This window comes from Morganella morganii (genome assembly GCF_019242955.1).
GTDB lineage: Bacteria > Pseudomonadota > Gammaproteobacteria > Enterobacterales > Enterobacteriaceae > Morganella > Morganella sibonii.
In genome coordinates this window covers 634,386-692,056 of the sequence record NZ_CP066129.1, presented here as the reverse complement: position 1 = coordinate 692,056, position 57,671 = coordinate 634,386, and the positions used below count along the sequence as shown (strand labels likewise).

Below are 57,671 nucleotides of genomic sequence, written 5' to 3'. Positions count from 1 at the left end.
TACCGCCGATGTGGGCGATTGCCTGGTGGCTGATATTCCTGCCGTTCCTCGGTGCGGGGAGTGTCCGCCTTAAAGCGATTGTTCAGGAAGATGCCAACCAGAAAGTCCTGCTGGCGCTGTGCGGTGCCTTTATCTTTGTCCTTTCCGCGCTGAAAATCCCGTCAGTGACCGGCAGCTGCTCTCACCCTACCGGGGTGGCACTGGCGGTGATCCTGTTCGGGCCATCCGTGGTGGCCGTGCTCGGCTCCATCGTGCTGCTGTTCCAGGCATTATTGCTGGCACACGGCGGACTGACCACCCTCGGTGCCAACGGCATGTCGATGGCGGTGATCGGACCGATCGTCGGTTATCTGGTCTGGCGTTTCACCACTAAACTGGGCTGGCGTAAGGATATCTGCGTCTTCCTTGTCGCGGTGATAGCGGATTTAACCACCTATTTTGTCACCTCGGTGCAGCTCGGGGTTGCTTTCCCGGATCCGCAGATGGGGATGGGTGCGGCAATTCTGAAGTTCATGGGTATCTTCTGTCTGACCCAGGTGCCGATTGCCATTGCGGAAGGATTGCTGACGGTACTGGTTTATGATCAGCTGGTGAAACGTAACCTGGTGGGTAACGAGGTGCGGGCATGAAAAAGACACTGATTTTACTGTTTCTGACTGTTGCGATTTTTATCATCCCGTTCTTTATTGACCACGGCGGTGAATACGGCGGTTCAGATGATCAGGCAGAACAGCAGATCCTGGCTATCGCGCCGGATTATGAACCCTGGTTTGAATCTCTGTATGAACCGGCCAGCGGTGAAATCGAGAGCCTGCTGTTTACGCTCCAGGGCTGTCTCGGCACGGCTGTGATTTTCTATGTGCTCGGTTATTACCGCAGCGGCCGGAAAAATGCAAAGTCTTGATGCCCTGAGTTATCAAAGCCGCTGGCGCCAGCGCGATCCGGTAGCGAAATTCGCTTTCTGGGTTGTGATGATGGTTCTGGCCATGAGCCTGCCGCCGGCAGGCCAGGCGGCTTTGCTGTTGTGTATTGCGGCGTTTACCTGCTGGTTACTGCGGGTATCGCCGCTCCGCTATCTGAAATGGCTGCTGATCCCGTTCAGTTTTCTGGCTGTGGGTCTGGTGGCCATTATTATCTCCTTTTCCCGCACACCGGACACGATGTTGTGGGGCGTACAGATTGGTCAGTACTGGGCCGGTCTTGATCCCGCCGGTCTGGCAACCGCCAATCAGACTTTCTGGCGCAGCATGGCAGCCCTCGCCGCCACGTTCTGGTTTATGCTCAATATGCCGTTTGAGCAACTGATCAAACTGATGAAACGCGGCCGTCTGCCGCTGGTGCTGATCGAACAGATCCTGCTGACCTGGCGCTTTATCTTTATTTTTCTGGAAGAGGCCGCCGTTATTTATCACGCACAATCCCTGCGCTTCGGCTACCGCAATCTGCGCACCGGTTACCGCTCACTGGCGATGCTGGTCACCATGCTGTTTTCCCGCGTGATGATGCGCTATCAGCAAATGTCCGTCGCACTGAATGTGAAGCTCTATCAGGGAGATTTCCACCTGTGAATAATCATCCGCAATTAGCCGTCAGCGGTCTCACCTTCCGCTATCAGGACGATAATATCCTGAAAAACCTGACCATGGATTTCGGCACGTCTCAGGTCACCGGTATTATCGGTGCCAACGGCTGCGGAAAATCCACACTGTTTATGAACCTGTCCGGTATTCTGAAGCCACAGGGCGGTCAGGTACTCTGGCGCGGTAATCCGCTGAAATACGATAAAAAATCACTGCTGGAACTGCGTCAGCATGTGGTGACTGTCTTTCAGGACCCGGATATGCAGATTTTCTACACCGATGTCGACAGTGATATCGCGTTTGCCCTGCGCAATCTCGGGGTGGAAGAAGAGGAGATCAAACGCCGCACCGATGAGGCACTGCGGCTGGTCGATGCCCTCGCCTTCCGCGATAAACCGGTACAGCACCTGAGCTTCGGGCAGAAAAAGCGCGTGGCTATCGCCGGGGCACTGGTAATGCAGTCAGACTATCTGCTGCTCGATGAACCCACTGCCGGACTGGATCCGGCCGGCCGGCAGCAGATGATCGATCTGCTGGCCCGCATTGCCGCTGCCGGTAAACACATTGTGATTTCCAGCCATGACATTGACCTGATTTATCAGGTCTGTGATGGTATTTACGTGATGTCGCACGGCGAAGTATGCGGCCACGGTGCACCGGAATCCGTTTTCCTGCAAAAAGAGATGATCACCGCCGCCGGGCTGGAACAGCCGTGGCTGGTCAAACTTCACTGCGAAACCGGATTGCCGCTGTGCAAAACTGAACAGGCGCTGTTTGCACAATTGCAGCAGCAGACAACCCCCGCCGCCGGAACACACGAGGTAATGGCATGACATTTTCACTGATGATCCAGGGTACTGCTTCCGATGTCGGAAAAAGTGTATTAGTCGCCGGGTTCTGCCGGATTTTCTCTCAGGACGGGCATCGCTGTGCGCCGTTCAAATCACAGAATATGGCGCTGAACTCGGGGATCACCCGTGACGGCAAAGAGATGGGCCGCGCGCAGATCTTTCAGGCGGAGGCCGCCGGTATTGAACCGGATGTGCGCATGAACCCGGTTCTGCTCAAACCGACCTCTGACCGCAAATCTCAGGTCATCCTGATGGGAAAAGTCGCGCAGAATATGGATGCGGCGGAATATCACCTTTATAAACCGCAGCTGAAAACCATGATCCGCGATGTTTACAATGACCTGGCTTCTGAGCACGACATCATTGTGCTGGAAGGAGCAGGCAGCCCGGCGGAGATCAATCTGCGCGACGGCGACATTGTGAATATGGGTATGGCGGAGATGATCGATGCACCGGTGATCCTGGTGGCGGATATCGATCGCGGTGGAGTGTTCGCCTCCATTTACGGCACACTCGCTCTGCTGACCGATGACGAACGCGCGCGGGTGATCGGCGTGATCATCAATAAATTCCGCGGTGACGTTGCCCTGCTGATGCCGGGTATTAAACAAATCGAAGATCTGACTCACGTTCCGGTACTCGGCGTGCTGCCGTGGCTGGATGTGGATCTGGAAGATGAGGACGGCGTCGCGTTACAGGTCGGTAAATATGACGGCAAAACCGAAGAAGTGCTGGATATTGTGGTGGTTCAGCTGCCGCACATTGCCAATTTCACCGATTTCAATGCCCTTGCCGCCCAGCCGGATGTCCGTCTGCGTTATGAATCCGATCCGCTGCTGGTCGGTGAGCCGGATCTGCTGATTATCCCCGGCAGCAAAAATACCCTCGGTGACCTGCTGTGGCTGCGCCAGAAAGGAATGGATAAAGCTATCCTCACCCGCCATGCAGAGGGCACACCGGTTGCAGGGATCTGCGGCGGCTATCAGATCCTCGGCAAACATATTTATGATGATGTCGAATCCGGGCTATCTGATCTGCCGGGCCTGGGACTGCTCGATATCACCACCCGTTTCTCCCCGGAAAAAAACACCACCCAAACCGCCGGCACCGTGTGCGGCGCACTGCCGGGGATCTGGTCTGCCTGTCAGGGTGAACCGATCAGCGGCTATGAGATCCACATGGGTGTGTCCGAAACCGGCCCGGATGCCATTCCGTTCGCACAAATGCACGAAAAAAACCGCGAACCGTGCAACCATGCTGACGGCGCGGTCAGCCCGGACGGCAGTGTGATGGGCTCTTATCTGCACGGTATTTTCGACCGGAATAATTTTACCCGTCCGCTGCTCAATCAGCTGCGGAACAAGAAAGGGCTGGAACCGCTGCCTGAAAGCACATTTGACTACGCATTGCACAAAGAGCAGCAGTTTAATATTCTGGCGCAACAGATGAGAGAACACCTCAATATTGATGAAATCTGCCGTCTGATGTATGCGCACAAGGAGAAAACAGCATGATTTTGATTACCGGCGGCGCCCGCAGCGGTAAAAGCAGTTTTGCCGAGGAACTGGTGGATAACCGCTGTCACAGTGCACTCTATATCGCCACCTCCGTAATAACGGATGATGAAATGGCCGCCCGCGTGGCACGCCATAAAGCCGATCGCCCGCAGCACTGGCGTACGTGGGAGGGTTTTAAAAACATTGCTCATGCGATCCGCTATGAACGCAAACCCGGCGAAGGGGTGATGCTGGAATGCATCACCACGCTGATTGCTAATCTGCTGTATGACGCATCAGGCGGTGCGGACCCGGACACGCTGGATTATGCCAAACTGGAGATCGGCATCAACAGCGAAATCGACCATATTATTGACGCCTGCAAAGAGAGCGAATGTCCGGTGTATATCGTCACCAACGAACTGGGAATGAGCATCACACCGGAAAACCGGCTGGCACGCCATTTTGTCGATATCGCCGGACGTATTAACCAAAAACTCGCCCGTCAGGCTGAACAGGTCTGGCTGGTGGTTTCCGGGATCGGAGTTCAGATCAAATGAATCTGAAATATCTGTGGGCCACGCTTCAGTTTATCACCCGTATTCCGGTGCCGCAGCGCTGGAGTGAAGGCACTGAATTTCAGCAGTACGGGCGCGGCGTGCCGTTTTTCCCGGTCGTCGGGCTGATTGCCGGGGTGATTGCAGCACTGCTGACCGTGTGGATAGCAGGAGCGGCACACAGTCCGCTGATTGCCTCACTGGGCTATGTGCTGGCGCTGATCCTGATCACCGGCGGTTTTCACCTCGACGGCCTGGCGGATACCTGTGACGGTATTTTTTCCGCCCGCAAACGTGAAAGAATGCTGGAGATCATGCGCGACAGCCGCATCGGTACGCATGGCTGCCTGGCACTGATTTTTGCCCTGATGGCAAAATCTGCGGCTGCGTATGAACTCCTCGCCTCCTCTTCCCTTTCGCTGACTGCCGCTGCCGGATTACTGATTTGCGCCCCGGTCGCAGGCCGCACCTGTATGTCGCTGGTGATGTACAACCAGCGCTATGCCCGTGAGGGGGAAGGCATGGGTAATATTTATATCGGCCGTATCAGTCTGCGTCAGTTTGTCATCACTCTCGCCACCGGCGCGGTGATTGTCACTGTTGCGGGCGGGATGAAAGCCCTCGGTGCCCTGATTGTCACCGCCTTTATCATTTACGGGCTGGGGCGTTATTTCCGCCACCACCTCGGCGGGCAGACCGGGGATACCCTCGGTGCTGCTGAAGAGTGCGGGGAAATCATCTTTCTGCTCGCACTGTTCTGGATGTAGACGGGATGAGCATCAGCCGCTTTATCCTGGTCCGCCACGGGGAAACCGCAGGAAACAAAGACGGTCTGTTCTACGGCAGCACCGATTTACCGCTGACGGAACACGGTCACCATCAGGCGGCAACCGTGGCCTCTTATCTGCGGAATATTCAGATAGATACTATACTGATCAGTGAATTACAGCGGACAAGACAGACAGCAGAATACATCCGCCCGCCGGAAAATCATCACTATCACTGCGATCCGCGCCTCAATGAGATGCACTTCGGAGAGTGGGAAATGCAGCATTACCGTGAGATTGCCGCCCGTTTCCCGGCTGACTGGGACACCTGGATGAAGGACTGGCAGCATGCCGCACCCACCGGCGGAGAGCCGTTTCCGCAGTTTGCGGCCAGGGTTCAGGCGGCAGCGGACGAACTGCGCCGGGAAGCATCAGAAACCCCGGCAACCCGCCTGATTGTCGCCCACAAAGGCGTGCTCGGGCTGATTATTACCCGCTGGTTCGGCCTGCCCGCAGAGGCCATGTGGCAGTTTCCCTGTGAACAGGACAGTTACAGTGTGGCGGAATGCCGCGACGGATTTATGACATTAGCTGTATTTAACGGGCGATCCTGTTTTACGCCTGTTGTTTAATTATAAAAACAGAATGTGAGCATAAGAAAAATGACAACACTGAAAGACCTGATCCGGGCGATCCCATCCCCGGATCACGCAGCCATGCAGGCGGCAGAGCAGCATATCAACGGACTGGCAAAACCGCCGCGCAGTCTCGGACGGCTTGAGGAGCTCGCGATTCGTCTTGCCGGTATGCCGGGGATTGAACATCCGGATAATCTGCAGAAAGAAATTATTGTGATGTGCGCGGATCACGGCGTATTTGCAGAAGGCGTTGCCGTCACCCCGCAGGAAGTCACCGCGATCCAGGCGCGTAACATTCAGAAACAGCTGACCGGCGTCTGTGCCGTTGCCCGCAGTAACGGAACCAGCGTACTGCCGGTGGATATCGGCATTGACTGTGACCCTATCGATAACATGATTTCCCTGAAACTGGCACGCGGCTGCGGCAATATCGCCAAAGGCCCGGCAATGTCTTACGCCGATGCGGAACATCTGCTGGTCGCCAGCGCGGAGCTGGTAAAACAACGGGTTGCCGCCGGGATCCGCGTTGTCGGCACCGGTGAGCTGGGCATTGCCAATACCACACCGGCCTCTGCCATGATCAGTGTCCTGTGCGGGCTTGATCCGCACGATACGGTCGGGATTGGCGCCAATCTGCCGCTGGATCGTGTTTCACACAAAGAAGCGGTGGTCCGGCAGGCCATCGCGGTAAACAATCCTGACCCGGCAGATGCCATTGATGTGCTCGCCAAAGTCGGCGGATATGATCTGACGGGGATGACCGGTGTCATTCTGGGTGCCGCTGCCTGCGGTATTCCTGTTGTGCTCGACGGCTTTTTATCTTACGCCTGCGCAATCGCAGCCTGCCGTCTGGCGCCTGCGGTCCGGGACTATCTGATCCCGTCCCACTTTTCTGCCGAGAAAGGCGCGGGTATCGCGCTTGAGCAGCTCGGTATCAAACCTTTCTTATATTTGGATCTCCGGCTGGGTGAAGGCAGCGGCGCGGCATTAGCCATGTCCGTCATTGATGCCGCATGCAGCATGTATTGTCATATGGGGCATCAGGCCGGCAGCGGTTTCACCCTGCCGCCATCCCCCATCCGGTAAAATGGATTATATTTTTAGGGAGTAAAACGCTATGCGAAAGAAGATCCCGAAAACGGATTTACTGATCACCTTTGAAGCTGTTGCACAGTATGAAAGCTACACCAGAGCAGCGGAAGAATTATCACTGACTCAGAGTGCGGTTTTCCGCCAGATTGCCGCGCTGGAAGAATTTCTGAATGTGTCGCTGTTTCATCACGTCCGCAAACGTATTTTCCTCAGTGATGCCGGCAAACATTATCTCGGACTGGTGCATGACACCCTGGATAAACTGGAAAAAGACACCCAGGATATTATGTCCTGGCAGTCATCACAGCAACTGTTTGAACTGGCGGTGACACCAACCTTCAGCACACACTGGCTGATCCCGAACTTACAGAGTTTTCGTGAAAAACATCCGGAAATTGCATTAAGTATCAGTGCATTAACCACACCGGCCGATTTTACCAGCCTGAAATACGATGCCGCGATCATGCGTGAGGATTTCTGCAATCCGTGGCCGGATTTTGAATATCTGTTTGAAGAAGAGCTGGTACCGGTGTGCAGCCGCATGCTGTGGCGGGATGACACAATCAAACTCACCACCGGTCAGCTGCTGGAAGAATTCACCCTGCTGCATCAGACCACCCGTCTCGACGCCTGGAGTGACTGGTTCCAGCTCTCGGGCATTCACAACCCGAAAACCCGGGTCGGCCCGCGCTTTGATCTGCTTTCAATGCTGATCTCTGCTATCCGTTCGAATCTCGGTGTGGCGCTGCTGCCGCGCTTTGCTATCCAGAAAGATCTGGAAAACGGCGATTTGGTGATCCCGTGCGACCTGCCGATGAGCACCGGCAACCGCTTTGTTCTCACCTATAAAGAGGACAAAAAAGGATCACTCAACCTGCGGAAGTTCAGTGACTGGATCCATGAAAAATCACGGGAAAAAGAACTGATTTTGTCTTAATAAATATGCCCTCTGCTGATACAGAGGGCATACTTTCTGTTACCGGCCAGTACTGCACCGTACTAATTACTTTTTATCTTCTGCAATCCGCTTACGGATATTTTCTGCGCGCTCTGTGGTCGGCGGGTGAGAATCAAACATACTGTTCTGCCCTTTGTCCATTTTCGAGAGCTTTTCAAACCCGGTTGCCAGACCTTCAGTGGAAATACCGCGTTTTTTCAGCAGATCATAAGAATAATTATCCGCTTCTGTTTCCTGAAGCTGAGAGAACTGGGCATTAACCAGTTTTACACCCATATCAGCAAACTGAGAATTGCTCAGCTGGGACGCGATCCCCCCCTGCTGAACCTGCTGCGGTTTTTGCCGCCACAGCCGCATAAGCAACCTGCATGGCTTTCTTCGTATGACCGAGACCGACATGCCCTAATTCATGTCCCAGAACACCTTCGATTTCATTATCATTCATGATATCCATCAGGCCGCTGTAGACACGGACACAGCCGTTCGCCATCGCCCAGGCATTCGGTTCATTGGTCATATAGACTTTGTAGTTCACTTTGGTTCCGTTTACATCAGAACCTAATGATTTGGCGATTTTTTCCATGCGGACCGCATATTTTCCGGATGCCGGTGCAACCTGATTTTGCGCATCCATCTCTTTGCAGGCGCCATCAGACAGCTTTATCATATCCGCATCAGACAGGGTTGCTGCCTGAAATAACTGGCCGCCGGACTGTGCCAGACTGTCATAATTCATATTCTGGCAACCGGCCAGAACAACAGCAGATACCGCAAGAGCAGAGATTGTCTTCAATTTCATTATATTAGTTTCCGTTTTTTTACAGGGTATTTCTCCGATTTGTAAAAATAGCAATTCCGGTTTATCCGGCACCAGCGGTCTATTCTGAAAAACGGGTATAACACCGCCGTACCGGCAAAAAAAATCGCCCCGTATAAACGGAGCGATTATTTATAACAGTATGTATTAATAAAACTGTATTGATGAAACTGATTACCAGTCGATACCTTTTTGTGCCTGAATACCGCTGTCAAACGCGTGCTTGACCGGACGCAGTTCACTGACGGTGTCTGCCAGATCGGTGATATCGCGGTGACATCCCCGGCCGGTAATAATCACGCTCTGATTTTCAGGGCGGTTTTTCAGATAACTGATAATCTCATCCAGGTCGATATAACCATAGCGCACCATGTAAGTCAGCTCATCCAGTACCACGAGATCATAGGACGGGTCCTGTAACATCGCTTTGCCGTACTGCCACACTTCCTGTGCCGCTTTGGTATCACCCTCTTTATCCTGTGTGTTCCAGGTAAAACCGGTGGCCATAATATGGAACTCAACCCCCAGTTTTTCCAGCACATTGCGTTCACCGCATTCCCACTGGCCCTTGATAAACTGCACCACGCCCACTTTCATACCGTGCCCGGCGGCGCGGGTCGCAGTACCAAAGGCCGCTGTGGATTTCCCTTTCCCGTTACCGGTGAAGACCATCAGGACTCCGCCGGTCTTCTGAGCCGCGGCAACGCGCCCGTCGACATGCTCTTTCAGTTTCTGTTGCCGTTGTTGATAACGTTCGTCGCTCATGCAAACTCCTCAGGGAAAGTGTTGGATCAGGCAGGCTGGCCTGCCACGCATTTCTCACATTTTTTCGTCTGAACCTGTTCGAAGAAGTTATTCCCTTTGTCATCCACCAGGATAAAGGCCGGGAGCCCTTCAACTTCCATTTTCCAGACCGCTTCCATACCCAGTTCAGGGTATTCCAGAATCGCCAGACTCTTCACATATTCCTGTGCCAGAATCGCCGCTGAACCGCCGATGCTGCCCAGATAGAAGCCGCCGTGTGCTTTACAGGAATCGGTCACCGCCTGACTGCGGTTGCCTTTCGCCAGCATCAGCATACTGCCGCCCTGCGACTGGAACAAGTCCACATACGGGTCCATCCGGTTACCGGTGGTCGGGCCGAGAGAGCCGGAGACCAGTTCTTCCGGTTTTTTCGCCGGACCTGCATAGTACACCATATGATCTTTAAAATACTGCGGTAATCCCTGTCCGCTGTCCAGACGCTCTTTCAGTTTCATGTGCGCGATATCACGGGCAATGATAAGCGGACCACTGAGAGAGACGCGGGTGGAGACCGGATATTTGCTCAGCTCTTTCAGAATTTCAGCCATCGGCCGGTTCAGGTCGATGCTGACCATGTCGCTTTCATTCTCTTTGCGCATGGATTCCGGAATGTAACTTGCCGGATTGTATTCCAGTTTTTCCAGCCAGATCCCGTCTTTGGTGATCTTCCCTTTAATATTACGGTCAGACGAACAGGACAGAGCCAGACCAATCGGGCAGGAACCACCGTGACGCGGCAGACGGATCACACGGATATCATGGGCGAAATATTTACCGCCGAACTGTGCACCAAAGCCGAATTCCCGGGTCGCTTCCAGCAGTTCCTGCTCAAGCTCACGGTCACGGAAAGCGCGGCCCAGCTCATTACCGGTATCCGGCAGATTGTCATAATATTTGGTGGAGGCCAGTTTCACCGTTTTCAGGTTCATTTCCGGTGAAGTACCGCCGATACAGAACGCAATATGGTACGGCGGGCAGGCCGTGGTGCCGAGATACTTCATTTTGTCGATCAGGAATGCTTTCAGACGATCATGTTCCAGAATCGCTTTTGTTTCCTGATACAGCGCGGTTTTGTTGGCAGAACCGCCGCCTTTGTTGATAAACAGGAAGTGATATTCTGCGCCTTCAGTCGCCAGAATATCAATCTGTGCCGGTAAGTTGGTGCCGGTATTCACTTCCGTGTACATATCCAGTGCCGCGTTCTGTGAATAACGCAGGTTTTCGCGCTGAAATGTGTTGTAAATACCACGGGATAAGCATTCCGCATCATTGGCGCCGGTCCACACCTGCTGACCTTTTTTCGCCACGATAGTCGCGGTGCCGGTATCCTGACAGTTCGGCAGAACACCTTTGGCTGAGATTTCCGCATTGCGCAGCAGTTGCAGCGCGACATATTTGTCGTTTTCGCTGGCCTCAGGATCGCTTAAAATCTGTGCGACCTGCTTCTGATGTGCCGGACGGAGGAAATAGGAGGCATCATGCACGGCCTGCTGGGCAATCAGTGTCAGCGCTTCAGGTTCAACCTTAAGCATCTCACGGCCCTCAAATGTCGCCGTGGAAACGTGCTCCCTGCTCAGCAGATAATAGTCCGTTTTATCTTCCGATAACGGGAATGGCTCCTGATACTCAAAAGTTTTATTTGTCATTATATTCACTCGTATTAAATCAGAAAAATGAAGAACGTATTGACGCACAATTTAAAAATAAATTTACCTGCCACGATTATGGTGGCTTATTACACACGAAAACAAATGATTAAAATGAAGAAGTTGGTGAATTTCATGAAGGAACAGACACGTATCACACCATTTTAATATCATTATTAAATTCATTTAAAAACAATGATGTAAACTGTAAATTAACGATTTCAAAATGAGAAAATAACATATTACTGTTACATTTGATGATTGAATTAAATTTATAAAATAAAAAACCAAAATTTATTTTAATAAAAATGAGATCTTAATACGGAAATACAGAACAATGAAAATGTAAAAGTGTTAAGCGGGTCATGAGATGCAGACTGTGAATATAAAAAAACACAGGTAAAAATCCATACCTGTGTTTTTTTCATACCTGAAACAGATTCTTCAGCCTGCTTTTTTCAGCAGCTCCGGCTCTGTCATATCAACAACCGTTACCGGCGGTTTTCCGTGACAGCCTTCCCCGTAATGCTCGCCTTCCCAGCGGCCGACAATCGCTGCCCCCATCGCGTTACTCATCACGTTGGTCGCAGAGCGGCCCATATCGAGGAACGGATCGACACCCATCAGCAGAATTAATCCGGCTTCCGGAATATTAAACTGTGTCAGTGTGGCGGAAATCACCACCAGTGAGGCGCGCGGCACACCGGCCATACCTTTTGATGTCAGCATCAGGATGAGCAGCATGGTGATCTGGTCGCCCATGGAAATCTCAATATTACAGGCCTGCGCGATAAAGATAACCGCAAAAGAGCAGTACGCCATTGAACCGACAAGGTTAAAGGAGTAGCCAATCGGCAGCACAAAGCTGGCAATTTTATTGGAAACACCAAACTGTTCAAGCTGCTTCAGTGTGCCGGGGAACGCCGCCTCAGAACTGGACGTGGTAAATGCCAGCAGCGCCGGTTCGGTGATCCCTTTGGTCAGGCGTAAAATGCAGCGTCCGGTAATCAGAACCGCCAGGCCGATTAACACCAGCCATAATGTGGCCAGCGTCAGATAGAACTCGCCCATAAAAATACCGGCTTCCAGCAGTACCACCAGCCCGCGCTCGGCAATCATCCCTGAAATGGCGGCAAAAACGGTCAGCGGCGCAAACAGCATGACATAACCGGTCAGTTTCAGCATCAGGCTGACCACCGATTCCAGCACCGTCAGAATCGGTTTACCTTTTTCACCGATAGCGGAAAGAGCAACACCCATAAAAATAGAAAAAACAACGATCTGCAAAATTTCATTGCGGGCCATCGCATCAACGATACTGGTCGGGATCAAATGGGCGATAAAGTTTTTCACCGAAAACGCGGCGGTCGCCATATTGTCCACTACAGTATCCGCCGGTGCCACAAAGTTAATACCGGCACCCGGTTTAAGCAGATTAACAATCAGCAACCCGAGCGTAATGGAAATAAAAGAAGCACATACAAATAAAAACAGAGTTTTGGAGAAAACCCGCCCGAGTGTCTGCGCATCCCCCATTTTTGCAATACCCACCACCAGCGTGGAGAGGATCAGCGGCGCGATAATCATTTTAATGAGTCGCAGGAAAATATCCGTCACCACTGAGATATCGGCAGAATATTGCTGATTGAACCCGGGTGTGGCCAGATTGTTCAGCGCAACGCCGACAATCACCCCGATAAATAATGCCGCCACTATCCAGGTCGTTAAACTTTTTGACTTCATACTATCTCCATAATGCTGATGTACTTAATCCCCCGGAGACTTAAAAAAATCTGATTAATTTCTTCTGAGCCTGACGGCCGCAGAAAAAATAACAAGCAGAAAGTGAGGGAGTTCAGAACAAAACTGACATCTGCCTTTAACAAAATGATCAATAAAATACACCGCTATTGACATAGTGATGTGTTATTTTACCGGGCGGACTGTACATAATTCCGCCATTACTTTGTCGCAGATAAAGAATTACATAACAGATGTTACGTAATAAAGTGTGTTTTAAACCATTATTTACATCAGATTAACGCCGATGTTGTTTTTTTATACTACCGGCCGTTTTTCAGATAAAAAATACGGCTCTCCTGAAATCATACTCCTTTTTTATTTGATGTCCCTCTCTTTATTTTTTAATTTTTTGTTGCTGATAAAATAAGCACGCCGTTATTTTTCATTAAATAAATTAATAAAAAAGGGCGGCATCAAATGCCGCCCTCAGAGGACTACGGTAAGAAAAAACGCTTATTTCGGCTGGATACCAAAGGCACGGAAATTGCCGGTCTGCGTGATAAACGTATTGTAGTATTCATTCTCCGCCACCGTATTGGATGACGCGGACCCGGCAGAGGCAGAAACCAGATCCATCGTGACCTGATGGATCTCTTTATTCAGCTTATCGTGAATATCCGGATCGTCAGACTCTTTAATCTGCTTCAGCAGGCCGGTTAATTTCAGTGCCTGCTTCTGTGTTTCAGCGTCTTTGAACTGCGGCTCCGGAATGGTGTAATCGAAGGTCATATTAACGGAGTCTTTCAGCTCATCACCCGGTGCAGGCGGCTGTAATTTTTCACCGTAATCGGATTCGACATACGCCACCAGCTCCGCTTTATCAAAACACTTGGTTTTAATATTACCGACAGACTGACGGTTACTGGTGGTAATTTCTGCCGGGAACGGCGTGCCGACCGGGTAACTGCAATTAAACAGATTATGGTCAATCACCGTGGCATTACTGCTGCGTACCGGCATCTGTATATCATGGCCGTTAATGGTGACATCATACATTGCCGGTTTAAAACGGTTACTCTGCCCTTCGACCGCGTAGACTTCAGACAGCATATAATAGACGTGATTATCCGGGTTAATAATGCCGCCGCTGTTATTGTCATACACCATAAAATTCTGTTTCTCACCCTTCGCATTCTCAATGCTGTGCATACCCGGTGATAATTTCAGTTTTCCGGCCGTCCCCGGCTCCGTGGTGTATTCTTTGTCATCCACTTTAAATGTCAGTGTGCTGTCAGCCGGATTACTGTACCAGAATTCATTTTTGGTACTGTCCGGGTCCAGGCTGTCACAGGCCGCCATTAATAATACGGCAGAACCTAATACACTTAGTTTTATTGCGGTTTTCATAATCGGTCTCATCATATTGTTCTGAACACAGCCCCGATATTATCAATCCTTATTTACCCGGTATAGGATAAATTACCGCCAAATTCCGGTGACTAAAAACACAATAATCAGGCAAAGCCGGAAAATAACAGAATGATGACTTATATCATCAGGAGTTATTGTATTTTTTCCGCAGTTTCTTTTCTGTTATCACCAATCCGCATTATTACTGTCACAACCAGCAGAATAGCAAAAAAGCAGATTATTTTAATTCGTTATTAATATTTAACTATTCGTCATCCGGTGATGTTATCGCGCATTATGTGCACCCTGACAATATTTCTGTATGACAATACCCGGTTCAGTGATATGTTTTTTTTTATTACTTCATTTTTGTGCCGGATAATCATCATGATGATTTTTTTTGCTGTGGCGCTCGCTCACTTTATCGCTCTGATAAGCCCCGGGCCTGATTTTCTGCTGATTATAAAAAGTACCCTGCGTAACAGCAGACGGGTGGCATTCGGTGTTGTCTCCGGTATTGCCACTGCCAATGCACTGTATATTGTACTTTGTCTGGCCGGTGCAGGCGCTATCCTTGCACAATCTGTCACGCTGATGATTCTGATTAAATTGTTCGGCGGAGTATTCCTGCTCTTTATCGCATGGCAGGCATTACGGGCAAAAAAATCTGATTACCGTTTTCTGATGGCACAGGCAGCAGAAGATAAAAATACGCATCCGCAGAGTACGTTCACCAAAGAATTTCTGGTCGGCTTATCCTCCGGCCTGTTAAATCCCAAGAATTTATTATTCTATTTAAGTCTGTTTACTGTTGTACTGGAAAGTCAGGATAATTCAGCACTATTTAAAACCGGTATTGCACTCTGGATGGTGATGGCTGTATTAATCTGGGACAGTCTGATTATGTATCTTCTGACCCGTCCCGCAGTACGTCAGCAATTTAATCGCTGTGCCTTCTGGATCGATAAAACCGCCGGTATCATTCTCGGTCTGGTCGGACTGAAAATTATTCATATGACATTTAAAAGCACACCCTAACTTAATCAGGATATTACTGTGACTGCTGTTTTACGCCATTGTTTTACCGCCCTGCTGATTATTTTTATTTCATTGCAAACGGCTGCGGCCGGGAAAAATATCCCGGCAGAAATAAACGGCCTTAACGGCACACTGACACTGCCGGAAAATACCGCACCAAAAGGTGCCATTTTGTTTATTGCCGGTTCCGGTCCGGTAGATCGTGACGGTAACAGTCCGGCCAGCCGGACGGATAGTCTGCGGATGCTGGGGGATGCCCTGAGTGACGCCGGATATATCACACTGCGGACAGACAAAACCGGTACAGGTGCCGGTGCTGCAACCGTCACGCCGGCAGATATCACCTTTACCGGTTATCTGCGGGATTATCAGGCGTGGTTTGATTTTCTGCAGAAGCGTTATCCGGATATTCCGGTGTACCTGCTCGGTCACAGTGAAGGCGCGTTATTTGCCACCCTGATGGCTCAGGAACAGAAACCGGCCGGGATAATCCTGGTCTCTCCTGCGGGATATACCATCGATATTATCCTGAAAAAACAAATGAGTACCCAGCCATTTCCGCCGGAAGCACTGACCTATATCAACGATGTCATTGACCGGCTGAAAGCGGAGAAAACCACGGAGAATATCCCGCCCTCCCTCAATATTTTGTTTTCACCGGAATTACAGCGCTATTTCATGGTGTGGATGCAGTATGATCCTGCGGAAGAACTGGCAAAGGTCACCGTACCGGGAGTCATTATTCAGGGCGGGCATGATTGCCAGATAAGCCCGGATAACGGCGCCCGTCTTATCCGCACCGCGCCGGATAATCAGTATGCGGAGATCGCGACAATGAATCACGTTCTGAAAGAAACGCCCGCGGACTGCGCAGCCGCCATCGGCAGTTACAATAATCCGGCGCTGCCGCTGCACCCGGAGCTGGTTCCGGCTATTACCCGGTTTTTATCCGGCCGCTGATGCCGTATCAGCGGAAAACTGATGTCAGCAAAAACAGATGTCAGCGAAAACCGGTGTCTGTGAAAATGGTATATCAGGACGGTTTTTTCAGTGTTTGCAGAAAGTTATTATAAATCTCAGTAAAATCGTCTTTAAAACCGGGGAATTCGGCAAGACTTTTAATATTCAGGGTAATATGCATCATAAAACCGTGGATCAGGCTGCATAACAGATAAGAGTCATACCTTTTAATTATCTGCTCTGCTATCAGCTGATTCACAATATTATCCACCCGGTTGCTGATATAACGCCGGTTAATATCCTCAAATTCATACCAGCCGATCACCGGCATCACTTCCTGAACCGGAATTAATTCCCGGTAATGCTGCTCCAGATAATTCATGAAACTGCGGACAATCATCTTCAGCTCTTCCCATTTATCCGCCAGCGGTTCATTATTACCGAGAGCTTCGCTGATCTTCTGCAATTGCATTTCATAACAGTGTTTCAGCAGGTCACTTTTACTTTTAAAGTGGTGATAAAACGCCCCTTTTGTGACCCGCGCATCGCGGGCAATTTCATCAATCGAAACGGACTGATAGCCTTTTTCAATAAAAAGTCTGTGCGCTGAAATCAGTAATGCCAGCCGCGTCCGTGCTGAATTTTCCTGTTGCCTGGTCAGTGTGTTCATGGTAAAAATGCCCTGTTACATACTATCAGTATGTAATCGTATCACAGTATTTTTTTGGGTGCCAACAAACGGGAATCCTTATGCTTAAACATGATAGCACTGTCACGGAATTTATTGATTCCGCGCCGGTCACCGATAAAGAACAGGATGAAAATGCCTTCTATCTCAGTGTGATAAAAGACATTATTTTGTGGATTGAGCATAACCTGGATAAGTCGCTGCAACTGGATGTGGTGGCGGAACGTTCCGGCTATACCAAATGGTATTTTCAGCGGATTTTTAAACGATTCACCGATATGACCCTGGCAGGCTATATCCGCCGCCGCCGTCTGACAAAAGCAGCCACCGAATTACGGCTGACCACAAAGAATATCGGCGATATCGCCCTGAAGTATCAGTTTGATTCCCAGCAATCTTTTGCCCGCCGTTTTAAAGCGGTCTTTAATATGACGCCGACGGCATACCGCCGCAGTCCAAACTGGGATCTGACGACGCTGCAACCACCGGTACAATTGGAAATGCCGCCGCTGCCGCAGCCGGATATTGTTATGCTGGATAATATCCCGGTACTGGAAAAAGGTTATCACTACCAGTCTCCGCTGGATGAAATCGGCCATCTGCATGAAGAGATCCGCACAACATTCTGGCGTGATTTTATCCGCCTGGTATCACCGGAGCTTCCGTACTGCTATGTCCGCACAGACTATGACCGGACGTCAGAGCAGCCGGACTGTATTGCTATCGGCTATCATATCGGTGTGGATGATCCGGCGTTTATTGTACGGGAAAATGAATTGACCCCGGCGGTGATCGGCAGCGGAAAATATGCGAAATTCCATTTTAACGGTCTGTTCAGTGATTACCGGGATTTCACGTTTAATGTGTATTTATACGCATTGCCGCAACTCGGATTATGCCGTCGTCCCGGTTCGGATATCGAAAAATATACCCGTACCGAAGCAATGAGTGATAATCCGCCTGAACATCTGTGTGTGGATTATTATATTCCGGTTCTGTGATCCCCCTCATTTCCTCCCTGTTCATACCGGTTATTTTCTGTTACAGAATAAATAACCGGTATCTGACATAACATTGATTATTATCAGCAAATAACAGCACTGTTATTTTCAGGTTGTTATATAATATACCCTGTTATTCAATATCAATACGTCATCCTCCGGCAGTTAAATACAATTACCACGGACGGACCTATGAATAAACTGACTCCGCTGAAACCCATTCCTTCCTTAATCGCGATTCTTATTACCTGTATTATCTGGTTTGCTGTTCCTGTACCTGACGGTGTTGATCCTAACGCGTGGCACCTGCTCGCGCTGTTTGTCGGCACCATCGCCGCTATTATCGGCAAAGCACTGCCTATCGGTGCGGTTTCCATGGTGGCGATTGCACTTGTCGCCCTGACCGGCGTCACTAATCCCGGTTCGGCAAAAGCGGCGCTCGCTGATGCCCTGAGCGGCTTTTCCAATGAGCTTATCTGGCTCATCGGGATCTCTATTATGGTTTCTCTCAGTCTGAATAAAACCGGACTGGGGGCACGTATCGGTTATTATTTTATTTCTCTGTTCGGCAAAAAAACGCTGGGTATCGCCTATTCGCTGGCGATTGCCGAAACCGTGCTGGCACCGGTTACCCCCAGTAATACCGCGCGCGGCGGCGGAATTATCCACCCGATTATGCGTTCAATCGCTGACAGTTTCGGCTCGAAAGCGGATGACGGCACCAGCGGGAAAATCGGCCGCTATCTGGCCCTGGTTAATTACAATACCAACCCCATTACGTCCGCGATGTTTATCACGGCAACCGCGCCTAACCCGCTGATTGTTACTCTGATTGTGCAGGAAGCCGGAAAAGGGGCAGAACTGAGCTGGTCGATGTGGGCCGTGGCCGCATTTTTACCTGCGCTTATCTCGCTGATCACCATGCCGCTGGTGATCTATTTTCTGTATAAGCCGGAAATCACCGCCACCCCGGATGCGCCTGAATTTGCCCGTGAGCGTATCCGTGAACTCGGCCCGGTTTCCCTGCCGGAAAAAATCACACTCGGGGTCTTTATTCTGCTGCTGGCATTGTGGGCCGGCGTGCCCGGCTGGCTGTTCGGCAGCGAATATAACGTTCATCCGACCACCGCCGCCTTTATCGGTCTTGCCGCCCTGCTGTGCAGCGGTGTACTCAGCTGGGATGATGTTCTGAAAAACAAAGGGGCATGGGATACGGTAGTCTGGTTCGCCGCACTGGTGATGATGGCATCGTTCCTCGGCAAGCTCGGGCTGATCAAATGGGTTTCCCTGACGGTCGGCAACGGTATTGACCACCTGGGGATAAGCTGGACCGGCGGGATGCTGCTGCTGGTGTTATTTTATGTCTATTCTCACTACTTTTTCGCCAGTACCACCGCGCATATCACCGCGATGTTCGCCGCATTTTATGCCGCCGGACTGGCACTCGGCGCACCACCGATGCTGCTCGGGCTGACTCTGGCGTTCTCCTCCTCGCTGATGATGTCCCTGACCCACTACGGCACCGGTACCGCGCCGATTATTTTCGGTTCGGGTTACACCACGCTCGGGGAATGGTGGAAAACCGGTCTGGTGATGAGCATCGTCAACCTGGTTATCTGGATTATCGCCGGCAGTCTGTGGTGGCGGTTCCTCGGATACTGGTAACAGACCAGCCCGCATTATCGTCCTGAATGTATTCTTTGCCGAATTAAGAATTATCGTATAAAGAATACTTATATACTGACCCCGCAGTGTTTATCAGTAATATCAGGGGAGATGATGCAAAAGGAAATTGTGCAGCCGGTTTCTGCGGATACCGGTGTGATTGAGCAGTTCGCGGATAATCCGTCGCCCTGTGCGCCGCTGACCCCGTCAGCGGAAACCCGCTATCTGAAAGCGATGGCGCAAACTGATCATTATCACCGTCGTTATAATCCGTCTTATGCCCTGCTGGATGAGGCGGAGCCTGCACCGGTGATCCCTGCCTCCCTGTTCCGCAGCGGATGTCCGGCCACACATACGGATACAAAATACGCAGATATGGCTGAACGGGCCATGGCATCCCTCCTCCGCCTCAGCGGACTCACCAGCACGCGTCCGGCCCGTTTTCTGCTGCTGACACCACCGCAGCCTGCCGGACACAAGGCATACGACACCCCGCTGTTCCCTGAACTGACACAATTCGCACCGGTGAAAGAGTGTGTCACCGCCGTCTTCGCCGATGGCCAGCCGAATACCGTACTGGCCTGGGCCGTGCTGATGGAATGGGCGCAACACAGCGATCCGGTGTATATCATTGCTGCCGCACATCATGCGGCCCGGTTTGCTCAGAACAGTCCGGCACCTTTTACCCTGAAAGGGGAGATCCGCATACTGAGCAGTCACGGCCGGCGCAGCCACTGCCGGATGATTGCAGATAAACTGCCGGAGATACTTCAGGCACCGTTTGTCATCATCCGTGAAATTTACAGCACACCGGCGCATCCGCTGCACTATATCAGCTGCCGGGAAGGGCATTTTCACATCCCGCAGTTTTCCCGCTTTATGCTGATCAGTGAGGATGGCAGTCCGGCTGCGGCAGACAAAAGCGGCCTGTTACAGCTGAATACCCCGCTGCTTACACCGCTGCCTGCCCAGCGCCTGCTGACGACAGATATATGTGAACAGGGAACCGGCTGTGCCTGCGGCAGTACATTGCCCTGGATATCTTACTGCGGCAGTATCGCCGCGCGGGACGACCTCAGCGGAGATGAGATATGATGACAGACGCTATCCCCCGGCGCATTGCTGCCATCAAAGACCGCCTGTCCGCCATACTGAGCCGGAAACCGGAATTCTCCGCAGATCCGGCAACACACTCATTCTGCCGGATGCGCCTGCAATGGCTGGCTGACTCCCGTGCTATTGATACCGCAGCAGAGCATGCCCTCAGCGGCACATCCCGGTATGCGGCAGAACAGGTCCTGATCATTGATGAGGGCGGTAACCCGCTGACCACCGCGGAGCTTATCATCGCCGCTTATATCACCGGTACGGCGCTCCGCATCAGAACCCGCAACCACTGCGACTGGCTGAATATGCTGTGCGGACAGCCCGGTACGGACTCTGTCACCTGCGAATTTGCCGGGCCGGAACAGCATGACACCGCACTGCTGCACAGCGCGGATACCGTCGTGGTGACCGGAAACGATGCCCTGATCCGCCACTGGCGGAAAATTACCCCGCCGCCTGTCCGCCTGATCGAAAACGGCCCGAAAATCAGCGCAATGATAATCTGCGGCACGGATTTACCCGCACCGGAACTGCTCCTGTGGGACACCTGCCTGTTCCTCAGGGAAGTCAATGATTCGCCACGCTTTATTCTGCTCGACAGCCCGATGATGGCAGAGCGGCTGTACAGTTCACTGTCACAGGTACTGAATGAACTGCCCTGTCTGCCGCAGAATACCCGTTTACACCAGATGGTAAAGGCACGGGAACTGTCACTGCGCCATGTGCTGGCACCTGATCTCCGGCCGCCGGTTTACAGTACGGCATCCGGCTGGGGGCTGACACTGCGGAGGACGTTTGAACCGGCGCACTGGCTGCCGTACGGTTTTAACCTGATTACCGGTGATCCGGCAGACCATCTGAAGATGGCCGCACGATACCGGCCCGGGCAGTTACAGACACTCGGTTGCTACGGTCGTCAGGATCTGCTGCCGCTCAGGGCATCCCGGTTTTTGCGCCACTGTGACTGCGGGCAGATGCACAACCCGCCGTTCAGCTTTTCCGCGCTGATAACCCCGGTGCAAAATGATATCCGGCTGCGGTGAAATAACACACCGCCACCTTACGCAGCCTGACATTTGATCTGCTATTATTATTCGTCTCAGCAAAATCACGGATTTGATCGTTATGACCACAGAAGCACCCGTTTTTTTACTCGCCCCGCCTCAGCGTGATGAAGCGGATTATCTGACCCGCCTGTGCCTGCGTTCAAAACAGCACTGGGGATATGATGAGAAATTTATGGCGACCTGCCGCGATGAACTGACGATTACCTCCGCTGATTTTGACCGTTCACGGCTGATGACAGCCCGGATTAACGGCAAAATTGCCGGTGTGGTACAACTGACCATCAACCGTCAGGAAGAGAACGGAAAGCTTTCCAAGCTCTTTGTGCATCCGGATTATCTGCATCAGGGAATAGGCAGCGCACTGTATCAGTGGGCAGTCACCTCCGCCCGGACACAGTGTGTCAGCGCGCTGCTGGTCGATGCGGACCCCAATGCGGAAGCATTTTATATTCGCCAGGGCGCCATCCGCATCGGGGAAACGCCGTCTGACTCCCTGCCCGGCCGTGTTCTTCCGCTGTTACTGATTTCGCTGCACTGATACCGGCGCTGTTTTTTTATCCTCCGCTGCCGCATGTTCTGTCAGCCGCGGAAAATCAGCTTCAGTAAACGGCAGTGCGGTCACCGGCAGGTTCCCGGGGTTATTTGTCCGCCACAGTTCAAATGACGCCAGATCCGCAAGAGACCAGTGCAGATAATGCTGAGGCAGTGCCAGCCTCATCCCGGTGGCGGTTTCCTGCGGCGGCAGTGAAGGCAGCCGGTCATCACTCACACTGTAATCCCGGCGCAGGACCAGAAACTTCTCAGGCACCCGCTGCTGTTTATCCCACCAGAGCCCGTCGATACGGTCAAACATCTGCCGGGTCACCTCAGCGGGCTGTGCATCCAGCAGTGCCAGTGCCTGCGGGAAAATAGCTTCCATTCCGCGGTTAAAATCCGCCACTGAACCGCCGTGCCCCTGCAACAGCAACGTGATGGCAAGGCGCGCGCCCAGCAGGTTGGAATAAAGATCTTCAGGTGTAAATGCAGAGATTTCCTCAGAAAAACCGGGAACTGAATGATAACCGTACCACTGAGCAATCTCATGCCATGCTGCCAGACGAAACGCGAGCCGCGCCGCCAGATAGACACTCAGGGTATAACGCTCTGCCGGGTCCTGCGGCGGAGTAAAACGGCGGAACTGAATACGGCGGGAAGAGAGCTCGTCTGACAGTGTCAGCATGCGGGCTTCGCCAAGGTGCGGATAAATCAGGGTAAACAGATAATACGTGTAATCGGCAGTATCCCGGACATGTGCAATATCGATAAATCCGCCGCGGCGGGAATAGACGATCCCGAGGTTTTCATTACTCAGGCCGATAACCTCTGCCACACCAAACCAGAAGCTGTCATTGTAGACATGCTCCCCCAAATCACCGGCGGTCAGCACATTACCGATGGTGTAAAACGGCACCGGAACCGGCCCCAGCTTTGCCCGCAGATCATAACCGAACGCGCAGCAGGGGCGCAGCCCGTCGGGTGCGCTCACCCCATCAGCAACCGGAAATACCTGCGCAGCGGTTTCTGTTGTCTGCGGCGAAAGATCGGCACGGACAACAGGAACGTCCCTCATCCGGCTCTGACAGCCGGATAACAGCACCATCATGACAATTACGGTGATAAATACCCGCATCAGAATGCTTCCCCGACCTGGAAATAAAAACCGCTGCTCTGCTTTCCGACACCAAAATCGAGCCGCACATTCATCCGCGGTTTGAATTCAAAGCGATACCCGACACCCACGTTAGGCAGCCAGTGGCCGCCGCCGAGATGGCGCGCACTCTCACTCATCGTCCCGCTCCCGGCCCAGAGCACAACACCATGCCGCCAGTCCAGCTTACGCCGGTACTCGACCTGGGTTGCGAAGACGTGATTATCCTGATAACGGCCGTCATAATAGCCGCGCATCTGCCGCCCGTTCCCGAGGCGGGAGAACTGATCCCACGGTACATCACCGGATGCAAACCGCGCATAGTTATCAAATGCCAGCACCGTTTTGTCATTCAGCGGATAATAATAGTTGTACTGAATCTCAGTGGTATTAAACCGCGTATCGCTGCCGAGTGACGGTGCATAATACGTATAACGCAGATCCAGAGCCTGCCCCTGACGGGCATTCGGCAGAAAATCCCGGCTGTCATAACTGAATGTGGCACTAACACCGGAGCTGACAGCATGCCGGTCATAATCATGTTCATCCATATAACGGCTGAACGGCCTGTCCGGAGACGCGGCATTCAGTGTGCTGAAATCCCAGCCTAACCCGAGATAGGTATTATCCGCCACACGGCGCAGCAGTGACGGAGTCAGACGCAGTTGCTGTGACTTATATTCACCGAAATGATCTTTAACGCGCCCGGCCTGATAGCCTTTTCCCCAATAATCCGTCGGTACATTATTAAGCGTGCCGCTGAGGTAAAAACGCCAGTTATCATTATCCAGATAGGTGTAATTATTCAGGTTCAGACCGAAAGCCCCTGTTGAGGAGGCAAACCCGCTGAGTGATAACGTGGATATTTTACTGTCCGGATTATGGTCTGCCTGATACAGGCCGACCAGAGCCACCCCGATACCAGCTTCCAGTTCAGGGGTATAAAACGGCCCGGGTAATACCCCCCAGTCAATCGTTTTGCTGCGGTCAAACTGATTATTGCTGCCCAGTCCGGACAGTGCATCATCAATTTGCTCCCTTGAGGGTAAAAAACCGGCCTTTGCTGTGTGAACCGCCGCCAGACAGGCAATTACCAGCCCGGCAGCGCAATGACGAAATATCATTAAAAACGGAATTCTCCGGAAATAAAGAAGCTGTTACGGTTATTAAAGCCCACTTCTGAAATTATATTAAAATTGCGGGTCACTTCTAACCGGGCACCGACCAGGTTGCTCCATTTATGGGCAAGATGCTGTTCAACATCGAATTTCATTCCCGGATCATCCAGCGCATTCACAAAATCCTGAAATTGTCCCGGTAAACTCAGCCCGCTGATATCCCCTTTAAAACGCTGAGTAATATCCTGGTACATTGCCCCTGTCCAGACCTGCAACTTGGTATTTCCCTGTCCGGCAATTAATGGTGAGAAGACAAATTCATAGCCGACACGCGGAGAAATCACCAGTGCTTTAATATCGCCGTCGAGGATATCCAGATTAGTTTTGGTGTAATTAAGATCGACCGTTCCGAAAAACTGGTTATATCCGCCGGCCAGTGTCATACCCGCACCATAGGTTTTACCTTCGAAATCCAGATCGAACGGCTGCCCTTCCAGGAATTTCAGCGGCAATTTTGCAAACCCGAGATCAAAGGCGCCGCCATTCAGAATAGTATGGGATTTACCTTTGGTTTTACCGTATAAACCATACACGTTCATAAACGGAAAAATCCAGGAATCCACTTTCAGCATATGTGTTTCACTTTTTTCCCGGGTATGGCCCGCATCGACTGATAATGCACCCGCTGTCTCCGGGTTTTTCGGCATAATAAAGCCGATTTTATCCACCACAATATCCTGCCGCAGATTCATATAGTTATAACCGACACCAAACGGCTCCGGAATATCATAACCGCGGGCACGGGCTTCATCGCCCCAGATAGGCAGAATACGGGATTGGGATTCAGAAGGACGGGTAGCATCAAGAGAACCATCTTCCTTTTGTACTGAGCCGCCGGACTGGCTGACACTTAATGACAATGAAGGGCCGTCCGCATAAGAAAAAGCGCTCAGGCTCAGTGAGCCGGTAATAATCAGAGTATGAAATATCGGGCGTAACATAATATAAGCCGGTTTCGTTTAATTAAATGGTGATGAATTCTAACGGCTAATTTTACTAAATTACGGACTTTACGTGCGATAATTAGTAATAATTGCTATATCCGGCAAGTTATTATTCCATTAAGTTACAATAACGCGAATTAACCATCAGATTATAAAGAACAAATATCACTCAAAATGAGAATCATTATTTTTCACAGACAACCTGCATATCTTATTTTAAGTGAGACAATTTAAATAATAAGATCATTAACTTTCAATATTGCGGGAATTACGCCATTTCCTTATAACTATAACCGCACCACATCAGAGTGCGATTAATATAAAAGGAGTAATATAATGGCTCGTAAAGTTAAATTAACCATGGTTGATAAAGGCGAACTTGGTCATATTTATCCGCAGACTGTAGTTTATAATGTCGGCAGAAAAAATTACCTTCTGGCAGAAGATGAAGAAGGTAATTACCTGGTTAAGCCTGTTTATGAAAATGGTACACTGGGTGATAGCATTGTCAGTAAAAACTTCGGTTGTTACTATGATATTATTCAGGCTGCTTATGATGATGTTACTGCAACCACTTATATCTGTGCGGTCAGCTTAGCCGGTAAAACCATGGAAGTTTATGCGACCACCACACTCGGACTGGTCAGCAGATTTGAATTTGACTATGTCATTGATGATCGTAAGACATTTAACTTCTTCTTCATCGAAGGACGTCTGTATGTTTACCAGGGTGGTGAAGATGCAAATGGTAAATATACCGTAACTTCTATTCGTGTGACCGAAGAATAATAAAAATTATATCACTAAATAAATATCCATAAAATATAACAGGATGATATCTGAATATATCAGATATTCATTATTACGCCGGATTTCTGATTAGTTTTAAAACAGGGTTTTAATCTGTTATTCCCGTTCAGAACGGCGGTCTGTTTGTATAAACCAGGTGTGATTGCTCAGGGAGCAGAGCAGCACAACATGGTGAAGCCGCGTAAATGTATATTGCGCGGCTTTTTGCGTGATATTCTCATCTTACCTCCGGTTTTTGCGATCCTGCTCCACCCTTTTCAATAATTCACCGCAGTGCGGGAAGGAATCCCCTTTTTCATCAGAATCTGTGTTATTTTAAGCACATTAATGAAGACTGTACCCGGGGCGGGCAGTTGATAAACCGTAACTTTCTCAGTGTGTTAACAGAATCCCTATGACTGACAACCAAAACTTCGAATCCCATACCCCTATGATGCAGCAGTATTTCCGGCTCAAGGCACAGCATCCGGATATTCTGATGTTTTACCGGATGGGTGACTTCTATGAGCTGTTCTTTGATGATGCCAAACGGGCAGCGCAGTTACTGGATATTTCACTGACCAAACGCGGCCAGACCGCCGGTCAGCCGATCCCGATGGCCGGGGTGCCGCATCATGCGGTTGAGGGTTATCTGGCAAAACTGGTTCAGCTCGGGGAATCTGTTGCTATCTGTGAGCAAATCGGCGATCCGGCCACCAGCAAAGGCCCGGTTGAGCGTAAAGTGATCCGTATCGTCACACCGGGAACCGTCAGTGATGAAGCCCTGTTACAGGAGCGCCAGGATAACCTGCTCGCGGCGGTCTGGCAGGATGCGCGCGGGTTTGGTTATGCCACCCTGGATATCACATCCGGCCGTTTCCGTATCCTCCAGTTAGAGGATAAAGACGCGATGACCGCGGAATTGCAGCGTACCCGCCCGGCTGAACTGCTCTATCCGGAAGATATGGCGGATTTCGCCATTATTCAGAATCAGAAAGGGCTGCGCCGCCGTCCGTTGTGGGAATTTGAACTGGAAACTGCACGTCAGCAGCTGACATTACAGTTCGGTACCCGCGATCTGCACGGTTTTGGTGTGGAAAATGCCCCGCTGGCCTTACAGGCCGCAGGATGCCTGCTGCAATATGTCAAAGATACCCAGCGCACCTCGCTGCCGCATATCCGCAGTGTGACACTGGAAAATCTTCAGGAAAATGTGATTCTGGATGCTGCCACACGCCGCAATCTGGAAATCACCCAGAACCTCAGCGGCGGCACCGAAAATACGCTCTCCTCCGTACTTGATCTGTGTGTAACCCCGATGGGCAGCCGGATGCTCAAACGCTGGCTGCACTCCCCGCTGCGTGACAGAGCCGTGCTCGCCAACCGCCAGCAGGCGATTGCCGCGCTGACGGATATCAGCCCGGATTTGCAACCGGTTCTGCGGCAGATAGGCGACCTCGAACGGGTGCTGGCGCGTCTGGCGCTGCGTACCGCCCGTCCGCGTGACCTGGCGCGGATGCGTCACGCTTTTTCTCAGTATCCGGATATTCAGGCACAGCTGAGTGCCGTCTCTGATCCTTATATTCAGACACTGCAACAGCGTATCGGTCAGTTTGATGAATTACAGTCACTGCTGGAACGCGCGGTAGTTGAAGCGCCGCCGGTGCTGGTGCGGGACGGTGGTGTTATCGCTCCCGGCTACAATGAGGAACTGGATGAGTGGCGCGCCCTGGCTGACGGTGCCAGTGATTATCTCGATAAACTGGAGATCCGCGAACGCGAAAAACTCGGTATCGATACACTAAAAGTCGGATTTAATGGTGTGCACGGCTACTATATTCAGGTCAGCCGCGGACAAAGCCACCTGGTACCGATCCATTACGTACGCCGCCAGACGCTGAAAAACGCCGAGCGCTATATCATTCCGGAACTGAAAGAGTATGAAGATAAGGTTCTGACTTCCAAAAGCAAAGCACTGGCGATTGAAAAAGCCCTCTATGAGGAGCTGTTTGATCTGCTGCTGCCGCACCTGGAAGCGCTTCAGCGCAGCTCAGATACCCTGGCGGAACTGGATGTGCTCACCAACCTGGCCGAGCGCGCGGAAACCCTCAATTACACCTGTCCGCAACTGACGGATAAAGTCGGTATTCAGATCACCGGCGGCCGTCACCCGGTTGTCGAACATGTGCTGACAGAACCGTTTATCGCCAACCCGCTGGCAATGTCACCACAGCGCCGCCTGCTGATCATCACCGGCCCGAATATGGGCGGTAAGAGTACCTATATGCGGCAGACAGCACTTATCACGCTGCTCGCGTATATCGGCAGCTTTGTCCCGGCGGAAAAAGCGGTTATCGGCCCGGTGGATCGGATTTTCACCCGTGTCGGCGCATCTGATGATCTGGCGTCCGGCCGTTCCACTTTTATGGTGGAAATGACAGAAACCGCCAATATCCTGCATAACGCCACGGAACAGAGCCTGGTGCTGATGGATGAAATCGGGCGCGGGACATCCACCTATGATGGTTTATCGCTGGCCTGGGCCTGTGCGGAAAGCCTGGCAAACCGGATCAAAGCACTGACACTGTTTGCCACTCACTATTTCGAGCTGACCACGCTGCCGGAGAAACTGGAAGGTGTGGCCAATATCCATCTGGATGCGGTTGAGCACGGTGATACCATCGCCTTTATGCACAGCGTGCAGGATGGCGCTGCCAGCAAAAGTTACGGCCTCGCAGTGGCGCTGCTTGCCGGTGTGCCGCGTGATGTGATTAAACGCGCGAAACAGAAACTGCGCGAGCTGGAATCGCTGTCACTGAATGCCACCGCCAGTCATGTGGAAACTCCGCAAATGAATCTGCTGGATGCACCGGAAGAACCGGCTCCGGCACTGGATGCGCTGGCGGGGATTAATCCGGATTCACTGACACCGCGTCAGGCACTGGACTGGCTTTACCGTCTGAAAGAGATGCTCTGACAACCGGACAAAAGAAAAAGGGGGGAATAAATTCCCCCCTTCTTGCATAAATAATTTTTATAACAGCATGAGAACGTTGTTTTACGGATCACTCAGTTAAACAGTGAATTCTCACATAGCCCGTGATTATGCAGGATATCTTTCAGGCGGCGTAAACCTTCCACCTGAATCTGCCGCACACGCTCGCGGGTTAAACCAATCTCACGCCCCACATCTTCCAGTGTCGCGGCCTCATAGCCGAGCAGGCCGAAACGGCGTGCCAGCACTTCCCGCTGCTTCGGATTCAGTTCATACAGCCACTTCACAATGCTCTGCTGCATGTTGTTATCCTGCAAACGGTTTTCCGGTGTGACATCATTTTCGTCAGACAGGATATCCAGCAGTGCTTTGTCTGAATCCGCGCCCACAGGGATATCCACTGAGGTGATACGCTCATTCAGGCGCAGCATACGGCTGACATCCCCCACCGGTTTATCCAGTTGTTCGGCAATCTCTTCTGCTGTCGGCTCATGATCCAGCTTTTGAGCCAGTTCACGGGCGGTACGCAGATAGACATTAAGCTCTTTGACAATATGGATAGGGAGACGGATGGTGCGGGTCTGATTCATGATAGCCCGTTCAATAGTCTGACGGATCCACCATGTGGCATAGGTAGAAAAACGGAAGCCTTTTTCGGGATCAAATTTCTCCACAGCCCGGATCAGACCGAGGTTACCCTCTTCAATCAGATCAAGCAGTGCCAGCCCGCGGTTACTGTAACGGCGGGAGATTTTAACCACCAGGCGGAGGTTACTTTCAATCATACGCTGGCGCGCTGCGGGATCACCCCGCAGGGCGCGCCGTGCAAAAAAGACTTCTTCTTCTGCGCTGAGCAGCGGTGAAAAGCCTATCTCACCAAGATAAAGCTGAGTGGCGTCGAGGACACGCTGACTGACATTCTGCACGAACTCAATGTCCGGACCGGGATCGTCAGATTCGCTCTCCTCTGCCAGCTGTTTCTCATCAAACAGCTCTTCATCTTCAGCCTGCTCGGCGGCAAAATCTTCGTCGTATAACTCGTTAGCATTCAGTGGATTACGGCTCATCAGCTTGCTCCTACCCCGATAATTCAGGCAGAACAAGCTGTTCTGCCGTTTATCGCTGCGGTAAGTACTGCAGCGGGTTGACTGATTTTCCCTTGTAACGAATTTCAAAATGTAATCTTACGGATGTGGTTCCGCTGCTGCCCATCGTGGCAATTTTCTGACCAGCTGCGACGTCCTGCTGATCTTTAACCAGGATGGAATCGTTATGTGCATAGGCGGTCAGGAAATCATCGTTGTGTTTGATGATGACCAGATTGCCGTAGCCGCGTAACGCATTACCGGTATACACCACTTTACCCGGCGCTGAAGCAAAAACAGGCTGTCCACGTGTACCACCGATATCAATACCCCGGTTACCGCTGGTAGGTCCTGTGTAGTTGGAAATGACTTTGCCTTCCGCTGGCCAGCCCCATTTAAAGGAACCACTATTTACGGCGACAGGCGCGCTGGTTGTTGTTGCCGGAGCGGTAACGGCTGCAGTTGTTGCCGCTGTGGTAGCAGCAGTGCCGTTATTCGCTTTTGCCTGTGCGGTGACCTGAGATGAGAGCATCTTACCGCCGGCCGGTTTAGCGCCTGAAGATTCAGAATACGCATTAGTTGGTTGAGAATCAACCACCCTGTTTTGCGGAGTATTCTTATTTGTCGCGACCTGAGTTCCGCTGCTGACCGGTGCAACGGTATTGCCGCCGTTGCTTAACCGAATCACCTGCCCTTCGTTCAGGCTGTACGGCTCAGGAATATTATTTTGTGCTGCCAGTTCGCGGAAGTCAGACCCGGAGATATAAGCAATGTAAAATAAAGTATCACCACGCTGAACGGTATAGGTATTTCCGTTGTAACTGCCTTTCGGGATCGCATCATAATTGCGGTTGTACTGAATCCGGCCATCGTTACTGGTCTGCACACCAGCGGCACGCGGCTGCTGTACACTCCGGCTTACCGGCTGTGTATTATTGGCAGAACTGAGCTGAGGACGTACCGGCATCGGCGTGGATACAGAAGTACTGTTGTTATCATTACCTGCTGTCATAACCGGAGCACTGCTGCTTTCTTCCACACTGCTGATTGGTGCGGCATGATACGGCGTTGAGCATCCGGCCAGAACCGTGCTCATCAGTGACCCAATAGCAACCCATCGTATTGTTTTCATAGGGTTTCTTGAGTTCATATTCCTTCTCCCGAAACTGGAAATAGTGCGAAAACTGACAATCAGAAATTCACCACGCGGCCGCAGACCGCATGGCAGGATTGTATTATTAAAACAGATACTAAGCGAAATGAAAAAGTCTTGTTACTAAAATAGCCATTTTTATCCAAGATCCCCGTGGATCAGGGGAACAAACCGGACAGTTCCGATCGATTGGGTATGAAAATCATTGCCCCGGCGGCGGATAAGTTTAAGCATCTGCTGCTGTTCCCCCACCGGTATCACCATCCGCCCGTTATCCGCCAGCTGACCGAGCAGCGCGGGCGGAATATCACTGGCGGCAGCGGTAACAATAATGCCGTCAAACGGGCCACGGGACGGCCATCCTTCCCAGCCGTCGCCGTGACGGGTGGAAATATTGTGCAGATCAAGTTGTTTAAAGCGGCGTTTGGCATGCCACTGTAATCCTTTGACCCGCTCAACCGAATAAACATGTGCCGCAAGATGTGCGAGTATCGCCGTCTGATAGCCGGAGCCGGTGCCGATTTCCAGCACATGCGCCTGCGGAGCCGGTTCCAGCAGTTCTGTCATTTTCGCCACCATAAACGGCTGGGAGATAGTCTGCCCGTAGCCTATCGGCAGCGCGGTGTTGTCCCAGGCTTTATGTGTCAGCGCCTCATCGACAAAGTTCTCCCGCGGGACAGCCGCCATCGCCTGTAACAGACGTTCATCGCGGATCCCGGCCTGACGTAACTGTGTAATCAGATCCTGTACCACCCGGCGGATCATTCCTGTATCACCCCTGCTTTTTGTAACCAGTCTGCTAATTTTTCCTGCACGCTGTAGGCTGTCAGATCAACATGCAGTGGTGTGACGGAAACATAACCGGCATCGACAGCCGCAAAATCGGTATCCGGCCCGGTATCCAGTTTTTCCCCGGAGGGCCGAGCCAGTACAGCGGATTTCCTTTCGGGTCTGTCTGTGTGTAAACCACATCCGGTGCCCGGCGGGTTCCGCAGCGGGTGACTTTCATCCCTTTGATCTCACTGAGCGGGATATCGGGGACATTCACGTTCAGAATATTACCGGCCCGCAGCGGCACCTGTTGCAGCATAGTCAGCAGACGGCAGGTGATTTCCGCCGCCGTATCATAATGGGTGTCACCGTTCAGGGAGACTGCTATCGCGGGTAATCCCAGATGGCGCCCTTCCATTGCTGCCGCCACCGTACCGGAGTAAATCACATCATCCCCGAGATTCGGGCCGCAGTTAATCCCGGAAACCACAATTTCCGGACGCGGACGCATCAGCAGGTTAGCACCAATATAGACACAATCGGTCGGCGTGCCTTCCACCAGCGCAATATCGCCGTTTTCATGCACCACCGTACGCAGCGGACGATCAAGCGTCAGCGCATTGGATGCCCCGCTGCGGTTGCGGTCAGGTGCAATCACCTGCACATGATAAGTACGCCGCAGTGCCTCAGACAGTGTCCGGATACCCGGCGCACTGACGCCGTCATCATTACTCACCAGAATTCGCAGCACAACGGTATCCTTTTTATCAGTCACAGATCATTTATCACGACAGAAAACTATTTTATCAAGTTAGCCGCGATAAAAAAGGGTTATAACAGATTTAGTCTGATTGCTTTTTTCATATTCACCTGCATGATACTGCTATTATTATTTATAACTGACAGGATTTCTGCATGGCTATCTGTCAACGCATCACAGCAACCCTGTTCACGGCACTGACGGCCGGACTGCTTCTGGTCTCAGAGGCACTTGCGCTGTCTCCTCAGGAAGAGACACGGGTGGAGAATTTACTGACTGCGGTCGGGAAGCAGGAACAACTGATTTTTATCCGCAACGGCAGTGAGCATAATGCCGCCGACGCGGAATCGCATCTGCGCCTGAAATTAAGTAAAACGAAAAAACGTCTGAAAACCGCAGAGCAGTTCGTGGATAAAGTGGCGTCAGGATCTTCTGTCAGCGGTAAACCGTATCAGGTGAAACTGCCGGGCAACGACCCGGTGGATGCAAAAATTTACCTGACTGAGTTGCTGACTGAAACAGACAAAGCCGCCGCGGCAAAAACAGAATAAAAATGCAGTCAAAAAAACAGAACGAAAAAGGGCAGAAATATTATTTCTGCCCTTTTCATTTTAATCAGTCAGTTGATTATTCACTGAATTCTGCCGCCTGATCCGCTTCCAGCTCAATAATTTCGCGGACAACACTGGTGGCGAAACTGCCGGCCGGCAGGAAAAAGGATAAACGGACGGTTTCATCATCCATCCATTCCGATGTGAAATCTTCCGGATACAGCATCAGCGCACGACGGGCATTATCTGCCCCCTCTTTCGCCGCCAGCTGCCACAGAGACTGCCACGGTGCCAGTTGCTCCGTTTCAAACGCCAGTGCCGCATCCTGCGTTCCCAAATCACTCTTACCCGGTAACGGTGCGGTAATACGCAGTTCACGGTTATCCAGACGCTGCTGTACATCCGCCAGCTCATCCGCCTGAACCGCAAACCAGCTGCCGCGACCGGCGAGTTGTACCGCATCTCCCTGCAATACCGTTGCCTGAAGATGTTGTGTCAGACGCGCGTCCGTCACGGCATTAAACATCGCACTGCGGGCCGCTGAGAGATAAAAACCGCGTTTGCTGCGATCTTTCACACTGATTTCGCCGTCAGCCCAGCGCCGGGCAAAATACAGGTTCTGTCCGTTGCGCCCGAAACGCTGCTCACCGAAATAATTCGGCACCCCGGACTGTGCAATCTGTTGCAGACGCTGTTCTGTCGCGGCACGATCACTGATCCGGCGCAGCACAATGGTAAAGTGGTTACCTTTCAGTGCGCCGATCCGCAGTTTCCGTTTCTGGCGGTTAACCGCCAGCACATCGCAGCCTTCAAGCTGCATCTGCGTGAAATCCGGTGTTTCTTTTCCCGGCATCTGCAGACAGAACCACTGTTCGGTGACGGCATGGCGGTCTTTCAGTCCGGCGTAGCTGACAGCACGGGCGGCGATTTTGGCGAATTTCGCCAGTTCTTCCGCCACAAACCGCGTATTACAGCCGGTTTTCCGGATGCGGACCATCACATGTTCGCCGTCACCGTCCGGTTCAAAGCCCAAATCTTCCTGTACCAGAAAATCTTCCGGCTGTGCTTTCAGTACACCGGTTGCCGCCGGTTTACCGTGAAAGTAACTGACCGGGAGACTCATGCTTCAGCCTTCACAAGTAACGCCACAGCCTCACAGGCGATCCCTTCTTTGCGGCCGGTAAAACCGAGTTTCTCGGTGGTGGTGGCTTTCACATTGATATCATCCATATGGCACTGTAAATCTTCCGCCAGATTCACACGCATCTGCGGGATATGCGGCAGCATTTTCGGTGCCTGGGCGATAATCGTGACATCCAGGTTACCCAGCCGGTACCCTTTTTCCTGAATACGGCGGAAAGCTTCACGCAGCAGCACACGGCTGTCCGCACCTTTATAGGCAGGATCGGTATCCGGGAATAATTTACCGATATCCCCCAGCGCCGCAGCGCCCAGTAATGCATCAGTGGCGGCATGCAGGGCGACATCACCGTCGGAATGCGCCAGTAATCCCTGCTCGTAAGGAATGCGGACACCCGCAATCACAATCGGGCCTTCACCGCCGAAGGCATGAACATCAAAACCGTGTCCGATTCTCATCATGTTGTCTGTTCCTTATTGTTATTGGACAGGTAGAACCCGGCAAGTGCGAGATCTTCCGGCTGTGTGACTTTAATATTGTCCGCCCGGCCGGGCACCAGCAAAGGCTGATAGCCGCAGAACTCCAGTGCGGAAGCTTCATCGGTGATCACCGCCTTCTGAGACAGCGCCTGTTGCAGACAGGTGCGCAGCAGATGAAGCGGGAAAAATTGCGGGGTCAGTGCATGCCAGAGCTGTGTGCGCTCAACGGTATGATCAATACCGGTATATCCGGCAGATGTTACCCCCCGCTTCATGGTATCGCGTACCGGTGAGGCCAGAATCGCGCCCTGCACGCGGTTATCAGTCTGAGTGTCAGACATAACCGCCAGCAGCCGGTTCAGATCGGATAACTGCAAACAGGGGCGTGCAGCATCATGCACCAGTACCCAGCTGTTTTCCGGAGTATGATCCGCGAGATAGTCGAGACCCGCCAGAACAGAATCCGCGCGCTCGCCGCCGCCGGTGACCGTCCGGATACGCGGATGATGCGCCACCGGTAATGTACTGAACACCGTATCGTGCGGATGCAGCGCCACCACCACCTGCGTAATACGCGGGTGTTCCAGCAGAATAGCGAGTGTGTGTTCCAGAATGGTTTTTCCGGCAATCATGAGGTATTGCTTGGGGCATTCGCACTGCATCCGGGTACCGATACCGGCAGCCGGGATCAATGCCGTGACCGGAGCATCATCAGAAATACCGGATAAGTCCGGTGCCGGTTGTGAACCGGTCATTGCGGAAGAAAGTATTGTCATAGCGATTAGTTACTGCGACTTTGTGACTGCGCATTCTGCTGAGTCCGTTTTTCGGACAGGACACGGTAAAAGCTTTCGCCGGGCTTGATCATGCCTAATTCACTGCGTCCGCGTTCTTCGATGGCTTCAAGCCCGTCATTCAGATCGCCGATTTCAGCAAATAACTGCTCATTACGGGCTTTGAGCTTCACATTTGCCTGTTCTGATGCAACAACATCTTCACTGACCAATACATAGTCGTGAATACCGTTTTTCCCCAGCCACAATGAATATTGCAGCCAGCCCAGAATAACCAAAAGTAATAGCGTCAGTTTGCCCATCACTGCCCCCGAAAAGATCGGCTAATCTTCCCATAAGATCGGCGCGGATGCTACTGTTCCGTCCGTTATTCGGACAGAAGATCAGTAAACATCCCGCTGATAACGCTTTGCTGTCCGTAATCCGTTCAGAAAAACCAGCGCTTCTTCTGCTGACAGAGCTCCTTCACTGCGGATAATACCCAGCAGCGCGGCATCAACATCCTTTGCCATCCGGAAGGCATCCCCGCACATATACAGATATGCGCCCTGCTCCAGCCAGCGCCAGACCGTTTCCCGCCTTTCTGCGAGTTTATCCTGCACATAAACCTTCTGCGGCTGATCCCGCGACCAGGCGGTTGTCAGTTCTGTCAGTACGCCCTGACGCACAAAATCCGTCAGTTCCGCCTCATACAGAAAATCACTTTTTTCATGCGGATTGCCGGTGATCAGCCAGTTTTTCCCGCCGGACTGCTGTGCCGCCCGTTGCTGAAGAAAAGCACGGAACGGCGCAATACCGGTGCCGGGCCCTATCATAATCACCGGTCTCTCAGGATCTTCCGGCAGGCGGAAGTGGTCATTATGCTCAATAAAACAGGCGACGGTGTCCCCGGGCTGCAACTGGTGAGTCAGATAACGGGTTGCTGCGCCGTAACGGGCGCGTCCGTCTGTGCTGTACTCCACCACACCAGCGGTCAGATGCACCTCATCCGGTGAAACCAGCGGCGAAGAGGAAATGGAGTACAGACGCGGCATCAGCGGAGGCAGGCAATCGGCCCAGGCCTGTGCGGAGGTCTGTACCGCAAACTCACGGACCATATCCGCCACCGGTCTGCGCTGCGCATACGCCGTCAGCTGCTGCGGGTCCGCAATCATATCCAGCAGTTCCGGTGCATTACTGAGACGGGCATACGCCGCCACAACCGGTGCACTGTTGATGGTCAGTTCACACTGTGTCAGCAGAGCCTCACGCAGAGAATACGATTTTCCTTTCAGCGTAACGCGTTCATTACCATCAAACCAGAGCAGTCCCAGCAGCTCACTGACCAGTTCCGGACTGTTTTCCGGATACACTCCCAGCGCATCACCGGTCTGATAGCGTAATCCGGTGCCGCTGATATCCAGCACCACCTGACAGACATGCTTTTCCGACGCCGGAGCGGTCAGCCGCACAACACGGCGCAGAACCGCAGACTGTGGTTTGTTACGCTGATGCGGCTGTGAATCAATCTGCACCACGGTATTGTGAACAAAGCGGCGGAGTTTTTCCTCATCCGCAGGCTGCGTCAGGTTCAGCAGTTCAGGGAGCAGCTGAGAGATCCAGTTATCTGCGGTGGTCTGATAATCACTGTCAGCTTCCGCCCGCGGCAGAAGCCGCTGAGCACCGAGAGCGCGGAGACGGTTGTCAAAATTCTTTCCGGCCTGACAAAACTGCGGATAAGCCCGGTTTCCCAGCGCCAGTACCGCATAGCGGGTATCTGTCAGTAAAGGTGCCTGAACGGAATGAAGAAAATGGAACAGCGGCAGGGCTTCTTCCGGCGCATCCCCGTCCCCGGTAGTCGCACAGATCAGAACCACCAGCGGGGATCCGGGGAACCCGGTGAGTGAGATATCCCCGGCATTCACCAGCCGTACCGCCCGCTGCGCACTGAATAACTGATCGCGAAGAGATTCCGCAACGCGCCGGGCATTGCCGGTCTGGGAGGCAGCGATCAGCAGAATATCCGCAGCTTCCTGTATCGCCGCAGGCTGCGTTTCCTCTGCCCGCTCACGGCACCAGCCAGATAACCAGTTCAGTTGTCCGGAGGTAAGGGTATGAAGTAACGGTTGCAGTTTCTGCCAGTCAGGCGCGGAGAGCGGACAGGTTGTGGTCGGCGATGTCATAGTAAACCCGGTAAATGAGTGTATTCGTTATTATTCTGACGTTCCAACATAGAGAAAAGAGCGCGATTTGTCGATGCCGGAATAACACAGGGGTTCTGTTATTTATCTGTCACTTTGCTGTTTTTTGGTAACATTTTCACTGAATATTGCGTAAAATGGCGCTTTTCATCCGCTATATCGTCATTATCCGGAGAGAGTTATGACCACCACGATTTTTAAAGAGTTCCAGTTTGAAGCCGCCCACCACCTGCCGCACGTACCGGAAGGCCATAAATGCGGGCGTCTGCACGGACATTCATTCCTTGTCCGCCTGGAACTGAGTGGTGAAGTGGATGCACATACAGGCTGGCTGATCGACTTCGCCGAGGTAAAACAGGCGTTCAAACCGATTTATGACCGTTTGGATCACCACTATCTCAATGAGATCCCGGGGCTGGAAAATCCGACCAGCGAAGTGCTGGCTGAGTGGATCTGGCAGCAGACCAAACCGCTGCTGCCGATGCTGAGTGCCGTGCTGGTCAAAGAGACCTGTACCGCCGGTTGTGTTTACCGCGGTGAATAATCAGGCAATATTGAGATATTTGTGAGTCTGCATCGAGAAACGCCAGTTTCGCGCGATGCAGGTTTCAATACAGAGTGCGGTTGCAGCCGGTTTCTGACTGATCGGCTGCAATGCCACCACCGGATGTTTATCCCCCGGCAGTTTTGCCAGCAGTAAATCCAGTTCATCAATATCCCGCTGCCGCCCGACCGGGTGTTTGACCTCATCAGCCCGCAGCAGAGAAGGTGTCAGCACATCATAACCGCCGCGCATATTCACTTTCGGGGACACCGTCACCCAGGTGTTTTCACTGCACTGCACCGGTTGTGTGCCGCTGGTTTCAATCTGGCATCCGTAACCCCGCGCTTCCAGTATCGCTGTCAGAGGCCGCAGGTCATATAAACACGGTTCACCGCCGGTGATCACCACATGCCGGGCGGTATAACCTTTCGCCTCAAACTGCATAATAATGCTGTCAGCATCCAGAGAAGCCCAGCGGTCATCTTCCTGTTTTTTACTCATCATATCTTCCGCTGAGCAGGCTTTTTCCGGCAGTTGTTCCCAGGTATGTTTGGTATCACACCAGCTGCACCCGACAGGACAGCGCTGTAAGCGGACAAAAATCGCCGGGACGCCGGTAAAAACGCCTTCCCCCTGCAATGTCTGAAAGATTTCGTTAATAGGGTATTGCATCACTCATCTGTTCCTTACGTTTAAGACTGTATTATTGCAGATAATTATCCCGTCAGCATGACTCTTTATGTTAAAGTACCGGGTTGACTCTGACCGCGTTTCACATCAGTAAAAACGCTGCTAATCACGACAGCGACAGGATTAATACATGAAAGAAAATAATACGGCGCTACGACGGGGGCTTACGGGGCGGCATATCCGCTTTATGGCTCTCGGTTCGGCGATAGGCACCGGCCTGTTTTACGGCTCGGCGGCCTCTATTGAGCAGGCGGGTCCTGCTGTTCTGCTGGCCTACCTTATCGGGGGTGCGGCAGTCTTTATGGTGATGCGTGCACTGGGCGAAATGGCCGTTCACCATCCTGTCCCGGGTTCATTTTCACAATATGCCAGCCATTATATGGGACCGCTCGCCGGCTTCCTCACCGGCTGGAACTACGTTTTTGAAATGCTGATTGTCTGTCTTGCGGACGTCACCGCTTTCGGCTTCTATATGAAACTCTGGTTCCCGGATGTCGATCAGTGGATCTGGGTTCTGGGGATCGTCTGTTTCATTGGCGCGCTGAATTTATGTCACGTGAAGATATTCGGGGAGATGGAGTTCTGGCTCTCGATTATCAAAGTGACCGCGATTATCGCCATGATTGTCGGCGGCGCCGCAATTATGCTGTTCGGCTTCGGCCAGGAAACCGCACATCCTACCGGTATCAGTAACTTATGGGAATTCGGCGGCTTTATGCCGAACGGGATAAGCGGGGTCATAGCTTCACTCGCCATTGTGATGTTTGCCTTCGGCGGTATTGAAGTTATCGGTATTACCGCCAGCGAAGCGCAGAATCCGGAAAAAACTATTCCGAAAGCGATCAACGCAGTACCGCTGCGTATTCTGCTGTTCTATGTGCTGACACTGTTTATTCTGATGTGTATCTTCCCGTGGAACCAGATCGGCCATAACGGCAGCCCGTTTGTGCAGATTTTCGAGAAACTGAATATCTCTTACGCGGCCAATATTCTGAACCTGGTGGTGATCACCGCAGCGGTATCAGCCATTAACAGCGATATCTTCGGCGCAGGCCGGATGATGTACGGTATGGCGCAGGAAGGTCAGGCGCCGAAATCCTTTATGAAGCTCACCAAAAATGGTGTGCCGTGGATGACCGTTCTGGTGATGAGTGCGGTTCTGCTGGTCGGTGTGGTTCTGAACTACCTGATCCCTGAAAAAATCTTCATCATTATCGCTTCTATTGCAACATTCGCAACCGTATGGGTCTGGCTGATGATTCTGTTATCTCAGGTGGCAATGCGCCGCAAGATGAAACCGGAAGAGGTCAAAACCCTGAAATTCCCAGTACCGATGTGGCCGGTCGCACCCGCTCTGACCATTGCCTTTATGGTCTTTGTCATTGCACTTCTGGGTTACTTCCCGGATACCCGCGTAGCATTGATGGTGGGAATTGCCTGGGTGCTGATCCTGACAGTGGGTTATTTTGCCGGTGTAAAAAAACGGGCATAAACAGATAACATACTGTTCAGAAAACAATAAACCGGGTGAATAAAACACCCGGTTTTTTTATATCCTGTTATCAGGGTTCACTGTCAATACGCTGAATGCGGGAGCCCATAATCTGTAATGTTCTGAGCACCATATTAATACCTTTAAGCGTATCCTGATCTTTCAGTAACTTATAGGTATTACGGAAATTGTACTTTTCATCACTGTACATCATTTCCATTTTAGCCTTATTCAGCGCCAGCCCGCTTTCCCACAGCAGTGCAATACCGGACTCCGCATTATCGGCCAGTTTATTGACTTCATTTTTACCGATAATATCAACCAGATCCGATACCAGGGACAGCAGATCGATCACATTATCAAAGCGGTTCAGCTGCATTAATACCGCCAGTTTTTCCGCTGTCTCTGCGGATAATTCGGGTTTTGGTGCAGCAGCGTGTTCATTCATTTGTTCTGTTGCAGACATTGCTGTTTCCTCCGTTATACCAGGCCACGAACGGTTGACCAGTACAAACCGCGGTTAAAACCGGTACGCAGCAGGCCGCCCAGTTTTGTTGCCGGTGTCGGTAACACATCATGCTTATAATCATACTGGAGCGGCATCCCCGCATTCAGTCCCATCTGCGCGACCGCCTGAACCCGTCCGTCATAAATAGCCGTGGTATAGCCGAAACGCATCTCGCCGATAATATTATCCACCACGACAGTTGACTGATTATGGCAACTACCCGCCGCTTTACTGATCGGCAGATCCACGGTATCCCCGAGGACATAGACATTTTTCAGCCCGTACACCTGCAACGTTTCCGGATCTGTCGGCAGCCAACCCTCTTCCGGGTCGCCGTCGGATAATCCGGTATTACGTACAGATTCCACCGCAGAAATCGGCGGTGTGCCTATCAGCAGATCAAACGGCTGCTCTTCGCCTTCTTTGGAGTAAGCAATCTTTTTCTCAGGGCAAACCCGCTCCAGCGTAAAGCCACGCTGTGCCTGAATATTGCGTTCCTGAAAAACAGACGGGAGTACTTCACAAACATCTTTTTGCATAAACAGGCAGTTACGCAGAAGTTGCGATACGGTCGGATAGGTATAAACGATTTCGATATCCTGACGGACACGGCGCTGGCGGAAATAATCATCCAGCATCAGCGTGGTTTCCATCGGAGCGATGCCGCACTGGTGAGGTACATTCGGGGTATTCGGGAAAGAAACAGTAATAAAAATCCGCCCTTTTTCAAACTTAGCCAGTTTTTCAGCCAACTGACGGGCGGGTTGGTACTGATAGAAATGATCGGCCGCTTCTTTCATTCCGGAAATCCGGTCAGGTCGCGGCTGACAACCAGTTGCGATTACGAGGTAGTCATACCCGTATTTGGTACCGTTTTTTCCCTGCAACGTCTGGGATGCGAAATCAAAATGCTCAACACGGTCATGAATAAACTGAATTTCAGGGCGAAGCAGAGAGCGTTGCGACTTGCGTAATTCTTCTTTCAGATACAGATTAAAAGCAACATACATAAACGCAGGTTTATAATAGTGCCATTCACTGTCCGAAATCAGGACAACTTCCACTTTCTTCTGATAAATATCATTTAACAGCTTTCTGGTCAGAATATTTGCGACCATCGTGCCGCCGGCACCGCCGCCAACAATAACAATACGCTGCATTTAGTTTCTCCGGTTAATTATTTAACATTAAAATTAAATAAATGACACACAACACCAACACGGAGTTAACTATAGCAGTTAGTTAATCATTCTTACTTATATAATCTATACTTATATATTATTTTTTTGATACAAAGCGAATTATTGAAATTCTGCTATCAAAGGATGGTGATCTGAAGCATCTGTCTGCATAACATCCGATGAAACCAGTTTAAATCCGCGATAGAACAGATAATCCAACGGATGACCAAATGCTTTGGTACGGATATCATGCGGAAACAGTACTTCTTTCAGTCCCTGGGCACGGGCAAAACGCTTCAGGGCATTCATTCGCTGTCTGCTCCAGGCATTAAAATCACCGCCGAGAATAACCGGTCCGATATGGCAGCGGATCTGAGAGCCAACCGTATTCAGCTGCCGCCGGTAAACATCCACACCAAAACTGAAATTAATAGCATGGACATTAATCACCATCAGCTGACGGCCGTCAGGAAGCGGATATACCGTTACTAATGCAGACTTAGGCAGACGCAGTAACGGCTCTTTCTGCTGCAACGGACAACAATAAATCGGATGAGAGGTTGCCAGTGTCATCACACCGGAAGGATGCTGCTGAAAGTGCAGCGCGGGAACCTGATCGGCAACCAGCTGATGTTTGCCCGCCAGGCTGACCAGTTCAGGAGAGGGTTGTGCTTCCTGAAGCAGGACCAGTTGTGTGTCATGCAGAATACGATCAAGTGTTTTACGCCAGTCAGGACGCTGTTGTTTGTAGATATTCCAGACCACAACCCGGATAGTTTTATCCGGTGCGGATAATGGTAAACCAACCGGTAATCCGTTACCCAGCATGTCTGCTGACATCGGGCGGATTTGTCGTGCCGGATGCCCTGCGACATACCGGACGGACCAGTTTTTTTTCTCTTTCAACGCTGACCCCGATACTGTTTGCTTCTGTCCGCCACTATCTTAGCAAAATTTGGTTCATGCTATCCGGTTCAGAACACGTATTCAGGTGAAAAAGATATTTTTTCTTTTCGCCCAAACGCAAAAAAGCCACCCAAAGGGTGGCTTCTTCACTTAATAATAACCTGGCGGTTCCCTACTCTCACATGGGGAGACCCCACACTACCATCGGCGCTACGGCGTTTCACTTCTGAGTTCGGCATGGGGTCAGGTGGGACCACCGCGCTACGGCCGCCAGGCAAATTCATTTAATCCAAAACAAGCTTTTCATAATGAATGACTCTGTCGTCTCTTCACTATGCTGAAAAATCTCTTCGTCTCTCAACTCAAAACACCTTCGGTGTTGTCAGGTTAAGCCTCTCGGTTCATTAGTACTGGTTAGCTCAATACATCGCTGCACTTACACACCCAGCCTATCAACGTCTTAGTCTCAAACGTTCCTTCAGGATCCTTAAAGAATCAGGGAAGACTCATCTCGAGGCAAGTTTCCCGCTTAGATGCTTTCAGCGGTTATCTCTTCCGCACTTAGCTACCGGGCAATGCAATTGGCATCACAACCCGTACACCAGTGGTGCGTTCACTCCGGTCCTCTCGTACTAGGAGCAACCCCTCTCAATCTTCCAGCGCCCACGGCAGATAGGGACCGAACTGTCTCACGACGTTCTAAACCCAGCTCGCGTACCACTTTAAATGGCGAACAGCCATACCCTTGGGACCTACTTCAGCCCCAGGATGTGATGAGCCGACATCGAGGTGCCAAACACCGCCGTCGATATGAACTCTTGGGCGGTATCAGCCTGTTATCCCGGAGTACCTTTTATCCGTTGAGCGATGGCCCTTCCATTCAGAACCACCGGATCACCAAGACCTACTTTCGTACCTGCTCGAGCCGTCACTCTCGCAGTCAAGCTGGCTTATGCCTTTGCACTAACCGCATGATGTCCGACCATGCTTAGCCAACCTTCGTGCTCCTCCGTTACTCTTTGGGAGGAGACCGCCCCAGTCAAACTACCCACCAGACACGGTCCCCGACCCGGATTACGGGTCTGGGTTAGAACATCAAACGTTAAAGGGTGGTATTTCAAGGTCGGCTCCGTGCAGACTGGCGTCCACACTTCGTTGCCTCCCACCTATCCTACACATCAAGGCTCAATGTTCAGTGTCAAGCTATAGTAAAGGTTCACGGGGTCTTTCCGTCTTGCCGCGGGTACACTGCATCTTCACAGCGAGTTCAATTTCACTGAGTCTCGGGTGGAGACAGCCTGGCCATCATTACGCCATTCGTGCAGGTCGGAACTTACCCGACAAGGAATTTCGCTACCTTAGGACCGTTATAGTTACGGCCGCCGTTTACCGGGGGCTTCGATCAGAAGCTTCGCTTGCGCTAACCTCATCAATTAACCTTCCGGCACCGGGCAGGCGTCACACCGTATACGTCCACTTTCGTGTTTGCACAGTGCTGTGTTTTTAATAAACAGTTGCAGCCAGCTGGTATCTGCGGCTGGCTTCAGCTCCGTGAGTAAATCACTTCACCTAATGCCAGCGTGCCTTCTCCCGAAGTTACGGCACCATTTTGCCTGGTTCCTTCACCCGAGTTCTCTCAAGCGCCTGAGTATTCTCTACCTGACCACCTGTGTCGGTTCGGGTACGATTAATGATAACCTGGAGCTTAGAGGCTTTTCCCGGAAGCAGAGCATCAATCACTTCACCACCGTAGTGGCTCGTCGTCACGCCTCAGTGTTAACAACCGACCGGATTTGCCTGGTCAGTCCACCTGCACGCTTAAACCGGGACAACCGTCGCCCGGATGATTTAGCTTTCTCCGTCCCCCCTTCGCAGTTACCACCAGTACGGGAATATTAACCCGTTGCCCATCGACTACGCTTTTCAGCCTCGCCTTAGGGGTCGACTCACCCTGCCCCGATTAACGTTGGACAGGAACCCTTGGTCTTCCGGCGTGCGGGTTTTTCACCCGCATTATCGTTACTTATGTCAGCATTCGCACTTCTGATACCTCCAGCAACCCTCACAGGTCACCTTCACAGGCTTACAGAACGCTCCCCTACCCGCAACAATATTTACATATCGCTGCCGCGGCTTCGGTGCATAATTTAGCCCCGTTACATCTTCCGCGCAGGCCGACTCGACCAGTGAGCTATTACGCTTTCTTTAAATGATGGCTGCTTCTAAGCCAACATCCTGGCTGTCTGAGCCTTCCCACTTCGTTTCCCACTTAATTATGACTTTGGGACCTTAGCCGGCGGTCTGGGTTGTTTCCCTCTTCACGACGAACGTTAGCACCCGCCGTGTGTCTCCCGTGATAACATTCTCCGGTATTCGCAGTTTGCATCGGGTTGGTAAGTCGGGATGACCCCCTAGCCGAAACAGTGCTCTACCCCCCGGAGATGAATTCACGAGGCGCTACCTAAATAGCTTTCGGGGAGAACCAGCTATCTCCCGGTTTGATTGGCCTTTCACCCCCAGCCACAAGTCATCCGCTAATTTTTCAACATTAGTCGGTTCGGTCCTCCAGTTAGTGTTACCCAACCTTCAACCTGCCCATGGCTAGATCACCGGGTTTCGGGTCTATACCCTGCAACTAAGACGCCCAGTTAAGACTCGGTTTCCCTGCGGCTCCCCTATTCGGTTAACCTTGCTACAGAATATAAGTCGCTGACCCATTATACAAAAGGTACGCAGTCACACCATAAAGGTGCTCCCACTGCTTGTACGTACACGGTTTCAGGTTCTTTTTCACTCCCCTCGCCGGGGTTCTTTTCGCCTTTCCCTCACGGTACTGGTTCACTATCGGTCAGTCAGGAGTATTTAGCCTTGGAGGATGGTCCCCCCATATTCAGACAGGATAACACGTGTCCCGCCTTACTCATCGGACTCACAACACCAGTGCTTTCAGATACAGGGCTATCACCTGCTGTGGCCAGCCTTTCCAGACTGTTCTCTTAACACTGATACTGATTAAGGTCCTGGGCTGCTCCCCGTTCGCTCGCCGCTACTGGGGGAATCTCGTTTGATTTCTTTTCCTCGGGGTACTTAGATGTTTCAGTTCTCCCGGTTCGCTTCATTACCCTATGTATTCAGGTAATGATAGTGTGACGAATCACACTGGGTTTCCCCATTCGGAAATCGCCGGTTATAACGGTTCATATCACCTTACCGGCGCTTATCGCAGATTAGCACGTCCTTCATCGCCTCTGACTGCCTAGGCATCCACCGTGTACGCTTATTCGCTTAACCTCACAACCCGAAAGTGTCTTTCTGTACGGGTCGCTGCGCGTCATAATTTCTTTGTCGGGCGGTGCTCGCAATGCTCACATACCTGAGTATGCTCCGCTTGCTGTGCGCCGGCCTTCGCGAAATTATTTAGCTCGCTTCCCCTCGAAAGTGAGTACTTTCAAAGTTGTTCGGCTGAGAGACTCATCAATATTACCTCGGTGATAATATTGATTGTTTCAATTTTTCAGCTTGTTCCGGATTGTTAAAGAGCATAATTGTTAAGCTGACTCTTGAATCAGCTTAATCATTATTTGCAGATGACTTTCACTCACCCGCGCAGACTGGCGTCCCCTAGGGGATTCGAACCCCTGTTACCGCCGTGAAAGGGCGGTGTCCTGGGCCTCTAGACGAAGGGGACATTAGTCAGCTTCGCAGACGCTCTCTGCTCATTTTCTATCAGACAATCTGTGTGAACACTCACATTCCAAATCAACTAGGTAAGGAGGTGATCCAACCGCAGGTTCCCCTACGGTTACCTTGTTACGACTTCACCCCAGTCATGAATCACAAAGTGGTAAGCGCCCTCCCGAAGGTTAAGCTACCTACTTCTTTTGCAACCCACTCCCATGGTGTGACGGGCGGTGTGTACAAGGCCCGGGAACGTATTCACCGTAGCATTCCGATCTACGATTACTAGCGATTCCGACTTCATGGAGTCGAGTTGCAGACTCCAATCCGGACTACGACGTACTTTATGAGTTCCGCTTGCCTTCGCAGGGTCGCTTCCCTTTGTATACGCCATTGTAGCACGTGTGTAGCCCTGCTCGTAAGGGCCATGATGACTTGACGTCATCCCCACCTTCCTCGGTTTATCACCGGCAGTCTCCTTTGAGTTCCCGCCATCACGCGCTGGCAACAAAGGATAAGGGTTGCGCTCGTTGCGGGACTTAACCCAACATTTCACAACACGAGCTGACGACAGCCATGCAGCACCTGTCTCAGAGTTCCCGAAGGCACCAAAGCATCTCTGCTAAGTTCTCTGGATGTCAAGAGTAGGTAAGGTTCTTCGCGTTGCATCGAATTAAACCACATGCTCCACCGCTTGTGCGGGCCCCCGTCAATTCATTTGAGTTTTAACCTTGCGGCCGTACTCCCCAGGCGGTCGACTTAACGCGTTAGCTCCGGAAGCCACGCCTCAAGGGCACAACCTCCAAGTCGACATCGTTTACAGCGTGGACTACCAGGGTATCTAATCCTGTTTGCTCCCCACGCTTTCGCACCTGAGCGTCAGTCTTTGTCCAGGGGGCCGCCTTCGCCACCGGTATTCCTCCACATCTCTACGCATTTCACCGCTACACATGGAATTCTACCCCCCCCCTCTACAAGACTCTAGCTGACCAGTATCAGATGCAATTCCCGGGTTAAGCCCGGGGATTTCACATCTGACTCAATCAACCGCCTGCGTGCGCTTTACGCCCAGTAATTCCGATTAACGCTTGCACCCTCCGTATTACCGCGGCTGCTGGCACGGAGTTAGCCGGTGCTTCTTCTGTCGGTAACGTCAATTGTCAAGGTTATTAACCTTAACACCTTCCTCCCGACTGAAAGTACTTTACAACCCGAAGGCCTTCTTCATACACGCGGCATGGCTGCATCAGGCTTGCGCCCATTGTGCAATATTCCCCACTGCTGCCTCCCGTAGGAGTCTGGGCCGTGTCTCAGTCCCAGTGTGGCTGATCATCCTCTCAGACCAGCTAGGGATCGTCGCCTAGGTGAGCCGTTACCTCACCTACAAGCTAATCCCCATATGGGTTCATCTGATGGTGCGAGGCCCGAAGGTCCCCCGCTTTGGTCCGGAGACATTATGCGGTATTAGCTACCGTTTCCAGTAGTTATCCCCCTCCATCAGGCAGACCCCATACATTACTCACCCGTCCGCCGCTCGTCAGCAGAGAAGCAAGCTTCTCCCTGTTACCGCCCGACTTGCATGTGTTAGGCCTGCCGCCAGCGTTCAATCTGAGCCATGATCAAACTCTTCAATTAAAAGTGTTTGATGCTCAAAGAATTAAACTGTTTACTGCTGCTTATTTCTAAGCTGCTGTATTGGTCACTCTTCAAGACTTCTCAAAAATAATATTTTTTGTGATATGTCCTGCGAGTGCCCACACAGATTGTCTGATAAATTGTTAAAGAGCAGTTGCAACATTCGCTGCCGTTGCCGGTCTTCTGCGTTGTTGCGAGGCTGCGTATATTACGCTTTCCTCATTCGGTGTCAAGTATTTATTTCAGACTTTTCACCTTGTTATCTCAGCGGACTCAGCGTCCTGTGCCGTGACAACGGATGCGAATTATAGGGAGTTTTCATCTGACCGCAAGGGTTAATTTCAATTTTTTTTCCGTTCGCAGATAAAACACCCAATCAGGTTATTTTTTAGGTGATTTTGCGCTTTTTTGTACGGGTTTCAGCAGTGCAGGCAGATCTGCAATACTGTTAATCACAATATCTGCCGCCGCTTCAGCGTCTTTTGTTACCGGTTTTCCGGTACGTACCAATACGGTTGTACCCACTTCAGCTGCACGTCCGGCCAGCATATCGTCAAGTTTATCTCCTACCATATAAGAGTTACCCATATCGATCTTCAGGTGTTTCTGCGCATCCAGCAGCATACCCGGTGCCGGTTTGCGGCAGTTACATACCTGACGAAACTCTTCAACTGTGCCTTCAGGATGATGAGGACAATAATAGATACCATCCAGATCAACGCCGCGATCCGCCAGAGACCAGTCCATCCACTCGGTCAGATGCATAAACTGATCTTCGGTAAACATACCCCGGGCGATACCTGACTGATTTGTGACTATGATTAAGGCATAGCCCATCTGTTTGATGGCCTGCATTGCTTCAATCGCGTTTTCGATAAACCGGAAATCATCAATCTCATGGAGATAGCCGGTGTCTGCGTTAATGGTGCCGTCTCTGTCCAGAAATACTGCGGGGATACCCATGGTTACACTCTTAGTCCGTCATCAATAATGTATTTAGTATCGCTTATTTGATGAGGAATGAGAATGCGGCCTGATAACTAAATCCTGTTGACTTAGCCGTCCAGACATCTTAACATCCGAAAATCATCTGGTGAACAACCAGTTTCACGTAACAAGGTAATAATAATTACATGATAAAGCTGACGAATATAAATAAGGTTTTTCAGCAGGGTCATCGCGAAATACAGGCACTTTCTGATATTAACCTGCACGTCCCGCAAGGGCAGATTTACGGAGTGATCGGTGCTTCCGGCGCCGGAAAAAGTACGCTTATACGCTGTGTGAACATGCTGGAACGGCCGACATCCGGACAAGTACTCGTCGGCGACCGTGATCTCACTAAGATGAACGATAAAGAGTTAACCCGTGCCCGCCGCGGCATCGGCATGATTTTTCAGCATTTTAATCTGTTATCTTCCCGCACCGTGTTCGGGAACATCGCTCTGCCGCTGGAACTTGATCGCGTCCCGGCTGCAGAAATTGAAAAACGGGTTGTGAAACTGCTTGATCTGGTCGGCCTGACCGACAAGCGGGATGCTTACCCGGCGAATCTGTCCGGTGGTCAGAAGCAGCGTGTTGCCATCGCCCGTGCGCTGGCAAATGAACCTGAGGTTTTGCTGTGTGATGAAGCCACCAGCGCACTGGACCCGGCAACCACCCGTTCGATTCTGGAGCTGCTGAAAGATATCAACCGCCGGCTGGAGTTAACTATCCTGCTGATCACCCATGAAATGGATGTGGTAAAACGCATTTGTGACCAGGTGGCGGTTATCAGCGGCGGACAGCTGATTGAACAAAATACGGTGAGTGAAGTGTTCTCTCATCCGAAAACCCCGGTGGCGCAGGCATTTATTGAGTCTACCCTGCACCTGGATGTACCGGAAGATTATCTGGCACGGCTGAAGCCGGAACCGGCGGAAGGACTGGGACCACTGCTGAAACTGGAGTTTGGTGGTCAGTCCGTTGATGCGCCGCTGATCTCGATTGCGTCACGCAAGTTCAATATTGATATCAGCATCCTGAGCTCTCAGATGGATTATGCGGGCGGTGTGAAATTTGGTGTCATGCTGGCAGAGCTGGACGGCAACAGCCCGCAGGATGTTGAAGCGGCCATTGATTTTCTGAAAGAACACCACGTAAAAACAGAGGTTCTCGGTTATGTCTGAAGGAATGATTTTACTGTTGATTAAAGGCATCTGGGAAACCCTGGTCATGACATTTGCATCCGGTTTCCTGGGATTTTTAATCGGCCTGCCGGTGGGGGTACTGTTATATATCACCCGTTCGGGTCAGATTGCAGATAATAAAAGCCTGTACCGGATACTGTCCGTACTGGTCAATATTTTCCGTGCGATCCCGTTCATTATCTTACTGGTGTGGATGATTCCGTTTACCCGGTTAGTTGTTGGTACATCTATCGGGTTACAAGCGGCGATTGTTCCTCTGACTGTCGGTGCGGCACCGTTTATTGCCCGCATGGTGGAAAACGCCCTGCTGGAGATACCGTCAGGTCTGATCGAAGCATCCCGCTCAATGGGTGCCACACCACTGCAGATTGTCAGCAAGATCCTGCTGCCGGAAGCGTTACCGGGACTGATTAACGCAGCGACTATTACGCTGATCACACTCGTGGGTTACTCTGCGATGGGTGGTGCAGTTGGTGCCGGCGGGTTAGGTCAGATTGGTTATCAGTATGGTTATGTCGGATATAACGCTGTTGTTATGAATACGGTATTGGCATTGCTGGTTGTTTTGGTCTTTATTATTCAGGTATGTGGTGATCGCCTGGTTAAAGCGGTAACCCACAAGTAAAACACTCTCCGCGCCGCACTGACTGCGAACGCGTATTACACAGAACGAGGAAAGAAAAGATGGCTTTTAAATTAAAATCGCTTGTCGTTGCCGGGGCTTTGCTGGGTTCATTAGTACTGGCGGGTTGCGGACAGAATGAAAAAGATCCGAAAAGTGTCAAAGTCGGCGTGATTGTCGGTGCTGAACAGCAGGTGGCGGAAGTGGCGAAGAAAGTTGCCAAAGACAAATACGGTCTGAATGTCGAGCTGGTTACTTTCAATGACTATGTCATGCCGAATGAAGCGCTCAGCCGTGGTGATATCGACCTGAACGCATTCCAGCATAAGCCGTACCTGGATCAGCAGATTAAAGATCGTAACTATAAGTTAACCACTGTAGGTAATACCTTTGTTTATCCGATTGCCGGTTATTCAAAGAAAATCAAATCACTGGATGAATTACAGGACGGTGCTCAAATCGCCCTGCCGAATGACCCGACCAACCTCGGCCGTTCACTGCTGTTATTACAGAAGCAGGGATTGATCAAACTGAAAGAAGGCACCGGTCTGCTGCCGACCGTTCTTGATGTGGCTGAAAACCCGAAAGGTCTGAAACTGATTGAGCTGGAAGCCCCGCAGCTGCCACGTTCACTGGATGATAATAAGATCGACCTGGCCGTGATCAACACGACCTACGCCAGCCAGATCAATTTAACCCCGGCTAAAGACGGCTTATTTGTCGAGGATAAAGATTCACCTTACGTCAACATTATTGTCTCCCGTGAAGATAATAAAGACAGCGAAGCTGTGAAACAATTTGTTCAGGCGTATCAGTCAGATGAAGTCTTTAACGAAGCAGATAAAGTCTTCAACGGCGGTGCGGTGAAAGGCTGGTAAAAGACAGGGAATTCAGAATAACCTCTAAATCCTTTTCTCTTTAATCAAAGAATATTACACTGAGGGTGAACAATTGTTCACCCTTTTTGTTTTGCTATGAACATGAAATGCTCTCTTATAAATAATAATACTTCATCTTCTCTTACTTTTCTGTTTTGTACAGCCAGAGGATTTCTTTCCATGCGAGTGCTTATTATCAGCCTGCTTGCTCTTCTTATGGCGGGATGTTCTTTCCGTCAGAGTCATTCTGAGCAGGAACAAGCGCAATATGCCGATATGCGGCTGAAAAAACCGGCCGGTAAAAAAGCCAAATCAACATCCGCAGCATCACGCGTCAAACTCTATACCCGCCCGGAAGAATTGCTGGGTAAACCTTTCCGTGACCTTGGCGTGGTTTTGGGTCAGAATTGCCCGGAAGCGGCAAAATCTGCACAGTCCGGTATTCCGGCAGCCCGGAAGCAAATGCTGTACCGGGCCGGAAAACTGAAAGCAGATGCCGTGTTACTCCATCAGTGTGCCGTGACACCCGCGCAGGGTTGTAAGCAACTGACGGTATGTGAAGGTACTGCGATTAAGGTTGATGATGTCTGAGTTTTCATTTTCCCCCGTTGGTTTTATCCGCTCACCGTGGCAGGAAAAATTTGCGATCCCGCGCCAGCCCGGGCTGGTTGAGGACGGAACAGGGGAGCTGCACTTTGTTGCACCCTATAATCACGCCGATTGCGTGCGCGGACTGGAACAATTCAGTCACGTGTGGGTTATCTTTGTCTTCCATGATATTCCGGCAGGCAGCTGGCGTCCGCTCGTACGTCCGCCGCGCCTTGGCGGTAATGCCAAAATGGGCGTGTTTGCCACCCGCTCCACTTTCCGCCCGAATCCGATCGGAATGTCGCTGGTTGAACTGAAAGAAGTCTGTTACGACGGCGATACCGCCTACCTTTCTCTCGGTAGTCTGGATCTGCTTAACGGCACACCCGTGCTGGATATCAAACCCTATCTGCCTTATGCTGAATCCGTCCCCGGAGCACTGGCCGGTTTTGCTCAGGAAGAGCCCCCGGCGGATATGCCGATCGTATTCAGTACTGCGGCACAGCAATTCATAACGGCTCAGGCCGCACAATATCCTGATCTGGCCCGTTTTATCACTCAGGTACTGGCGCAGGACCCGCGCCCGGCGTATAAAAAACAACAGGCTGACGATAAAATCTATGCCGTCCACCTGCTGGATTTAAATGTCCGCTGGCATATCCGTGATGGCGTAACCGAAGTCATCAGTCTGGAAAAACGCTAAAACGCGATTCCCCTCTTTTGGGGCGCGGCAGTCACTGGTAAACTGTCAGGCTTAATTTCACTTCTGCGCAGAATACCTCTGCGATAAGACATGTTTGTCGTTCTAATGGAACCTAAATAATGCGTACTACCCAATATCTGCTCTCTACTCTGAAAGAGACCCCTGCTGACGCCGAAGTGGTCAGTCATCAGCTGATGCTGCGCGCCGGGATGATCCGTAAACTTGCCTCAGGTCTGTACAACTGGATGCCGACCGGTGTCCGCGTATTACGCAAAGTTGAGAAGATCGTGCGTGAAGAGATGGAAAATGCCGGTTCGCTGGAAATTTCCATGCCGGTCGTTCAGCCCGCAGATTTATGGCTGGAGAGCGGACGCTGGGAACAGTACGGTCCGGAGCTGCTCCGTATCACCGATCGCGGCGATCGCCAGTTTGTACTGGGTCCTACGCACGAAGAAGTGGTCACGGATATCATCCGTAACGAAGTGACATCTTATAAACAGCTGCCGCTGAATGTGTTCCAGATCCAGACTAAATTCCGTGATGAAGTTCGTCCGCGTTTTGGCGTGATGCGCTCCCGTGAATTTATCATGAAAGATGCATACTCTTTCCACCTGACTCAGGATTCACTCCAGGAAACGTACGATACGATGTATCAGGCGTACAGTAAGATCTTCAATCGTATCGGGCTGGATTTCCGTGCGGTAATGGCAGATACCGGCTCTATCGGCGGAAGTGCATCCCACGAATTCCAGGTACTGGCACAGAGCGGCGAAGATGATGTTATTTTCTCCTCTGAATCAGATTACGCAGCCAATATTGAGCTGGCAGAAGCGGTCTGCAATATCACTGAGCGCCCTGCGCCGCAGAAAGCGATGGAACTGGTTGATACACCAAACGCGAAAACTATCGCGGAGCTGGTTGAACAGTTTAATCTGCCGGTTGAAAAAACCGTCAAAACCCTGATCGTTCACGGCAGCAAAGAGAGCGGTCACAAACTGGTTGCACTGCTGGTGCGCGGCGATCACGAACTCAACGAAGTGAAAGCGGAAAAACACCCGCTGGTTGCCGCTCCGCTGGAATTTGCAACCGAAGAAGAGATCCGCGCAGCCCTGAATGCCGGTCCGGGTTCACTGGGACCGGTTAATCTGCCGCTGCCGGTGGTGGCTGACCGTACCGTTGCCATGATGAGTGATTTCGGTGCCGGTGCAAATATCGACGGCAAACACTATTTCGGTATCAACTGGGAGCGTGATGCCGCTCTGCCGGAAGTCGCTGATATCCGTAATGTGGTCGCCGGTGACCCGAGCCCGGACGGCAAAGGCACACTGATGATCAAACGCGGGATTGAAGTCGGTCATATCTTCCAGCTCGGTAAAAAATATTCCGAAGCACTGAAAGCGACAGTTCAGAATGAAGCCGGTCACAATGAAGTCGTCTTTATGGGTTGTTACGGCATCGGGGTGACCCGTATTGTCGCAGCAGCGATTGAGCAGAACTTCGATGATCGCGGTATTATCTGGCCGGATGCCATTGCTCCGTTCCAGGTTGCGCTGCTGCCGATGAATATGCACAAGTCTTACCGCGTGAAAGAAGTGGCGGAGAAACTCTACGCAGACCTGACCGCTCAGGGTATTGAAGTGATCTTTGATGACCGTAAAGAGCGTCCGGGTGTGATGTTTGCGGATATGGAACTGATGGGTATCCCGCATACTATCGTTATCGGCGATCGTAACCTCGACAGCGGTGTGGTGGAATACAAATACCGCCGCAGCGAAGATAAATCCCTGATCGCACTGGATGATATTGTCAGTGTGCTGAAAGAGAAAATCATTACTGCCTGATTATCAGCGCGGTGAATGCAAAAAGGCTGAACATTTGTTCAGCCTTTTTTATTTCTGCCGGATTCCGGAGAACTTACTGACAGCTGCGTGATTTATCCAGTACAGATTTACCGGTCTGAATCAGCGCCTGATCAAACTGACCGTCTTCCATGGACGGACGGATGGTGTAATACCCTTCCACTTCCAGATAGACCGGTTTGCCGCCTTCGACACCCAGCTTACCGTAACCCTGCTCTAAACCAATATTGCCCGGCACCGAGTAAACCACGCCGGTCTGACAATCTTTAAAGGTTGCCGCATCGGCCATATAGCGGTATTCGCCTTTCAGCTGTAACGGTTTCACCATTTTCAGGGTGTAGTTCATGTCTGATTTAACCGGATTGCCGTCAATATCCAGCATCACCAGCGATTTATCCTGCGGATCATAATAAGCACGCTGCCCGGCGGTATCGGTCAGACGCAGTTTTTCGCCGTCTTTCGCCCAGGTCCCGGTTTCAAAGAAGGTCTGGTTGCCGTCACGGGTTTGCAGATAAGTGCGCTGCATAACATAAGTGCCGTCACCTTCCAGTAAAACGGTCACATCCATGCCGGAGCAATCCGCACACGGAACCACGCCGTTATACGCACGATCAAGAACATGGACTTCCGGTGCCGGTGGCACAACGACTGTCGAACTACAGGCCGTAATGCTGAAAATACCTGCTGCCAATAAGAGTTTTGTTAGATTTTTCATGTATTCCCCCTGAACATCTGATGAGGTAATGTTAGCAAAAGGATTGTCAGTTTTTGTATATTCATACGTTTTCAGACAATTACGCATTTTTATTTTTAAATTGGCAATGATTTTATCCAAAACAGTGATAAACAGTATGTTTTGCTGATAATAAAATGTAATCAGTAATAGCCAATATGATAACTATGATATAGTCTTCCCGGAGCGATGAGGCTATTTGAATAACCATCCGCGGATGATACCGCGAGCGAAAGTATGGTGAGGGAATATGTCTGCAGAAAATGAATATCAACCAATTAATTGTGATGACTATGACAACCTCGAACTGGCCTGCCAGCATCATATGGTACTGGAAGTGACCTTACAGGGGGGCGATGTTCTGACAGGAAAAGCGACCGATTTGGTGCTCCGGAAGAAAGTGGAATACCTTGTTGTCACGATTGACAACGAATTACGGGAGCTTCGTCTGGACGCCATTGTCAGCTTCAGTCATCCCGACCTGGGAACAGTGGTTATTGATCACTCACCGTCCTGAATAACTCTGCAACCCCGTCCGCGGGGTTGTTTTTTTCCTGCATAATCATCAGTTCTGCCTCATCCGTTTCCCCCTCTTTCGTCACAAAGACCCCGACCGCCGCAATCAGCGTATCGTTATACCAGAGCAGCGGTGTACGTTCGCGCAGCCAGGGGGCAACACCGGATTCCTGCCACAGCTTTTTGGCGGAACGCCCGCGATCACGCCCGCTGATATGATAATGCCCCTGCAAACCGAACCGGACAGTCACCTGCTCATCCGGGCGCGGCGGGCGCACCACAGATACCACATCCTGCGGATTGAGCGTTTCCGTCACCCGCAAAATTCCGGCATCATCCGGCAATGACAAAGCAGAATGAAGATCCCACGGCAGGCAATATGCTGATAACCCGGCAGTTTTCTCTGTCACATACAGTTTGTTCCGGTAGCGGCGGATAGTGACCGGTTTCAGACAGTAACCCGGTTCGGCATCCGCTTTTGCCAGTGCCACTTCCTGCCAGAGCAGTGTCAGCTGGTGTTGTGACGGCATCTGCACACCACAGTGTTTCAGCCAGCG

The 57,671-nt window shown here is 51.4% G+C and carries 52 protein-coding genes, 1 tRNA gene, 3 rRNA genes and 2 pseudogenes (2 of these 58 cut by a window edge); 29 read left to right on the top strand and 29 right to left on the bottom strand.

The features are described 5' to 3' along the window. The 10 genes in view from JC793_RS03085 to JC793_RS03040 are tightly spaced (at most 31 nt apart) and all read left to right on the top strand, a layout consistent with a single transcriptional unit that may run on beyond the window. Window positions 1-629: the 3' portion of an energy-coupling factor ABC transporter permease gene (locus JC793_RS03085; protein ID WP_218427456.1), read on the top strand. 106 nt of this gene lie to the left of the window's left edge; the window shows 629 of its 735 coding nt (coding positions 107-735); the start codon falls outside the window, past its left edge; it ends in the stop codon at window positions 627-629. Next, the gene (locus JC793_RS03080; protein WP_046891993.1) at window positions 626-904 is read left to right on the top strand and encodes an energy-coupling factor ABC transporter substrate-binding protein; all 279 of its coding nucleotides are present in this window, start codon (window positions 626-628) and stop codon (window positions 902-904) included. The genes JC793_RS03085 and JC793_RS03080 overlap by 4 nt, the downstream gene beginning before the upstream one ends. Beyond that, window positions 891-1,568, top strand: a complete 678-nt coding sequence (locus JC793_RS03075) for an energy-coupling factor ABC transporter transmembrane protein (RefSeq protein ID WP_107679489.1) — start codon at window positions 891-893, stop codon at window positions 1,566-1,568. Before JC793_RS03080 ends, JC793_RS03075 begins: the two co-directional genes overlap by 14 nt. Continuing rightward, window positions 1,565-2,413: an ATP-binding cassette domain-containing protein gene (locus JC793_RS03070; protein WP_218427454.1), complete on the top strand. Its 849-nt coding sequence runs from the start codon at window positions 1,565-1,567 to the stop codon at window positions 2,411-2,413. Before JC793_RS03075 ends, JC793_RS03070 begins: the two co-directional genes overlap by 4 nt. Further along, entirely contained in the window at window positions 2,410-3,945 is a 1,536-nt protein-coding gene (locus JC793_RS03065) for a cobyric acid synthase (RefSeq protein ID WP_166707028.1), read from the top strand. The genes JC793_RS03070 and JC793_RS03065 overlap by 4 nt, the downstream gene beginning before the upstream one ends. After that, the gene (gene cobU / locus JC793_RS03060; protein WP_045139127.1) at window positions 3,942-4,487 is read left to right on the top strand and encodes a bifunctional adenosylcobinamide kinase/adenosylcobinamide-phosphate guanylyltransferase; all 546 of its coding nucleotides are present in this window, start codon (window positions 3,942-3,944) and stop codon (window positions 4,485-4,487) included. Before JC793_RS03065 ends, cobU begins: the two co-directional genes overlap by 4 nt. After that, window positions 4,484-5,251 (top strand): adenosylcobinamide-GDP ribazoletransferase, encoded by a 768-nt coding sequence (gene cobS / locus JC793_RS03055; RefSeq protein WP_218427452.1) that lies wholly within the window; start codon window positions 4,484-4,486, stop codon window positions 5,249-5,251. The genes cobU and cobS overlap by 4 nt, the downstream gene beginning before the upstream one ends. Window positions 5,252-5,256: 5 nt before the next feature. Beyond that, window positions 5,257-5,883, top strand: a complete 627-nt coding sequence (gene cobC, locus JC793_RS03050) for an alpha-ribazole phosphatase (protein ID WP_218427451.1) — start codon at window positions 5,257-5,259, stop codon at window positions 5,881-5,883. 30 nt (window positions 5,884-5,913) lie between these two features. Then, window positions 5,914-6,975 (top strand): nicotinate-nucleotide--dimethylbenzimidazole phosphoribosyltransferase, encoded by a 1,062-nt coding sequence (gene cobT / locus JC793_RS03045; protein ID WP_046891987.1) that lies wholly within the window; start codon window positions 5,914-5,916, stop codon window positions 6,973-6,975. A 31-nt stretch (window positions 6,976-7,006) separates the two neighbouring features. After that, on the top strand, window positions 7,007-7,918 hold the full coding sequence (locus tag JC793_RS03040; protein WP_046891986.1) for a LysR substrate-binding domain-containing protein: 912 nt from the start codon (window positions 7,007-7,009) through the stop codon (window positions 7,916-7,918). Window positions 7,919-7,984: 66 nt separating this feature from the next. Here JC793_RS03040 and loiP read toward each other — a convergent pair. The 5 genes and pseudogenes from loiP to JC793_RS03015 form a co-directional block, all read right to left on the bottom strand. Beyond that, a pseudogene (loiP, locus tag JC793_RS03035) lies at window positions 7,985-8,738 on the bottom strand (metalloprotease LoiP). Between the two features lie 192 nt (window positions 8,739-8,930). Then, window positions 8,931-9,521: a cob(I)yrinic acid a,c-diamide adenosyltransferase gene (gene cobO, locus JC793_RS03030; protein WP_046891984.1), complete on the bottom strand. Its 591-nt coding sequence runs from the start codon at window positions 9,519-9,521 to the stop codon at window positions 8,931-8,933. A gap of 26 nt (window positions 9,522-9,547) precedes the next feature. Continuing rightward, complete coding sequence (locus JC793_RS03025; RefSeq protein ID WP_166707023.1) at window positions 9,548-11,206, bottom strand: fumarate hydratase; 1,659 nt, start codon at window positions 11,204-11,206, stop codon at window positions 9,548-9,550. Between the two features lie 444 nt (window positions 11,207-11,650). Next, complete coding sequence (locus JC793_RS03020) at window positions 11,651-12,949, bottom strand: dicarboxylate/amino acid:cation symporter (RefSeq protein ID WP_218427449.1); 1,299 nt, start codon at window positions 12,947-12,949, stop codon at window positions 11,651-11,653. 513 nt (window positions 12,950-13,462) lie between these two features. After that, window positions 13,463-14,356, bottom strand: coding sequence for a hypothetical protein (locus tag JC793_RS03015; protein ID WP_166707021.1), 894 nt, complete (start codon window positions 14,354-14,356; stop codon window positions 13,463-13,465). A 390-nt stretch (window positions 14,357-14,746) separates the two neighbouring features. Here JC793_RS03015 and JC793_RS03010 point away from each other — a divergent pair, with 390 nt between their 5' ends. Continuing rightward, window positions 14,747-15,397 (top strand): LysE family translocator, encoded by a 651-nt coding sequence (locus JC793_RS03010; RefSeq protein WP_218427447.1) that lies wholly within the window; start codon window positions 14,747-14,749, stop codon window positions 15,395-15,397. Window positions 15,398-15,415: 18 nt separating this feature from the next. Next, window positions 15,416-16,357, top strand: coding sequence for an alpha/beta hydrolase (locus JC793_RS03005; protein WP_218427445.1), 942 nt, complete (start codon window positions 15,416-15,418; stop codon window positions 16,355-16,357). Between the two features lie 73 nt (window positions 16,358-16,430). Here JC793_RS03005 and JC793_RS03000 read toward each other — a convergent pair whose 3' ends face one another. After that, on the bottom strand, window positions 16,431-17,027 hold the full coding sequence (locus tag JC793_RS03000; protein WP_218427443.1) for a TetR/AcrR family transcriptional regulator: 597 nt from the start codon (window positions 17,025-17,027) through the stop codon (window positions 16,431-16,433). Window positions 17,028-17,107: 80 nt separating this feature from the next. On the opposite strand from JC793_RS03000, the gene JC793_RS02995 reads away from it, so the two are divergent. The 5 genes from JC793_RS02995 (at window position 17,108) to JC793_RS02975 (ending at window position 22,423) form a co-directional block, all read left to right on the top strand. Further along, a complete protein-coding gene (locus tag JC793_RS02995) occupies window positions 17,108-18,046 on the top strand; it encodes a helix-turn-helix domain-containing protein (RefSeq protein WP_166707019.1) in 939 nt (312 codons plus the stop codon). Between the two features lie 192 nt (window positions 18,047-18,238). After that, window positions 18,239-19,711 (top strand): anion permease, encoded by a 1,473-nt coding sequence (locus JC793_RS02990; RefSeq protein ID WP_218427441.1) that lies wholly within the window; start codon window positions 18,239-18,241, stop codon window positions 19,709-19,711. Between the two features lie 111 nt (window positions 19,712-19,822). Then, window positions 19,823-20,806 carry a hypothetical protein gene (locus JC793_RS19495; protein WP_247717310.1) on the top strand — a complete coding sequence of 328 codons (984 nt, stop codon included), beginning with the start codon at window positions 19,823-19,825 and terminating at the stop codon, window positions 20,804-20,806. Then, window positions 20,803-21,861 (top strand): aldehyde dehydrogenase family protein, encoded by a 1,059-nt coding sequence (locus JC793_RS02980; protein ID WP_218428514.1) that lies wholly within the window; start codon window positions 20,803-20,805, stop codon window positions 21,859-21,861. Before JC793_RS19495 ends, JC793_RS02980 begins: the two co-directional genes overlap by 4 nt. 82 nt (window positions 21,862-21,943) lie before the next feature. After that, complete coding sequence (locus tag JC793_RS02975) at window positions 21,944-22,423, top strand: GNAT family N-acetyltransferase (protein WP_166707017.1); 480 nt, start codon at window positions 21,944-21,946, stop codon at window positions 22,421-22,423. Here JC793_RS02975 and JC793_RS02970 read toward each other — a convergent pair. From JC793_RS02970 to JC793_RS02960, 3 genes are read right to left on the bottom strand one after another with little or no spacing between them, the layout of a single operon-like run. Continuing rightward, window positions 22,403-23,554, bottom strand: a complete 1,152-nt coding sequence (locus JC793_RS02970; protein WP_218427439.1) for a DUF4056 domain-containing protein — start codon at window positions 23,552-23,554, stop codon at window positions 22,403-22,405. The genes JC793_RS02975 and JC793_RS02970 overlap by 21 nt on opposite strands. Then, on the bottom strand, window positions 23,554-24,696 hold the full coding sequence (locus tag JC793_RS02965; protein WP_182107537.1) for a BamA/TamA family outer membrane protein: 1,143 nt from the start codon (window positions 24,694-24,696) through the stop codon (window positions 23,554-23,556). Before JC793_RS02965 ends, JC793_RS02970 begins: the two co-directional genes overlap by 1 nt. Further along, on the bottom strand, window positions 24,696-25,691 hold the full coding sequence (locus JC793_RS02960; RefSeq protein ID WP_107679506.1) for a hypothetical protein: 996 nt from the start codon (window positions 25,689-25,691) through the stop codon (window positions 24,696-24,698). Before JC793_RS02960 ends, JC793_RS02965 begins: the two co-directional genes overlap by 1 nt. 339 nt (window positions 25,692-26,030) lie before the next feature. Between JC793_RS02960 and JC793_RS02955 the strand changes: the two genes are divergently transcribed. Continuing rightward, window positions 26,031-26,483 (top strand): hypothetical protein, encoded by a 453-nt coding sequence (locus tag JC793_RS02955; RefSeq protein ID WP_046891972.1) that lies wholly within the window; start codon window positions 26,031-26,033, stop codon window positions 26,481-26,483. Between the two features lie 415 nt (window positions 26,484-26,898). Then, complete coding sequence (mutS, locus tag JC793_RS02950; RefSeq protein ID WP_218427438.1) at window positions 26,899-29,460, top strand: DNA mismatch repair protein MutS; 2,562 nt, start codon at window positions 26,899-26,901, stop codon at window positions 29,458-29,460. Window positions 29,461-29,552: 92 nt separating this feature from the next. Here mutS and rpoS read toward each other — a convergent pair whose 3' ends face one another. From rpoS to surE, 4 genes and pseudogenes are all read right to left on the bottom strand, one after another. Further along, the gene (gene rpoS / locus JC793_RS02945; protein WP_166707014.1) at window positions 29,553-30,545 is read right to left on the bottom strand and encodes an RNA polymerase sigma factor RpoS; all 993 of its coding nucleotides are present in this window, start codon (window positions 30,543-30,545) and stop codon (window positions 29,553-29,555) included. A gap of 49 nt (window positions 30,546-30,594) precedes the next feature. After that, window positions 30,595-31,713, bottom strand: coding sequence for a murein hydrolase activator NlpD (nlpD, locus tag JC793_RS02940; protein ID WP_046891969.1), 1,119 nt, complete (start codon window positions 31,711-31,713; stop codon window positions 30,595-30,597). 141 nt (window positions 31,714-31,854) lie between these two features. Next, entirely contained in the window at window positions 31,855-32,481 is a 627-nt protein-coding gene (locus JC793_RS02935) for a protein-L-isoaspartate(D-aspartate) O-methyltransferase (RefSeq protein ID WP_046891968.1), read from the bottom strand. Further along, window positions 32,478-33,235 (bottom strand): annotated as a pseudogene (surE, locus tag JC793_RS02930) (5'/3'-nucleotidase SurE). Before surE ends, JC793_RS02935 begins: the two are co-directional and overlap by 4 nt. 167 nt (window positions 33,236-33,402) lie before the next feature. On the opposite strand from surE, the gene JC793_RS02925 reads away from it, so the two are divergent. After that, window positions 33,403-33,798, top strand: a complete 396-nt coding sequence (locus tag JC793_RS02925) for a DUF5329 family protein (protein WP_052926983.1) — start codon at window positions 33,403-33,405, stop codon at window positions 33,796-33,798. A gap of 76 nt (window positions 33,799-33,874) precedes the next feature. On the opposite strand, the gene truD is transcribed toward JC793_RS02925, so the two are convergent. The 5 genes from truD to JC793_RS02900 form a co-directional block, all read right to left on the bottom strand. Next, window positions 33,875-34,921: a tRNA pseudouridine(13) synthase TruD gene (gene truD, locus JC793_RS02920; protein ID WP_218427436.1), complete on the bottom strand. Its 1,047-nt coding sequence runs from the start codon at window positions 34,919-34,921 to the stop codon at window positions 33,875-33,877. Next, a complete protein-coding gene (gene ispF / locus JC793_RS02915) occupies window positions 34,918-35,397 on the bottom strand; it encodes a 2-C-methyl-D-erythritol 2,4-cyclodiphosphate synthase (RefSeq protein WP_024472856.1) in 480 nt (159 codons plus the stop codon). The genes truD and ispF overlap by 4 nt, the downstream gene beginning before the upstream one ends. Beyond that, window positions 35,397-36,173 carry a 2-C-methyl-D-erythritol 4-phosphate cytidylyltransferase gene (gene ispD / locus JC793_RS02910; protein ID WP_218428334.1) on the bottom strand — a complete coding sequence of 259 codons (777 nt, stop codon included), beginning with the start codon at window positions 36,171-36,173 and terminating at the stop codon, window positions 35,397-35,399. The genes ispF and ispD overlap by 1 nt, the downstream gene beginning before the upstream one ends. A 26-nt stretch (window positions 36,174-36,199) precedes the next feature. Beyond that, a complete protein-coding gene (ftsB, locus tag JC793_RS02905; protein ID WP_046891963.1) occupies window positions 36,200-36,514 on the bottom strand; it encodes a cell division protein FtsB in 315 nt (104 codons plus the stop codon). Between the two features lie 81 nt (window positions 36,515-36,595). After that, entirely contained in the window at window positions 36,596-38,374 is a 1,779-nt protein-coding gene (locus JC793_RS02900) for a diflavin oxidoreductase (RefSeq protein WP_218427434.1), read from the bottom strand. A 199-nt stretch (window positions 38,375-38,573) separates the two neighbouring features. On the opposite strand from JC793_RS02900, the gene queD reads away from it, so the two are divergent. Further along, window positions 38,574-38,936, top strand: a complete 363-nt coding sequence (gene queD / locus JC793_RS02895) for a 6-carboxytetrahydropterin synthase QueD (protein WP_046891961.1) — start codon at window positions 38,574-38,576, stop codon at window positions 38,934-38,936. On the opposite strand, the gene queE is transcribed toward queD, so the two are convergent. Then, window positions 38,937-39,608, bottom strand: coding sequence for a 7-carboxy-7-deazaguanine synthase QueE (gene queE, locus JC793_RS02890; RefSeq protein WP_218428332.1), 672 nt, complete (start codon window positions 39,606-39,608; stop codon window positions 38,937-38,939). Window positions 39,609-39,756: 148 nt separating this feature from the next. Between queE and JC793_RS02885 the strand changes: the two genes are divergently transcribed. Next, window positions 39,757-41,118: an amino acid permease gene (locus JC793_RS02885; RefSeq protein WP_046891959.1), complete on the top strand. Its 1,362-nt coding sequence runs from the start codon at window positions 39,757-39,759 to the stop codon at window positions 41,116-41,118. Between the two features lie 70 nt (window positions 41,119-41,188). Here the strand turns inward: JC793_RS02885 and JC793_RS02880 are convergent, their stop codons facing one another. The 8 genes from JC793_RS02880 to gmhB all read right to left on the bottom strand — a co-directional run bounded on the left by JC793_RS02880 (window position 41,189) and on the right by gmhB (window position 49,989). Further along, window positions 41,189-41,584, bottom strand: a complete 396-nt coding sequence (locus JC793_RS02880) for a hypothetical protein (protein ID WP_052926987.1) — start codon at window positions 41,582-41,584, stop codon at window positions 41,189-41,191. 14 nt (window positions 41,585-41,598) lie between these two features. Continuing rightward, window positions 41,599-42,786 (bottom strand): NAD(P)/FAD-dependent oxidoreductase, encoded by a 1,188-nt coding sequence (locus JC793_RS02875; RefSeq protein WP_046891958.1) that lies wholly within the window; start codon window positions 42,784-42,786, stop codon window positions 41,599-41,601. 141 nt (window positions 42,787-42,927) lie between these two features. Beyond that, on the bottom strand, window positions 42,928-43,647 hold the full coding sequence (locus tag JC793_RS02870; protein WP_247717357.1) for an endonuclease/exonuclease/phosphatase family protein: 720 nt from the start codon (window positions 43,645-43,647) through the stop codon (window positions 42,928-42,930). A 225-nt stretch (window positions 43,648-43,872) separates the two neighbouring features. Continuing rightward, window positions 43,873-43,988: ribosomal RNA gene (rrf, locus tag JC793_RS02865) — 5S ribosomal RNA — on the bottom strand. Between the two features lie 108 nt (window positions 43,989-44,096). Next, window positions 44,097-47,004 (bottom strand): 23S ribosomal RNA (locus tag JC793_RS02860). Window positions 47,005-47,325: 321 nt separating this feature from the next. Further along, window positions 47,326-47,401: transfer RNA gene (locus tag JC793_RS02855), tRNA-Glu, on the bottom strand. A gap of 80 nt (window positions 47,402-47,481) precedes the next feature. Then, a 16S ribosomal RNA gene (locus JC793_RS02850) occupies window positions 47,482-49,026 on the bottom strand. The 16S, 23S and 5S rRNA genes sit together here with 1 tRNA gene alongside, the layout of an rRNA operon. 381 nt (window positions 49,027-49,407) lie before the next feature. Beyond that, window positions 49,408-49,989 carry a D-glycero-beta-D-manno-heptose 1,7-bisphosphate 7-phosphatase gene (gene gmhB / locus JC793_RS02845; protein ID WP_166707010.1) on the bottom strand — a complete coding sequence of 194 codons (582 nt, stop codon included), beginning with the start codon at window positions 49,987-49,989 and terminating at the stop codon, window positions 49,408-49,410. 170 nt (window positions 49,990-50,159) lie between these two features. On the opposite strand from gmhB, the gene metN reads away from it, so the two are divergent. The 6 genes from metN to proS all read left to right on the top strand — a co-directional run bounded on the left by metN (window position 50,160) and on the right by proS (window position 55,847). After that, on the top strand, window positions 50,160-51,194 hold the full coding sequence (gene metN, locus JC793_RS02840) for a methionine ABC transporter ATP-binding protein MetN (RefSeq protein ID WP_046892800.1): 1,035 nt from the start codon (window positions 50,160-50,162) through the stop codon (window positions 51,192-51,194). Further along, window positions 51,187-51,840, top strand: coding sequence for a methionine ABC transporter permease MetI (locus tag JC793_RS02835; protein WP_166707009.1), 654 nt, complete (start codon window positions 51,187-51,189; stop codon window positions 51,838-51,840). Before metN ends, JC793_RS02835 begins: the two co-directional genes overlap by 8 nt. 59 nt (window positions 51,841-51,899) lie before the next feature. Further along, a complete protein-coding gene (locus JC793_RS02830) occupies window positions 51,900-52,715 on the top strand; it encodes a MetQ/NlpA family lipoprotein (RefSeq protein ID WP_107680621.1) in 816 nt (271 codons plus the stop codon). A gap of 180 nt (window positions 52,716-52,895) precedes the next feature. Further along, complete coding sequence (gene rcsF / locus JC793_RS02825) at window positions 52,896-53,306, top strand: Rcs stress response system protein RcsF (protein WP_052926363.1); 411 nt, start codon at window positions 52,896-52,898, stop codon at window positions 53,304-53,306. Next, complete coding sequence (gene tsaA, locus JC793_RS02820) at window positions 53,299-54,006, top strand: tRNA (N6-threonylcarbamoyladenosine(37)-N6)-methyltransferase TrmO (RefSeq protein WP_218428330.1); 708 nt, start codon at window positions 53,299-53,301, stop codon at window positions 54,004-54,006. Before rcsF ends, tsaA begins: the two co-directional genes overlap by 8 nt. A gap of 119 nt (window positions 54,007-54,125) precedes the next feature. After that, the gene (gene proS / locus JC793_RS02815) at window positions 54,126-55,847 is read left to right on the top strand and encodes a proline--tRNA ligase (protein WP_107680623.1); all 1,722 of its coding nucleotides are present in this window, start codon (window positions 54,126-54,128) and stop codon (window positions 55,845-55,847) included. A gap of 73 nt (window positions 55,848-55,920) precedes the next feature. Here the strand turns inward: proS and nlpE are convergent, their stop codons facing one another. Further along, a complete protein-coding gene (nlpE, locus tag JC793_RS02810) occupies window positions 55,921-56,580 on the bottom strand; it encodes an envelope stress response activation lipoprotein NlpE (protein WP_046892806.1) in 660 nt (219 codons plus the stop codon). A gap of 268 nt (window positions 56,581-56,848) precedes the next feature. Between nlpE and rof the strand changes: the two genes are divergently transcribed. Continuing rightward, entirely contained in the window at window positions 56,849-57,115 is a 267-nt protein-coding gene (gene rof / locus JC793_RS02805; protein ID WP_046892795.1) for a Rho-binding antiterminator, read from the top strand. Here rof and tilS read toward each other — a convergent pair. After that, on the bottom strand, window positions 57,093-57,671 hold the final stretch of the coding sequence (tilS, locus tag JC793_RS02800; protein WP_218427430.1) for a tRNA lysidine(34) synthetase TilS. Its footprint extends 804 nt past the window's final position; 579 of the gene's 1,383 nt are visible here — the last part of the coding sequence; its start codon lies off the right edge, out of view — the gene reads right to left on this strand; it ends in the stop codon at window positions 57,093-57,095. The two genes, rof and tilS, sit on opposite strands and share 23 nt — an antisense overlap.

Excerpts from the sequence above, each read along its gene's own strand:
- tsaA (WP_218428330.1), top strand. The coding sequence starts at position 53,299 with ATGTCTGAGTTTTCATTTTCCCCCGTTGGTTTTATCCGCTCACCGTGG.
- JC793_RS02980 (WP_218428514.1), top strand. The coding sequence starts at position 20,803 with ATGATGACAGACGCTATCCCCCGGCGCATTGCTGCCATCAAAGACCGC.
- JC793_RS03015 (WP_166707021.1), bottom strand. The coding sequence starts at position 14,356 with ATGAAAACCGCAATAAAACTAAGTGTATTAGGTTCTGCCGTATTATTA.
- JC793_RS02965 (WP_182107537.1), bottom strand. The coding sequence starts at position 24,696 with ATGATATTTCGTCATTGCGCTGCCGGGCTGGTAATTGCCTGTCTGGCG.
- JC793_RS03065 (WP_166707028.1), top strand. The coding sequence starts at position 2,410 with ATGACATTTTCACTGATGATCCAGGGTACTGCTTCCGATGTCGGAAAA.
- JC793_RS03000 (WP_218427443.1), bottom strand. The coding sequence starts at position 17,027 with ATGAACACACTGACCAGGCAACAGGAAAATTCAGCACGGACGCGGCTG.
- JC793_RS03010 (WP_218427447.1), top strand. The coding sequence starts at position 14,747 with ATGATGATTTTTTTTGCTGTGGCGCTCGCTCACTTTATCGCTCTGATA.
- gmhB (WP_166707010.1), bottom strand. The coding sequence starts at position 49,989 with ATGGGTATCCCCGCAGTATTTCTGGACAGAGACGGCACCATTAACGCA.
- cobS (WP_218427452.1), top strand. The coding sequence starts at position 4,484 with ATGAATCTGAAATATCTGTGGGCCACGCTTCAGTTTATCACCCGTATT.
- mutS (WP_218427438.1), top strand. The coding sequence starts at position 26,899 with ATGACTGACAACCAAAACTTCGAATCCCATACCCCTATGATGCAGCAG.
- JC793_RS03075 (WP_107679489.1), top strand. The coding sequence starts at position 891 with ATGCAAAGTCTTGATGCCCTGAGTTATCAAAGCCGCTGGCGCCAGCGC.
- nlpD (WP_046891969.1), bottom strand. The coding sequence starts at position 31,713 with ATGAACTCAAGAAACCCTATGAAAACAATACGATGGGTTGCTATTGGG.
- truD (WP_218427436.1), bottom strand. The coding sequence starts at position 34,921 with ATGAGTCTCCCGGTCAGTTACTTTCACGGTAAACCGGCGGCAACCGGT.
- JC793_RS02900 (WP_218427434.1), bottom strand. The coding sequence starts at position 38,374 with ATGACATCGCCGACCACAACCTGTCCGCTCTCCGCGCCTGACTGGCAG.
- queD (WP_046891961.1), top strand. The coding sequence starts at position 38,574 with ATGACCACCACGATTTTTAAAGAGTTCCAGTTTGAAGCCGCCCACCAC.
- JC793_RS02955 (WP_046891972.1), top strand. The coding sequence starts at position 26,031 with ATGGCTCGTAAAGTTAAATTAACCATGGTTGATAAAGGCGAACTTGGT.
- ftsB (WP_046891963.1), bottom strand. The coding sequence starts at position 36,514 with ATGGGCAAACTGACGCTATTACTTTTGGTTATTCTGGGCTGGCTGCAA.
- cobU (WP_045139127.1), top strand. The coding sequence starts at position 3,942 with ATGATTTTGATTACCGGCGGCGCCCGCAGCGGTAAAAGCAGTTTTGCC.
- cobO (WP_046891984.1), bottom strand. The coding sequence starts at position 9,521 with ATGAGCGACGAACGTTATCAACAACGGCAACAGAAACTGAAAGAGCAT.
- JC793_RS02995 (WP_166707019.1), top strand. The coding sequence starts at position 17,108 with ATGCTTAAACATGATAGCACTGTCACGGAATTTATTGATTCCGCGCCG.
- JC793_RS02935 (WP_046891968.1), bottom strand. The coding sequence starts at position 32,481 with ATGATCCGCCGGGTGGTACAGGATCTGATTACACAGTTACGTCAGGCC.
- JC793_RS02960 (WP_107679506.1), bottom strand. The coding sequence starts at position 25,691 with ATGTTACGCCCGATATTTCATACTCTGATTATTACCGGCTCACTGAGC.
- JC793_RS02835 (WP_166707009.1), top strand. The coding sequence starts at position 51,187 with ATGTCTGAAGGAATGATTTTACTGTTGATTAAAGGCATCTGGGAAACC.
- metN (WP_046892800.1), top strand. The coding sequence starts at position 50,160 with ATGATAAAGCTGACGAATATAAATAAGGTTTTTCAGCAGGGTCATCGC.
- JC793_RS02885 (WP_046891959.1), top strand. The coding sequence starts at position 39,757 with ATGAAAGAAAATAATACGGCGCTACGACGGGGGCTTACGGGGCGGCAT.
- JC793_RS02830 (WP_107680621.1), top strand. The coding sequence starts at position 51,900 with ATGGCTTTTAAATTAAAATCGCTTGTCGTTGCCGGGGCTTTGCTGGGT.
- cobC (WP_218427451.1), top strand. The coding sequence starts at position 5,257 with ATGAGCATCAGCCGCTTTATCCTGGTCCGCCACGGGGAAACCGCAGGA.
- ispF (WP_024472856.1), bottom strand. The coding sequence starts at position 35,397 with ATGAGAATCGGACACGGTTTTGATGTTCATGCCTTCGGCGGTGAAGGC.
- nlpE (WP_046892806.1), bottom strand. The coding sequence starts at position 56,580 with ATGAAAAATCTAACAAAACTCTTATTGGCAGCAGGTATTTTCAGCATT.
- cobT (WP_046891987.1), top strand. The coding sequence starts at position 5,914 with ATGACAACACTGAAAGACCTGATCCGGGCGATCCCATCCCCGGATCAC.
- JC793_RS02870 (WP_247717357.1), bottom strand. The coding sequence starts at position 43,647 with ATGTCAGCAGACATGCTGGGTAACGGATTACCGGTTGGTTTACCATTA.
- rpoS (WP_166707014.1), bottom strand. The coding sequence starts at position 30,545 with ATGAGCCGTAATCCACTGAATGCTAACGAGTTATACGACGAAGATTTT.
- JC793_RS02875 (WP_046891958.1), bottom strand. The coding sequence starts at position 42,786 with ATGCAGCGTATTGTTATTGTTGGCGGCGGTGCCGGCGGCACGATGGTC.
- JC793_RS03040 (WP_046891986.1), top strand. The coding sequence starts at position 7,007 with ATGCGAAAGAAGATCCCGAAAACGGATTTACTGATCACCTTTGAAGCT.
- queE (WP_218428332.1), bottom strand. The coding sequence starts at position 39,608 with ATGCAATACCCTATTAACGAAATCTTTCAGACATTGCAGGGGGAAGGC.
- JC793_RS03080 (WP_046891993.1), top strand. The coding sequence starts at position 626 with ATGAAAAAGACACTGATTTTACTGTTTCTGACTGTTGCGATTTTTATC.
- JC793_RS02975 (WP_166707017.1), top strand. The coding sequence starts at position 21,944 with ATGACCACAGAAGCACCCGTTTTTTTACTCGCCCCGCCTCAGCGTGAT.
- rof (WP_046892795.1), top strand. The coding sequence starts at position 56,849 with ATGTCTGCAGAAAATGAATATCAACCAATTAATTGTGATGACTATGAC.
- JC793_RS03025 (WP_166707023.1), bottom strand. The coding sequence starts at position 11,206 with ATGACAAATAAAACTTTTGAGTATCAGGAGCCATTCCCGTTATCGGAA.
- JC793_RS02880 (WP_052926987.1), bottom strand. The coding sequence starts at position 41,584 with ATGTCTGCAACAGAACAAATGAATGAACACGCTGCTGCACCAAAACCC.
- JC793_RS02925 (WP_052926983.1), top strand. The coding sequence starts at position 33,403 with ATGGCTATCTGTCAACGCATCACAGCAACCCTGTTCACGGCACTGACG.
- rcsF (WP_052926363.1), top strand. The coding sequence starts at position 52,896 with ATGCGAGTGCTTATTATCAGCCTGCTTGCTCTTCTTATGGCGGGATGT.
- proS (WP_107680623.1), top strand. The coding sequence starts at position 54,126 with ATGCGTACTACCCAATATCTGCTCTCTACTCTGAAAGAGACCCCTGCT.
- JC793_RS02970 (WP_218427439.1), bottom strand. The coding sequence starts at position 23,554 with ATGCGGGTATTTATCACCGTAATTGTCATGATGGTGCTGTTATCCGGC.
- JC793_RS02990 (WP_218427441.1), top strand. The coding sequence starts at position 18,239 with ATGAATAAACTGACTCCGCTGAAACCCATTCCTTCCTTAATCGCGATT.
- JC793_RS19495 (WP_247717310.1), top strand. The coding sequence starts at position 19,823 with ATGATGCAAAAGGAAATTGTGCAGCCGGTTTCTGCGGATACCGGTGTG.
- ispD (WP_218428334.1), bottom strand. The coding sequence starts at position 36,173 with ATGACCGGTTCACAACCGGCACCGGACTTATCCGGTATTTCTGATGAT.
- JC793_RS03020 (WP_218427449.1), bottom strand. The coding sequence starts at position 12,949 with ATGAAGTCAAAAAGTTTAACGACCTGGATAGTGGCGGCATTATTTATC.